Source organism: Mixta calida (assembly GCF_002953215.1).
In the GTDB taxonomy this organism is placed as follows: Bacteria; Pseudomonadota; Gammaproteobacteria; order Enterobacterales; family Enterobacteriaceae; genus Mixta; species Mixta calida.
In genome coordinates, this window is record NZ_CP026378.1 from 3,994,409 (window position 1) to 4,052,079 (window position 57,671).

The 57,671-nt window shown below is 57.7% G+C and carries 45 protein-coding genes and 1 riboswitch (1 of these 46 cut by a window edge); of the genes, 18 read left to right on the plus strand and 27 right to left on the minus strand.

Annotation, left to right across the window (positions count from 1 at the left end):
* The 4 genes in view from C2E16_RS19025 to C2E16_RS19040 are tightly spaced (at most 32 nt apart) and all read left to right on the plus strand, a layout consistent with a single transcriptional unit that may run on beyond the window.
* Window positions 1-1,378: the 3' portion of a carbohydrate porin gene (locus C2E16_RS19025; protein ID WP_104951607.1), read on the plus strand. 248 nt of this gene lie to the left of the window's left edge; the window shows 1,378 of its 1,626 coding nt (coding positions 249-1,626); the start codon falls outside the window, past its left edge; its stop codon occupies window positions 1,376-1,378.
* 32 nt (window positions 1,379-1,410) lie between these two features.
* Window positions 1,411-2,784 (plus strand): sucrose-specific PTS transporter subunit IIBC, encoded by a 1,374-nt coding sequence (locus tag C2E16_RS19030; RefSeq protein ID WP_084971304.1) that lies wholly within the window; start codon window positions 1,411-1,413, stop codon window positions 2,782-2,784.
* Window positions 2,781-4,187 carry a sucrose-6-phosphate hydrolase gene (locus C2E16_RS19035; RefSeq protein WP_038623735.1) on the plus strand — a complete coding sequence of 469 codons (1,407 nt, stop codon included), beginning with the start codon at window positions 2,781-2,783 and terminating at the stop codon, window positions 4,185-4,187. Before C2E16_RS19030 ends, C2E16_RS19035 begins: the two co-directional genes overlap by 4 nt.
* A 31-nt stretch (window positions 4,188-4,218) precedes the next feature.
* A complete protein-coding gene (locus C2E16_RS19040; protein WP_038623733.1) occupies window positions 4,219-5,226 on the plus strand; it encodes a LacI family DNA-binding transcriptional regulator in 1,008 nt (335 codons plus the stop codon).
* A 118-nt stretch (window positions 5,227-5,344) separates the two neighbouring features.
* Here the strand turns inward: C2E16_RS19040 and C2E16_RS19045 are convergent, their stop codons facing one another.
* Together C2E16_RS19045 and C2E16_RS19050 are read right to left on the minus strand one after the other, a co-directional pair.
* Window positions 5,345-6,817 (minus strand): pyridoxal phosphate-dependent decarboxylase family protein, encoded by a 1,473-nt coding sequence (locus C2E16_RS19045; RefSeq protein ID WP_104951608.1) that lies wholly within the window; start codon window positions 6,815-6,817, stop codon window positions 5,345-5,347.
* 6 nt (window positions 6,818-6,823) lie between these two features.
* A complete protein-coding gene (locus tag C2E16_RS19050; RefSeq protein ID WP_084971306.1) occupies window positions 6,824-8,215 on the minus strand; it encodes a diaminobutyrate--2-oxoglutarate transaminase in 1,392 nt (463 codons plus the stop codon).
* A 448-nt stretch (window positions 8,216-8,663) separates the two neighbouring features.
* On the opposite strand from C2E16_RS19050, the gene C2E16_RS19055 reads away from it, so the two are divergent.
* The gene (locus C2E16_RS19055; RefSeq protein ID WP_084971302.1) at window positions 8,664-10,265 is read left to right on the plus strand and encodes an inorganic phosphate transporter; all 1,602 of its coding nucleotides are present in this window, start codon (window positions 8,664-8,666) and stop codon (window positions 10,263-10,265) included.
* Between the two features lie 119 nt (window positions 10,266-10,384).
* Window positions 10,385-10,687, plus strand: a complete 303-nt coding sequence (locus C2E16_RS19060; RefSeq protein WP_084971300.1) for a hypothetical protein — start codon at window positions 10,385-10,387, stop codon at window positions 10,685-10,687.
* Between the two features lie 53 nt (window positions 10,688-10,740).
* Here the strand turns inward: C2E16_RS19060 and traT are convergent, their stop codons facing one another.
* Window positions 10,741-11,472: a complement resistance protein TraT gene (gene traT, locus C2E16_RS19065; protein ID WP_084971298.1), complete on the minus strand. Its 732-nt coding sequence runs from the start codon at window positions 11,470-11,472 to the stop codon at window positions 10,741-10,743.
* 1,048 nt (window positions 11,473-12,520) lie between these two features.
* Window positions 12,521-13,066: a single-stranded DNA-binding protein gene (locus tag C2E16_RS19070; RefSeq protein ID WP_104951609.1), complete on the minus strand. Its 546-nt coding sequence runs from the start codon at window positions 13,064-13,066 to the stop codon at window positions 12,521-12,523.
* Window positions 13,067-13,291: 225 nt separating this feature from the next.
* Here C2E16_RS19070 and uvrA point away from each other — a divergent pair, with 225 nt between their 5' ends.
* Both uvrA and C2E16_RS19080 read left to right on the plus strand, forming a co-directional pair.
* Window positions 13,292-16,123: an excinuclease ABC subunit UvrA gene (uvrA, locus tag C2E16_RS19075; protein ID WP_038623721.1), complete on the plus strand. Its 2,832-nt coding sequence runs from the start codon at window positions 13,292-13,294 to the stop codon at window positions 16,121-16,123.
* Between the two features lie 295 nt (window positions 16,124-16,418).
* Complete coding sequence (locus C2E16_RS19080; RefSeq protein ID WP_052134002.1) at window positions 16,419-17,483, plus strand: NAD(P)-dependent alcohol dehydrogenase; 1,065 nt, start codon at window positions 16,419-16,421, stop codon at window positions 17,481-17,483.
* Between the two features lie 37 nt (window positions 17,484-17,520).
* Here the strand turns inward: C2E16_RS19080 and C2E16_RS19085 are convergent, their stop codons facing one another.
* From C2E16_RS19085 to dnaB, 6 genes are all read right to left on the minus strand, one after another.
* Complete coding sequence (locus tag C2E16_RS19085; protein ID WP_038629843.1) at window positions 17,521-17,859, minus strand: MmcQ/YjbR family DNA-binding protein; 339 nt, start codon at window positions 17,857-17,859, stop codon at window positions 17,521-17,523.
* A gap of 2 nt (window positions 17,860-17,861) precedes the next feature.
* On the minus strand, window positions 17,862-18,278 hold the full coding sequence (locus C2E16_RS19090; protein ID WP_038629842.1) for a secondary thiamine-phosphate synthase enzyme YjbQ: 417 nt from the start codon (window positions 18,276-18,278) through the stop codon (window positions 17,862-17,864).
* 159 nt (window positions 18,279-18,437) lie between these two features.
* The gene (locus C2E16_RS19095) at window positions 18,438-19,631 is read right to left on the minus strand and encodes an amino acid aminotransferase (RefSeq protein WP_084970390.1); all 1,194 of its coding nucleotides are present in this window, start codon (window positions 19,629-19,631) and stop codon (window positions 18,438-18,440) included.
* 44 nt (window positions 19,632-19,675) lie between these two features.
* Entirely contained in the window at window positions 19,676-20,290 is a 615-nt protein-coding gene (locus C2E16_RS19100) for a YitT family protein (protein WP_084970389.1), read from the minus strand.
* Between the two features lie 226 nt (window positions 20,291-20,516).
* Window positions 20,517-21,002: an Lrp/AsnC family transcriptional regulator gene (locus C2E16_RS19105; RefSeq protein WP_038629839.1), complete on the minus strand. Its 486-nt coding sequence runs from the start codon at window positions 21,000-21,002 to the stop codon at window positions 20,517-20,519.
* Window positions 21,003-21,109: 107 nt separating this feature from the next.
* A complete protein-coding gene (gene dnaB / locus C2E16_RS19110) occupies window positions 21,110-22,516 on the minus strand; it encodes a replicative DNA helicase (protein WP_038630256.1) in 1,407 nt (468 codons plus the stop codon).
* A 109-nt stretch (window positions 22,517-22,625) separates the two neighbouring features.
* Between dnaB and C2E16_RS19115 the strand changes: the two genes are divergently transcribed.
* Complete coding sequence (locus tag C2E16_RS19115; RefSeq protein WP_038629837.1) at window positions 22,626-23,609, plus strand: quinone oxidoreductase; 984 nt, start codon at window positions 22,626-22,628, stop codon at window positions 23,607-23,609.
* A gap of 324 nt (window positions 23,610-23,933) precedes the next feature.
* On the opposite strand, the gene dusA is transcribed toward C2E16_RS19115, so the two are convergent.
* From dusA to C2E16_RS19140, 4 genes are all read right to left on the minus strand, one after another.
* Entirely contained in the window at window positions 23,934-24,983 is a 1,050-nt protein-coding gene (dusA, locus tag C2E16_RS19120) for a tRNA dihydrouridine(20/20a) synthase DusA (RefSeq protein WP_084970388.1), read from the minus strand.
* 300 nt (window positions 24,984-25,283) lie between these two features.
* Window positions 25,284-25,553 carry a hypothetical protein gene (locus C2E16_RS19125; RefSeq protein WP_038629835.1) on the minus strand — a complete coding sequence of 90 codons (270 nt, stop codon included), beginning with the start codon at window positions 25,551-25,553 and terminating at the stop codon, window positions 25,284-25,286.
* Entirely contained in the window at window positions 25,531-26,046 is a 516-nt protein-coding gene (locus C2E16_RS19130) for a DUF2778 domain-containing protein (RefSeq protein WP_257152239.1), read from the minus strand. The genes C2E16_RS19125 and C2E16_RS19130 overlap by 23 nt, the downstream gene beginning before the upstream one ends.
* 502 nt (window positions 26,047-26,548) lie before the next feature.
* Window positions 26,549-27,799 (minus strand): conjugal transfer protein TraF, encoded by a 1,251-nt coding sequence (locus C2E16_RS19140; RefSeq protein ID WP_084970385.1) that lies wholly within the window; start codon window positions 27,797-27,799, stop codon window positions 26,549-26,551.
* Window positions 27,800-28,242: 443 nt separating this feature from the next.
* Here C2E16_RS19140 and zur point away from each other — a divergent pair, with 443 nt between their 5' ends.
* Window positions 28,243-28,758, plus strand: coding sequence for a zinc uptake transcriptional repressor Zur (gene zur / locus C2E16_RS19145; protein ID WP_038629831.1), 516 nt, complete (start codon window positions 28,243-28,245; stop codon window positions 28,756-28,758).
* 233 nt (window positions 28,759-28,991) lie between these two features.
* Here the strand turns inward: zur and C2E16_RS19150 are convergent, their stop codons facing one another.
* The 4 genes from C2E16_RS19150 to C2E16_RS19165 all read right to left on the minus strand — a co-directional run bounded on the left by C2E16_RS19150 (window position 28,992) and on the right by C2E16_RS19165 (window position 31,937).
* The gene (locus tag C2E16_RS19150) at window positions 28,992-29,204 is read right to left on the minus strand and encodes a CsbD family protein (protein WP_038629830.1); all 213 of its coding nucleotides are present in this window, start codon (window positions 29,202-29,204) and stop codon (window positions 28,992-28,994) included.
* Between the two features lie 224 nt (window positions 29,205-29,428).
* Window positions 29,429-30,751, minus strand: coding sequence for an MATE family efflux transporter DinF (gene dinF / locus C2E16_RS19155; RefSeq protein ID WP_038629829.1), 1,323 nt, complete (start codon window positions 30,749-30,751; stop codon window positions 29,429-29,431).
* 103 nt (window positions 30,752-30,854) lie between these two features.
* Window positions 30,855-31,463 carry a transcriptional repressor LexA gene (lexA, locus tag C2E16_RS19160; protein ID WP_038629828.1) on the minus strand — a complete coding sequence of 203 codons (609 nt, stop codon included), beginning with the start codon at window positions 31,461-31,463 and terminating at the stop codon, window positions 30,855-30,857.
* A 105-nt stretch (window positions 31,464-31,568) separates the two neighbouring features.
* Window positions 31,569-31,937 (minus strand): diacylglycerol kinase, encoded by a 369-nt coding sequence (locus C2E16_RS19165; protein WP_038629827.1) that lies wholly within the window; start codon window positions 31,935-31,937, stop codon window positions 31,569-31,571.
* Window positions 31,938-32,065: 128 nt separating this feature from the next.
* Between C2E16_RS19165 and plsB the strand changes: the two genes are divergently transcribed.
* Complete coding sequence (gene plsB / locus C2E16_RS19170) at window positions 32,066-34,507, plus strand: glycerol-3-phosphate 1-O-acyltransferase PlsB (protein ID WP_038629826.1); 2,442 nt, start codon at window positions 32,066-32,068, stop codon at window positions 34,505-34,507.
* Window positions 34,508-34,582: 75 nt separating this feature from the next.
* On the opposite strand, the gene ubiA is transcribed toward plsB, so the two are convergent.
* The 5 genes from ubiA to malK form a co-directional block, all read right to left on the minus strand.
* On the minus strand, window positions 34,583-35,464 hold the full coding sequence (ubiA, locus tag C2E16_RS19175; protein WP_038630255.1) for a 4-hydroxybenzoate octaprenyltransferase: 882 nt from the start codon (window positions 35,462-35,464) through the stop codon (window positions 34,583-34,585).
* Between the two features lies 1 nt (window position 35,465).
* Complete coding sequence (ubiC, locus tag C2E16_RS19180) at window positions 35,466-35,993, minus strand: chorismate lyase (protein WP_038629825.1); 528 nt, start codon at window positions 35,991-35,993, stop codon at window positions 35,466-35,468.
* A gap of 152 nt (window positions 35,994-36,145) precedes the next feature.
* Complete coding sequence (gene malM, locus C2E16_RS19185) at window positions 36,146-37,090, minus strand: maltose operon protein MalM (protein WP_038629824.1); 945 nt, start codon at window positions 37,088-37,090, stop codon at window positions 36,146-36,148.
* Between the two features lie 95 nt (window positions 37,091-37,185).
* Window positions 37,186-38,511: a maltoporin gene (locus tag C2E16_RS19190; RefSeq protein WP_038629823.1), complete on the minus strand. Its 1,326-nt coding sequence runs from the start codon at window positions 38,509-38,511 to the stop codon at window positions 37,186-37,188.
* 13 nt (window positions 38,512-38,524) lie between these two features.
* Window positions 38,525-39,661: a maltose/maltodextrin ABC transporter ATP-binding protein MalK gene (malK, locus tag C2E16_RS19195; RefSeq protein ID WP_038629822.1), complete on the minus strand. Its 1,137-nt coding sequence runs from the start codon at window positions 39,659-39,661 to the stop codon at window positions 38,525-38,527.
* A gap of 340 nt (window positions 39,662-40,001) precedes the next feature.
* On the opposite strand from malK, the gene malE reads away from it, so the two are divergent.
* The 3 genes from malE to malG all read left to right on the plus strand — a co-directional run bounded on the left by malE (window position 40,002) and on the right by malG (window position 43,768).
* Window positions 40,002-41,195, plus strand: coding sequence for a maltose/maltodextrin ABC transporter substrate-binding protein MalE (gene malE / locus C2E16_RS19200; protein WP_038629821.1), 1,194 nt, complete (start codon window positions 40,002-40,004; stop codon window positions 41,193-41,195).
* Window positions 41,196-41,322: 127 nt separating this feature from the next.
* Entirely contained in the window at window positions 41,323-42,867 is a 1,545-nt protein-coding gene (gene malF / locus C2E16_RS19205; protein WP_038630252.1) for a maltose ABC transporter permease MalF, read from the plus strand.
* 10 nt (window positions 42,868-42,877) lie between these two features.
* Complete coding sequence (gene malG / locus C2E16_RS19210; RefSeq protein ID WP_038629820.1) at window positions 42,878-43,768, plus strand: maltose ABC transporter permease MalG; 891 nt, start codon at window positions 42,878-42,880, stop codon at window positions 43,766-43,768.
* Window positions 43,769-43,980: 212 nt separating this feature from the next.
* Here malG and psiE read toward each other — a convergent pair whose 3' ends face one another.
* Both psiE and pgi read right to left on the minus strand, forming a co-directional pair.
* A complete protein-coding gene (psiE, locus tag C2E16_RS19215; RefSeq protein WP_038629819.1) occupies window positions 43,981-44,379 on the minus strand; it encodes a phosphate-starvation-inducible protein PsiE in 399 nt (132 codons plus the stop codon).
* A 303-nt stretch (window positions 44,380-44,682) separates the two neighbouring features.
* Window positions 44,683-46,329 carry a glucose-6-phosphate isomerase gene (gene pgi / locus C2E16_RS19220; RefSeq protein ID WP_038629818.1) on the minus strand — a complete coding sequence of 549 codons (1,647 nt, stop codon included), beginning with the start codon at window positions 46,327-46,329 and terminating at the stop codon, window positions 44,683-44,685.
* 219 nt (window positions 46,330-46,548) lie between these two features.
* Here pgi and C2E16_RS19225 point away from each other — a divergent pair, with 219 nt between their 5' ends.
* From C2E16_RS19225 to panS, 4 genes are all read left to right on the plus strand, one after another.
* Window positions 46,549-48,351 (plus strand): cation:proton antiporter, encoded by a 1,803-nt coding sequence (locus C2E16_RS19225; protein WP_084970384.1) that lies wholly within the window; start codon window positions 46,549-46,551, stop codon window positions 48,349-48,351.
* 51 nt (window positions 48,352-48,402) lie between these two features.
* Window positions 48,403-48,597: riboswitch (Lysine riboswitch) on the plus strand.
* Between the two features lie 89 nt (window positions 48,598-48,686).
* The gene (lysC, locus tag C2E16_RS19230; RefSeq protein WP_038629815.1) at window positions 48,687-50,045 is read left to right on the plus strand and encodes a lysine-sensitive aspartokinase 3; all 1,359 of its coding nucleotides are present in this window, start codon (window positions 48,687-48,689) and stop codon (window positions 50,043-50,045) included.
* 210 nt (window positions 50,046-50,255) lie between these two features.
* Window positions 50,256-50,951 (plus strand): aquaporin Z, encoded by a 696-nt coding sequence (aqpZ, locus tag C2E16_RS19235; protein ID WP_167401681.1) that lies wholly within the window; start codon window positions 50,256-50,258, stop codon window positions 50,949-50,951.
* A gap of 150 nt (window positions 50,952-51,101) precedes the next feature.
* Window positions 51,102-52,019 (plus strand): ketopantoate/pantoate/pantothenate transporter PanS, encoded by a 918-nt coding sequence (panS, locus tag C2E16_RS19240; RefSeq protein ID WP_084970383.1) that lies wholly within the window; start codon window positions 51,102-51,104, stop codon window positions 52,017-52,019.
* Between the two features lie 33 nt (window positions 52,020-52,052).
* On the opposite strand, the gene C2E16_RS19245 is transcribed toward panS, so the two are convergent.
* Together C2E16_RS19245 and metH are read right to left on the minus strand one after the other, a co-directional pair.
* The gene (locus C2E16_RS19245; protein ID WP_038630251.1) at window positions 52,053-53,678 is read right to left on the minus strand and encodes a Na/Pi cotransporter family protein; all 1,626 of its coding nucleotides are present in this window, start codon (window positions 53,676-53,678) and stop codon (window positions 52,053-52,055) included.
* A 298-nt stretch (window positions 53,679-53,976) separates the two neighbouring features.
* Window positions 53,977-57,660 carry a methionine synthase gene (metH, locus tag C2E16_RS19250; protein ID WP_084970382.1) on the minus strand — a complete coding sequence of 1,228 codons (3,684 nt, stop codon included), beginning with the start codon at window positions 57,658-57,660 and terminating at the stop codon, window positions 53,977-53,979.
* Between the last annotated feature and the right edge of the window lie 11 nt (window positions 57,661-57,671).

Here is a 57,671-nt window from a genome sequence, read left to right on the forward strand (position 1 = left end):
GAACGGCGCGCCGGCGGCACAGTCCGTCACCCATAACAGCGCGGTGCTGGCCCCGCAGGGCAAGGCACAGGGAGCGATGACCGTCGCCGCCGTGCCGGGCACCCCGGCCAACCCGCCCGCCGCCGATACGCCGGCAGTGGCCGAAGGGTTTGAATTTCACGGCTATGCGCGTTCCGGGCTGATTATGAATGACGCCGCCACCAGCACCCAAAGCGGCCCCTACCTGACGCCGGCGGGTGAAACCGGCGGAGCGGTTGGCCGCCTCGGCAATGAGAACAACACCTATGTCGAACTGAACCTCGAACATAAAACCCGCCTGGCAAACGGCGCCACCACCCGCTTCAAGGTGATGCTGGCGGACGGCCAGGAGAGCTATAACGACTGGACCGCCGACACCAGCAGCCTGAACCTACGTCAGGCGTTCGTCGAGCTGGGCAGCCTGCCCGCCTTTGATGGCGTGTTTAAAAACAGCACCCTGTGGGCCGGCAAGCGTTTCGATCGCGACAACTTCGATATCCACTGGCTCGACTCCGACGTAGTGTTCCTCGCCGGCACTGGCGGCGGCATCTACGACGTGCGCTGGAAAGACCAGCTGCGCAGCAACTTCTCGGTTTACGGGCGTAACTTCGGCGATATCGAGACGGTGGATAACACCATCGAAAACTATATCGTCACCGCCAATAACTTCGTCGGCCCGTTCCAGTTTATGCTCAGCGGCCTGCGCGCCAAAGATAACGAAGAGCGCGTCAATCGCGCGGCACGCAGCGATAACGCGGGCGATACCGGCTACCACGCGATGGCGGCCTGGCACAGCGACAGCTTCTACGGGCTACGCGCAGGTCAGGCGAAAAGCGCGCTGCTCTACGGCCACGGCCTGGGTGCGGAGGTAAAAGGCATCGGTTCGGACGGCAACCTGACCCGACAGGCGGAAACCTGGCGTCTGGCCAGCTACGGCACCACGCCGCTGAGCCGGACGTGGAGCTTCGCCCCGGCGCTGCTGGCGCAGCAGAGCCGCGATCGCTACGTCAACGGCGACGACTATCGCTGGCTGACCTTCAACGCGCGCTTTATTCAGGAGATTAATCAAAACTTCGCGCTCGCCTGGGAGGGGAGCTATCAATACATGGATCTCGATCCGCAGGGCTTTAAAAACCGCCAGAACGTCAGCGGCAGTTTCTACAAGCTGACGCTGGCACCGACCTTCAAAGTCGGCGATATCGGCGATTTCTTTACCCGGCCGGAGATCCGCTTCTTCGCCAGCTGGATGGACTGGGACAGCGCGCTGGATCGCTACGCCAGCGACGACGCCTTCGGCAGCAGCGGTTTTAGTGCCGGCGGCGAATGGAACTTCGGCGTACAGATGGAAACCTGGTTCTGATCTGTCATAACAATCACCTGAAAGGGGACAGTATGAATGTTGAAAACGTAGCGCAGCAGCTTTTACCGCTGTTGGGCGGCAGGGAAAATATCGCATCGGCCGCGCACTGCGCCACACGCCTGCGTCTGGTGCTGGTGGATGATGGCAAAGCGCAAAAAGAGGCGATCGACAAGCTGGACGGCGTGAAAGGCTGCTTCCGCAACGCCGGTCAGATGCAGATCATCTTCGGCACCGGGGTGGTGAATAAGGTCTATGCCGCCTTTGTGCAGGCGGCGGGCATCAGCGAAGCGAGCAAAGGCGAAGCGGCGCAGGCGGCGGCGCAAAAGCTTAATCCGGTGCAGCGCGTCGCCCGCCTGCTCTCCAATATCTTTGTGCCGATCATCCCGGCGATTGTCGCCTCCGGGGTACTGATGGGCCTGTTGGGGATGATGAAAACCTACGGCTGGGTCAATGCCGATAGCGCGCTGTTCTTGATGCTGGATATGTTCAGCTCGGCGGCATTCATTATCCTGCCGATCCTGATCGGCTTTACCGCCGCGCGCGAGTTTGGCGGCAACCCCTATCTGGGCGCCACACTCGGCGGCATCCTGACCCACCCGGCGTTGACCAACGCCTGGGGCGTGGCCGGCGGCTTTAAGACGATGGATTTCTTCGGGCTGGACGTGGCGATGATTGGCTATCAGGGCACGGTATTTCCGGTGCTGCTGGCGGTCTGGTTTATGAGCCTGCTGGAGAAGCGCTTGCGCCGCATCGTGCCGGACGCGCTGGATATTATTCTCACCCCTTTCCTGACGGTGATTATCTCCGGCTTTGTCGCCATGCTGGTTATCGGGCCGGCGGGACGCGCGCTCGGCGACGGCATCTCACTGGTTCTCAGCACGCTGATCGCCCATGCCGGCTGGCTGGCGGGGCTGCTATTCGGCGGGCTTTATTCGGTGATCGTCATCACCGGTATCCACCACAGCTTTCACGCCATTGAGGCGGGCCTGCTGGGCAACCCCGCCATCGGCGTCAATTTCCTGCTGCCGATCTGGTCGATGGCCAACGTGGCGCAGGCGGGTGCCTGCCTGGCTGTGTGGTTTAAAACCCGCGACGTGAAGACGCGCAGCATCGTGCTGCCCTCCGCCTTTTCCGGCATGCTCGGCATTACCGAAGCGGCGATTTTCGGCGTTAACCTGCGCTATATGAAGCCGTTTATCGCCGGGATTATCGGCGGCGCGGCGGCGGGCGCCTGGGTGGTGGTGAGCCACGTCAATATGACCGCAGTCGGCCTGACGGCGCTGCCAGGTATGGCGATCGTGCAGGCCAGTTCGCTGCTGAACTATATTATCGGCATGGCGATCGCCTTCGGCATTGGTTTCCTGCTGTCGCTGACGCTGAAATATAAAGTGGGGCCGGAAGTATGAAAGAGATACAGCTGCTGAAGCAGACGGCGCTGGCGCTGATGCAGGGCCAGACGCGCGCCGCCCAGGATCCGCACCGCCCCGGCTGGCATCTGGCGCCGCCGGTCGGCCTGCTCAACGATCCGAACGGGTTTATTCAATTCGCCGGCCGCTATCACCTGTTTTATCAGTGGAATCCGCTGGCCTGCGCGCACGGCGCAAAGTTCTGGGGCCACTGGAGTTCCGCCGATCTGCTGAGCTGGCGACATGAGCCTGTTGCGCTGACGCCGGCGGAAGCTTATGAAAGCCACGGCTGCTACTCCGGCTCGGCGGTGGACGATAACGGCGTGCTGACGCTGATCTATACCGGTAATGTGAAGTTTACCGCGGGCCGCACCGCCTGGCAGTGCCTGGCGACGCTGGATGAAAAGGGCGACTGCCAGAAGCTGGGGCCCGTGCTGGCGCTGCCGGAAGGCTACAGCGGCCACGTGCGCGATCCTAAAGTGTGGCGTCACGACGGCGCCTGGTACATGGTGCTGGGTGCGCAGGATCTGGCGGGCAGAGGCAAGGTGCTGCTGCTGCGCGGCGAGACGCTGCAGCAGTGGCAGCTGCTGGGCGAGATCGCCGGCAGCGGGCTTAACGGCCTCGGCGATTTCGGCTATATGTGGGAGTGTCCCGACCTGTTCCGGCTGGGCGAACGCGACGTGCTGATCGTCTGCCCGCAAGGGCTGCCGGCGCAGGAGAAACGCTGGCTCAATACCTTCCAGAGCGGCTATTTTATCGGCGCGCTGGATTACCCGCAGGCGCGCTATACGCACGGCGACTTCCAGGAGCTGGATCTCGGCTTTGAGTTTTACGCACCGCAGACCACCCTCAGCGATGACGGGCGGCGGCTGATGTTCGGCTGGATGGGCATCCCCGACGGCGATGAGTTTTATCAGCCGACGCTCGCGCATGGCTGGATCCACCAGATGACCTGCCCGCGCGAGCTGACGCTGCAGCAGGATCGTCTGTTGCAGCGCCCGGCGCGCGAGTTGCAGCAGCTGCGCGGCGCGCAGAGGCGGTTGCAGGGCGCAGCGCAACAGCTGGAAACGCTGGATATCGCCAGCGCGGAGCTGCTGATCGCGCCGGAGGGAGCGCTGACGGCGCACTTCGGCGATGCACTGCGGCTGGACTATCGCCAGGGGGAGCTGCGCCTTTCGCGCCGCAACCTGCGCAGCGGCCAGCAGGAGGATCGCTACTGGCTCGGCGCGCTGCGGCAGCTGCATATTTTCTGCGATCGCTCCAGCATCGAGATCTTTATCAATGATGGCGAGGCGGTGATGTCGGCGCGCTATTTCCCCGCCGACGCGCCGCGCCTGCGGCTGGAGGGGGAGGCAAAGGTAACGCTGGATTACTGGCGGCTGGAGCCTGGCGTGATAGTATAACCGCCATCGATTCAGCCTGATGTAGCCAACAGTGAATAAACCCAAACGCGTCACGATCAAAGATATCGCCCAGCTGGCGGGCGTATCGAAGTCTACCGCCAGCCTGGTTCTCAGCGGACGAGGAAAAGAGCTGCGTGTCTCGGAAGCCACGCGCGAGCGGGTAATGGATATCGCCCGCCAGGCGCACTATCAGCCCAGTATCCACGCGCGCGCGCTCAACTCTTCGCGCAGCCACACCGTCGGGCTGGTGGTGCCGGAGATGACCAACCAGGGCTTCGCCACCTTTTCCCATGCGCTGGAAACCCTGTGCCGCGACGCCGGTCTTCAGCTGCTTATCGCCTGTACCGACGAGAACGCCAGTCAGGAGACGCTGGCGGTCAACAACCTGATCCAGCGTCAGGTGGACGGGCTGATTGTCGCCTCCAGCATGTTGAACGACGCGGAGTATCAGAAAATTAATCAGCAGATTCCGGTAGTGCTGTTCGACCGTCATCTGGGCGAATCGACGCTGCCGCTGGTGATCACCGACGCGATTGAACCTACCGCCCAGTTGGTGGAACGCGTGGCGCGCGAAGGCGTCGAGGAGTTCTACTTTTTCGGCGGGCAGCCGCGCATCTCACCGACGCGCGATCGGCTTGAGGGCTTTCGCCAGGGGCTGGATCGCGCCGGTATGGCGCTAAAGCCGGAGTGGATAATTCACGGCCACTATCACGCCAGCTCCGGCTATGAGATGTTCGCCGAACTCTGTATGCGTCTTGGGCGCGTGCCGAAAGCGCTGTTCTGCGCCGCCTGCGGCCTGCAGGAAGGGGTGCTGCGTTATCTCAGCCAGCACAGGCTGCTGGAGCAGCCGATTCGGCTCTGCAGTTTTGACGATCACTATCTGTACGATGCGCTGTCGGTGAAGATCGATACCGTGGTGCAGGATGAGCGGATGCTGGCGTGGAACTGCTTCGAGATTATTTCGGGGCTGATTGAAGGAGAAACGCTGGAAAATCAGCAGCGGCAGCTGCCTGCCCTGCTGAAGTGGCGCAGCGCCTGAGGGTTTACGCGATCGTTACTCGCGGCGTGTGATGCGGCGCAGCCCTCCTCCCTGACGGCTACGTTTGCGCCCTCCCTGGCGCGTTATGCGACTCTTCAGCGTCGCGCTGTGCGACGCATCAGGCGTTGAGCCACTGTTGCGCAGTGGTCTCCACCAGCGCCAGCAGCACTTTGATATCCTCAAAGCCGGCCGCCGGATTAAGCAGCGTCAGCTTCAGGCAGGTCACGCCGTTAAACTCCGTGACGCCGACGTTGGCGCGGCCTGACGCCAGCAGCGCGTCGCCGATGCGCTGATTCAGCAGCGCCACGGCAGGCTCGCCGCCGGGCAGCGACGCCTGCGGACGATAGCGGAACAGCACGCTCGCCAGCTGCGGCTGCATTACCAGCTCCAGCGCATCCTGCTCGTCAACGTAACGCGCCACCTGCTGCGCCAGCGTCACTCCGTGATCGATAATCGCGGCATACTGCTTCTGTCCTAACGCCTCCAGCCCCATCCACAGCTTCAGCGCATCGAAACGGCGCGTGGTCTGCAAGGATTTAGAAACCAGGTTCGGCACGCCCTGCGCTTCGTCAAACTCGGAGTTGAGATAGGCCGCCTGATAGCGCATCAGCTCATAATGGCGCGCCTCTTTCAACAGGAAGGCGCCACAGCTGATGGTCTGGAAGAACTGCTTATGGAAGTCCAGCGTAATGGAATCCATTAGCTCAATGCCGTCCAGATAGTTGCGGTAATGCTCGGAGAGCAACAGCGCCCCGCCCCAGGCCGCGTCCACATGCACCCAAATTTGCTGTTCCGCCGCCAGCGCGGCGATGGCGCGCAGCGGATCGATGGCGCCTGCGTCAGTGGTGCCAGCGGTGGCGACAATCGCCATCACCTGCTCGCCGTTGGCTTTCGCCTGCGCCAGCTTCGTTGCCAGATCGTCGACATCCATACGCGCGCGCTCATCGGTTTTCACCAGCGTGACGCACTGATAGCCGAGCCCCAGCAACGCCATATTCTTCTGCACCGAGAAATGGGCGTTTTCAGAACAGAAAACCTTTAGCTTGCGCAGATCGCCTGCCAGGCCATCCTGCTGAACAGAGTGACCGGCGCGCGCGAAGAAGGCGTCACGCGCCAGCATCAGCCCCATCAGGTTGCTCTGGGTGCCGCCGCTGGTAAAGACGCCCGCGTCGCCAGCCTGATAGCCGACCTGGGCGCGCAGCCATTCGATCAGCTTCATTTCAATAATGGTGGCCGACGGGCTTTGGTCCCAGGAGTCCATGCTCTGGTTGGTGGCGTTGATCAGTACCTCCGCCGCCTGGCTCACCACCAGGCTTGGGCAGTGCAGATGCGCCACGCACTGTGGATGATGCACCGCCAGGCTATCCTGCAGGAAGTACTCAACCGCCCGCTCGATGGCGGCCTGATTGCCTAACCCCTGCGGATTAAAGTCGAGCTGAATGCGATCGCGCAGCTCATCGACGGTTTTCCCGCGATACATTTCAGGCTGCTGCAACCACTGCACCACCGCCTGGCTGCTCTGGGCTATCGCCTGCTGGTAGGCTTCGATGCTCTGCGCCGAAGCCGCCAGGATAGGATTTTCACTGGTCATCGCTTTTTACTCCACCGCGACAGGCTTAACGCCTGCGGCTAACAGGGCGCTTTCGAATTTCTCCAGGAAGATCGCCAGCTCATCGTTGGTGATCAGCAGAGAAGGCAGCAGACGCAACACGCTGCCGTGACGTCCGCCGCGTTCGAGGATCAGCCCGGACTCAAAGCACTTCTTCTGCAACAGAGCGGAAAGCTCGCCGTCGGCCGGGTAGCAGCCCATGTGATCCTGCGCGGCGTCCGGCTTAACGATCTCAATGCCGATCATCATGCCCAGGCCACGCACATGGCCAATCACCGGATAGCGTTTTTGCAGCTCGACCAGCTTGCCTTTCAGCCACTCGCCCTGCTCCGCCACTTTGCCCGCGACGTTGTTCTCTTTCAGGATTTTCAGCGTGGTCAGGCCGGTCGCCATCGCCAGCTGGTTGCCGCGGAAGGTGCCAGTGTGGTGGCCCGGCGCCCAGGCGTCGAACTGTTTTTTAATACCGAGCACCGCCAGCGGCAAACCGCCGCCTACCGCTTTAGACATCACGATAATGTCCGGCTCAATACCCGCGTGTTCAAAGGCGAAGAATTTGCCGGTGCGCGCGAAGCCCGCCTGCACTTCGTCGAGGATCAGCAGAATGCCGTGCTCCTGCGTCACTTTGCGAATGCGTTGCAGCCACTCGGCTGGCGCCGGGTTAACGCCGCCTTCGCCCTGCACGGCTTCCAGGATCACCGCCGCCGGTTTGCGCACGCCGCTTTCCACATCGTTGATCAGGTTTTCAAAGTAGTAGCTCAGCGCTTTAACGCCCGCCTCGCCGCCGATGCCCAGCGGGCAACGGTAGAGATGGGGATAAGGCATAAACTGCACTTCAGGCATCATGCCGTCGACCGCTTCTTTCGGCGACAGGTTGCCGGTTACCGCCAGCGCGCCGTGCGTCATGCCGTGGTAGCCGCCCGAGAAGCTGATGACGCCGGAACGACCGGTCACTTTTTTCGCCAGCTTCAGCGCCGCTTCAACCGCGTCCGCACCGGACGGGCCGGTAAATTGCAGGCAGTATTCTTTGCCTTCGCCCGGCAGCAGAGAGAGCAGATATTCCGAAAAGGCGTCTTTTAACGGCGTCGTGAGATCAAGAGTATGTAACGGCAAGCCGCTGGTAATGACATTTTGGATGCTTTGCAGGATGTCAGGATGGTTATGTCCCAGCGCCAGCGTTCCAGCGCCCGCCAGGCAGTCAAGATATTGATTATTCTCAACGTCAATGATCCAGGCGCCTTGAGCTTTCGCAATGGCTAAAGGCAATTTGCGCGGATAGCTTCTGACGTTCGATTCGAACGCATCCTGTCTTTCTAAATAATCTTTATTATTTTTGTTCAATGAATTAGCACCTAAAGTATCAATACGGACTTTATCCGTCATCATATCTCTCCTACAACCAGGGCGATAAGTAGCGCAATGGTTGAAAAAATAAATTTAAGGGTTAACGCCTTGTTTAAGGCCGGCATAATATAGGTTTTTTCCGTCTGCGGCTCAATTGATTATTTTGTGTATATTTATTTATTAATTTACCATGATAAATCAAAAGGTTATTTAGCCCTTACGCTTGCCAGCTTTATACGTAACGGCCAAATATGTAACGAATAAATACCTAAAGACGAATGACGGAACGGCGTAAAAAAACGCCTGTTAAACCCCTAATCAAAAATTTCCCTTAAATAAACAGCAACCCCCGCCTGCAAGTCGTTAATAAAATAGCGGTTGTCAGACCGTTCGGAATGCGACGATTCTGCCGTTTGGTTCATCTCACTGTCATATCGTCCACGTATCACACCTGAACTGCCGTCTCAATTCTCTTACGAGGTCCGTCATGAGTGAAAACCAAACCTGGAACGCCGCGCCCGCGCCGGCACGCCCCGATCTGAACAGTAAACACAGCAAAAAAACCGCGACGGCAATCGTCCTGCTGATGCTGGGCGGAGTGGCGTTCGCCGCGGTGAACCTGTTTGCCGATGTGGAAGAGTCGGGCCAGGTGGTGACCAGCTATCTGCCTTTCGTACTGCTGGGGCTGGCGCTGCTGATCGCGCTGGGCTTTGAGTTCGTTAACGGCTTTCACGATACGGCGAACGCGGTGGCGACGGTAATTTACACCCATTCTCTGACGCCCGGCGCGGCGATCCTCTGGTCCGGGCTGTGCAACTTCACCGGCGTGCTGCTCTCCAGCGGCGCGGTGGCCTTCGGCATCATTTCGCTGTTGCCGATGGAGCTGATTCTACAAGCAAGCAGCGGCAACGGCTTCGCCATGATTTACGCGCTGCTGTTTTCCGCGATTATCTGGAATCTCGGCACCTGGTATCTCGGCCTGCCCTCCTCTTCTTCCCATACGCTGATCGGCTCGATTACCGGCGTCGGCGTCGCCAACGCGCTGATCCACGGTCGCAGCGGCATGGAAGGCGTGAACTGGGATCAGGCGGAGAATGTCGCCTGGGCGCTGCTGTTTTCACCGCTGGTGGGCTTTATCAGCGCCGCCCTGCTGCTGCTGGCGATGAAAAAGCTGGTGCGTAATCGTCAGCTTTATACCGCGCCGGAAGGCCGGCAGCCGCCGCCGGGCTGGATCCGCGCGCTGCTGATTTTAACCTGCACAGGCGTCTCCTTCGCCCACGGCTCCAATGACGGGCAGAAAGGCATGGGGCTGATTATGCTGATTCTGGTGGGAACGATGCCTATCGTTTATGCCCTTAACCGCTCAGTGCCGCCGGAGCAGATCCCGCGCGTAGCGGCGCTGGCGCAGGTCACCGGCCAACAGCTGATCGGCACGTCACAGACGCCGCTGCCCGACTCGCCGCGCAACCAGCTGCTGACGTTTATGCGCAGCGGCGACGTGACGCCGCAGGTGATGCCTGCGCTCGGCGCGCTGTTGCAGAAAATCGGCACGCAGATTAAGCAGTATGGTTCGATGGATAACATTCCGGCGCAGCTGGTGGCGAACACCCGCAACGATATGTACCTGGCCGCCGAAAGCATCAAGCAGCTGAAGGCGGCCAACGTCGCGCTGCCGCAGGAAACGCAGGATAACCTCAACGCAATGAAAAGCGAGCTGGATAATGCTACCCGTTTTATTCCGCTGTGGGTGAAGGTGGTGGTCGCGCTGGCGCTGGGGCTTGGCACCATGGTGGGCTGGCGACGCATCGTGATTACCGTCGGCGAACGTATCGGCAAGGCGCATCTCAGCTACGCGCAGGGCGCCAGCGCCGAACTGGTGACGGTCGCCACCATTGGCGCCGCCGACGCCTTCGGCCTGCCGGTCTCCACCACGCATGTGCTCTCTTCCGGCGTTGCGGGCACCATGGCCGCCAACCGCTCCGGCCTGCAAACCGCTACGTTGCGTAATTTGCTGATCGCCTGGCTGCTGACGCTGCCGGTTTCGATCCTGATCTCCGCCCTGCTGTTTATGCTGTTCAGCCGCTTTTAATCTCAGGGAAGCAGCTTTTGGTGCAGCGTGGCGGCGGTTCCATCGGGAAAGAAAAGCCGTCGCGCCTTCAGGCAGCGATAAATTACCTATACTTGGTTTTTGTATAACAGGAGGCACCAATGGCGGACTTAAAACTGATTGATACGCTGGAATTAGGCAATGACAATGAGCTGGCCCATAAATATGAAATCTATGGCGCTGATGAATCCACCCCGGAATATGCCCTTGTCTTTGCACGACAGAGCCAGAGCGGCGAATGGCAGCAGCAGGATGGCAAGCTGCAATTTGCAGCGGCGGATGAAAAACAGGAAGCGACCGACGGTACGATGGGTTACGGCTCTGGCAACAGCATGCCAGATTTGCGCGATCTGCGTCAGGAAGCCAAAGAGCGCTGCGAACAGCATCACCGCGAAAGCCATTGATCGTAGCAGCAGAATCAATACCGCAGGGCGGCCTTTAGCCGCCCTGCCGCATATTACAGGATAGAGGCAACTGATTTCGCCAGCTGCGCTTCCAGCACCGGTTTCGCCTCTTCAAACTTCAGGTTAACCTTGTTGGCGTTGGAAACGACGCGCGTCTGATACTTCATACGGTTGCCGTCGGCAGTGCTGGTTTGCAGCTTAACGCCAGAGGTGCCCTGACGCAGCGCCGCGATATTGTCGGTGGTCACTTTGTTTTTGCTGCGCTCGGAAATTTGCAGATCGGTGACCATGGTGTAGTTCACGTCTTCAACCAGCGCATCGGCCGCCAGGCCAGCCAGACCGGCCGCCAGGCCAATACCCAGCGCCGCGCCGCCGGAGTTGCTGTTGTAAGCGGTGATGCCGCCGCCCAGCGCTGCGCCTGCAACGGCGCCTTCATAGCCGCTGCCCAGAAGACCTTGCGCTTCCCGCAGATCCATTTTGTCCGCTTTCAGCACGTTGGCCTGAATCCAGTAGTAAGCGCTGTCCGGCGAAGAAACGACGTTGTAGCCTTTGGCGCGCAGATCCTGCGCCAGCAGGTCGGGCAGATCGCTCATATCCTTATCGGAGGTGTTTTTTACCTGGATGTAAACGGTCTTTTCAGATGAAGGCTCCAGCCAGATGGTCTGGCTCATCTGCGTTTTCACCTCAAGGTTGCGCTTTTTGATCGCCGTGCTCATGGCGCTACAGCCTGAAAGCAGAACGGCAGAAAGAGCGATTGCGACCACGGCGTGTTTTTTATATCCCATTTTCCTGTCCTTAATGGAAAGAGCGAGAGAGCTCCAGATTTGAGTAAAGTGTTTTCATCACCGGCTGGCTAAAATAAGCGCTGCCTTTAATGCCAGGTGGTATCGTCATGATTCACTGACATGATGATGGCGAAACAAAACATCAGCACATTGCTTTCGCAGCGTAACTATTTTTGTTTCTTTTTATCGTGAAGAAATAAGCTATTGCCATAAAACGGGCATGAAGCGTCACATGCTGCCCTAAGCAACTGTTTGCCTGTTCTATTTTCGGCGTAATCTACCATAAAAAATTGAATGTGACAGCTCTAATTTTCCTTTCAGAGAAGCAGTAAACACCTTTTCCTTTCTGTTATTGCCTCGCCTCAAGATACGCCATTTTATATATTTATTTGCGTTAAAAAAAAATAACAGAAAATATAAATCCATTAACGTAAATGAATGAAATATTCCTGCATTAATTTGCCTTAGAAAAAGAAAAAATCCGGAGAGTCCATTGTCGTGAGCCTTACGGCGCAGCTGCCGCTGCACAACGGTTCGCACGGCAAAGATGAGCGACGGTGAAGAGGAGCCAACTCGTTAGCTTTGTTGATTAACTGAGTCAGTAAGCAATTGGCTCAGTCTGGGCAAAGGGCGCGCGTCTATCCATCAGAAAACAGAGAAGGCGAGAATTATTTTGCGTAAAAGAATAGCCGGCAAGAGCAGGAATACCCTGGTGAAATAAGATGCGCTTTTAGCCATCCTGCTGTCAACTAATGCTGCTGATGATATTAAAAAAGGATATACAATTTTAAAGCTGGCAGAATATTCCAGCGAGAGAAAAACAGAAAAATGTATTTTCAGCTTATTATATTGATTGATACTGAACAGATGATTGATATTATTTTCAACAATGTTATTTATTAGGCTATTAATCATTCAGAGCAATAGCGTTTCGAAAGCACGCGTGAGAAATGAACTACCTTCACCCAAAGCGCGACAAAGGTAATAAAAAACCCCGCGCAGGCGGGGTTTTTTAATAGCATCGTTTTTCCATAGTGGAAAAATGAAATCAGAACGGGATGTCGTCGTCGAAATCCATCGGCGGCTCGTTGTTAGCCGGCGCGCTCTGCTGCTGCGGACGGGAAGGCGCCTGGCCGCCGCCGCTGAACTGGTTGCCGCCCTGCGGCTGCTGAGGCTGGCCCCAACCGTTGTTGTTGCCGCCGCCGCCCATGCCGCCACTGGCCTGCGCGCCCGCGCCGCCGTTCTGGCGGCCGCCCAGCATCTGCATGGTACCGCCGACGTTCACCACCACTTCCGTAGTGTAACGTTCCTGGCCGCTCTGATCCTGCCACTTGCGCGTTTGCAGAGAACCTTCGATATAAACCTGGGAACCTTTGCGCAGGTATTCGCCCGCCACTTCCGCCAGTTTGCCGAACAGCACGACACGGTGCCATTCCGTTTTCTCTTTGGTCTCTCCGGTCTGCTTGTCACGCCAGCTTTCGGATGTCGCCAGCGTAATATTCGCTACGGCTCCACCATTCGGCATATAACGCACTTCCGGATCCTGACCCAGATTCCCGACAAGAATCACTTTGTTAACGCCTCTGCTGGCCATGTTCGCGTCTCCCGATGAGTATTCACTAAAGTCTAAACGGTAAATTCTACCACGCTAGCCTGCCCGATCATACTTCCGAGCGAGCTTCCAATAATGAAGATCTTTTTGCAGGGTTGCAACAGACTACTGGATATACATTCAGTTATTTTTTGTGCCATAATGACCTGTTCAATCCTGCCGTATCGTTACGGGCATGGTGAGTCTGCGTTAATCCGGGAAATGTGAATGGATAAGATTGAAGTCCGGGGTGCCCGCACCCACAACCTGAAAAACATCAACCTGATCATCCCTCGCGACAAACTGATCGTTGTCACCGGCCTGTCAGGTTCCGGTAAGTCCTCGCTGGCGTTCGATACGCTCTACGCCGAGGGACAACGCCGCTATGTGGAATCCCTTTCCGCCTATGCGCGTCAGTTTCTTTCGCTGATGGAAAAACCGGATGTCGATCATATCGAAGGGCTATCGCCTGCGATTTCGATCGAGCAGAAATCAACGTCCCATAACCCGCGTTCAACGGTCGGGACCATTACTGAAATTCATGACTATCTGCGTCTGCTGTTCGCCCGCGTGGGCGAGCCGCGCTGTCCCGATCATGACGTGCCGCTGGCGGCGCAAACCGTGAGCCAAATGGTCGACAACGTGCTGGCGCAGCCGGAAGGCGCGCGCCTGATGCTGCTGGCGCCGGTGGTGAAAGATCGCAAAGGCGAACACACCAAGACGCTGGAGAACCTGGCGACGCAGGGCTATATCCGCGCCCGCATCGACGGCGAAGTGTGCGATCTTTCCGATCCGCCGAAGCTGGAGCTGCAAAAGAAACACACCATCGAAGTGGTTATCGATCGCTTTAAGGTGCGCGAGGATCTGGCGACGCGTCTGGCGGAATCGTTCGAGACCGCGCTGGAGCTTTCCGGCGGCACGGCGATCGTGGCGGATATGGATGATGCCAATGCGGAAGAACTGCTGTTCTCCGCCAACTTCGCCTGTCCGATCTGCGGTTACAGCATGAGCGAGCTGGAGCCGCGCCTCTTCTCGTTCAACAACCCGGCCGGCGCCTGCCCGACCTGCGACGGCCTGGGCGTGCAGCAATATTTTGATCCTGAGCGCGTGGTGCAGAACGCCGAGCTGTCGCTGGCGGGCGGCGCGATTCGCGGCTGGGATCGTCGCAACTTCTACTATTTCCAGATGCTGCGCTCGCTGGCGGATCATCTGAAATTCGATATCGAAGCGCCGTTCAACAGCCTGAGCGAAAAAGTGCGCCAGGTGATCCTGTATGGATCCGGCAAAGAGAGCATCGAATTTAAATATATCAACGATCGCGGCGACACCTCGGTGCGTCGACATCCGTTTGAGGGCGTGCTGCACAATATGGAGCGCCGCTATAAAGAGACGGAATCGAGCGCGGTGCGCGAAGATCTGGCGAAGTTCATCAGCAACCGCGCCTGCGCTACCTGCGAAGGGACGCGCCTGCGCCGCGAAGCGCGTCACGTTTATGTGGAAAACACCACGCTGCCGACCATCTCTGATATGAGCATCGGTCACGCGATGGACTTTTTCCGCAACCTGAAGCTGAGCGGCCAGCGCGCCAAAATCGCCGAGAAAGTGCTGAAAGAGATCGGCGATCGCCTGAGCTTCCTGGTCAACGTCGGTTTGAACTACCTTTCCATGTCGCGTTCGGCGGAAACGCTCTCCGGCGGCGAGGCGCAGCGCATCCGTCTGGCGAGCCAGATCGGGGCCGGTCTGGTAGGCGTGATGTACGTGCTGGATGAGCCCTCTATCGGCCTGCACCAGCGCGATAACGAGCGCCTGCTCGATACGCTGATTCACCTGCGCGACCTGGGCAACACGGTGATCGTGGTGGAACATGACGAGGATGCGATTCGCGCCGCCGATCATATTATCGATATCGGCCCTGGCGCGGGCGTGCACGGCGGTCAGGTCGTGGCGGAAGGCACCGCCGACGAGATTATGCAGGTAGAGGAATCGCTGACCGGCCAGTACCTGAGCGGCAAGCGAAAAATCGAAGTGCCGGAACAGCGCGTGCCCGCCGATCCGAACAAGGTGCTGAAGATTACCGGCGCGCGCGGCAACAACCTGAAGGATGTGACGCTGACGCTGCCGGTCGGCCTGTTTACCTGCGTGACCGGCGTCTCCGGCTCCGGTAAATCGACCCTGATCAACGACACGCTGTTCCCGATCGCGCAGCGCCAGCTGAACGGCGCGACCATCGCGGAAGCAGCGCCTTACCGCGACGTCAGCGGCATGGAGCATTTCGATAAAGTTATCGATATCGATCAGAGCCCGATTGGTCGTACGCCGCGCTCCAACCCGGCGACCTACACGGGCATTTTCACGCCGATCCGCGAACTGTTCGCCGGCGTGCCGGAATCCCGTTCGCGCGGCTATAACCCAGGCCGCTTCAGCTTTAACGTGCGCGGCGGACGCTGCGAAGCCTGTCAGGGCGACGGCGTGCTGCGCGTGGAGATGCACTTCCTGCCGGATATCTATGTGCCGTGCGACCAGTGCAAAGGCAAGCGCTATAACCGCGAAACGCTTGAGATTAAATACAAAGGCAAGAGCATCCACGAAGTGCTGGATATGACCATCGAAGAGGCGCGCGAGTTCTTCGACGCGGTGCCAGCGCTGGCGCGTAAGCTCCAGACGCTGATGGACGTGGGGCTTTCCTATATTCGTCTGGGTCAGTCCGCCACTACGCTGTCCGGCGGCGAGGCGCAGCGCGTGAAGCTGGCGCGCGAGCTGTCGAAGCGCGGCACCGGTCAGACGCTCTATATCCTTGATGAACCGACCACCGGTTTGCACTTCGCGGATATCCAGCTGCTGCTGACGGTGCTCCATCAGCTGCGCGATCAGGGCAATACCATCGTGGTGATTGAGCATAACCTCGACGTGGTGAAAACTGCCGACTGGATTGTCGATCTGGGGCCGGAAGGCGGCAGCGGCGGCGGTCAGATTCTGGTGGCAGGCACGCCGGAAACCGTGGCGAAGTGCAAAGAGTCGCATACCGCGCGTTTCCTGAAGCCGCTGCTGGAACAACGCTAAGATTGCTGTTTACACAGCCCCTGACGCGCACGCGCAGGGGCTTTTTTATCGCCGTTCGCCGGGCCTTTCGCTTCAGGCCGCCTTTAACCCTGGCGCGTCGGCGCGCGGCACATTGCCTCATTGACGGACAATCGTGCAGGATCAGGCAAGATTTTGGCATGATCGTGTCTGGCCGCTCTTCTCTCCTCTGCTTATCCTTAACGTTCACGCTGCTCTCATGCCGGGCGCAGCGTAGCTGGTTTCACCTGGGCGGCCTCTTTGCCCGCCCTTAACCGCTTCAATCACAGGAGACACCATGAATATTACGCACGCTTATGCAGCCCAGGATGCGAAATCCAGACTCGCGCCTTTTGACTACAAGCCGCGTGAACTGCGCGAGCATGATGTACAAATTGAAGTGTTATTTTGCGGCGTCTGTCACTCCGACCTGCATCAGGCCCGTAATGAATGGCAAAACACCATTTTTCCGGTGGTGCCGGGCCACGAAATCGTTGGCCGCGTTACCGCGGTAGGCAGCCACGGCCATAAATATCAGGTGGGCGATCTGGTGGGCGTTGGCTGTATGGTGGATTCCTGCCGTAGCTGTCCGAGCTGCCAGGAAGGGCTGGAACAGTATTGCGAAACGGGTTTTGTGCCAACCTATAACGGCCAGGATCTCAAAACAAAAGAGATTACCTATGGCGGCTACGCCACCAGCATCGTAGTGCATGAAGACTTCGTGCTGCGCGTGCCGGAAAACCTCGATCCGGCAGGCGTCGCGCCGCTGTTGTGCGCAGGCATCACCACTTACTCTCCACTGCGTCACTGGAACGTCGGACCGGGTAAAAAAGTGGGCATCGTCGGCCTGGGCGGTTTAGGCCATATGGGCGTGAAGCTGGCGCACGCGATGGGCGCGCATGTGGTGCTGTTCACCACCTCGCCGTCGAAAATCGAAGACGGCAAGCGTCTGGGCGCCGATGAAGTGGTGATCTCGAAAGATCCGCAGCAGATGGCGCAGCATGTCAACAGCTTCGACTTTATCCTTAATACCGTGGCGGCGCAGCACGATCTCAATCCGTTCATCAACCTGCTGAAACGCGACGGCAACCTGACGCTGGTCGGCGCGCCGGAACACGATCATCCGGCGCCGCACGTTTTCGACCTGATTTTCAAGCGTCGCAGCGTCGCTGGCTCGCTGATCGGCGGCATCGCTGAAACCCAGGAGATGCTCGATTTCTGCGGCGAACACAATATCACCTCAGATATCGAACTGATCGCCATGAATCAGATTAACGAAGCCTATGAGCGTATGCTGAAAAGCGATGTGAAATACCGCTTTGTGATCGATATCGATACGCTGCGCCAGGAAAGCGCCGCGTAATTTTTCTGTCGCTGCGGCATGCCGCAGCGACAGCCTTTCAGCCGTGATGTCCGCCTTTCGTCGCCAGCGCCTGCTGTAGCGACGCATCCACCAGATAGTAGATCTGCGAATCCTTCAGTCCGCCGTCGAGGTAAAGCGTGCTCCAGTGCGTTTTATTCAGGTGCGCGCTGGGAAAGACATCCTCATGCTGCTCGCGCAGCAGTTCAGCCAGCGCCGGCGAGGTTTTCAGCGAGACGGCCGGGCGCCCTTCCGATTCATGCACCATGGCGAACAGCACGCCGTCAGACTGGATTTGCGTCGCTTTCCAGTCGTTATGGACGCGTTGCTCCGCGCCCTCTTTGCTCATGCAGTATGACAGCAGATCGGACGTATTCATGGTTATTCTCCTTGCAGCGTGGCGACAATCCGACGTGAGCCGCCATGTACGCGGTGTTCTCCCAGCCAGATGCCCTGCCACGTACCTAAGACCAGACGCCCACGGCTAACCGGCAGCAGCAGCGATACGCCCAGCAGCGACGATTTAATGTGCGCCGGCATATCGTCCGCGCCTTCATAATCGTGCTGGTAAGGCGCATCTTCCGGCACATGGCGCAGGAAATGCTGCTCCATATCGCTGCGCACCGTGGGATCGCAATTTTCATTCAGGGTGATTGAAGCGGAAGTGTGCTGTAGCAGCAGATGCAGCAGTCCCGTGTTGATTTCACGTAGCGCCGGTAGCTGTTGCACAATCTCATCGGTCACCAGGTGAAAGCCGCGCGCTTTTGCGCTCAGCGAAAGGGTCTGTTGATGCCACATTAACGTTGCTCCTTATTTGAATGACTCTGTTAAGTGTGCAGCATGTGGCGCAAAGGTAAACCCGTCGGGCGGAAAAAGTCTGTGCGCCGTATCCGGCGCGGCTTTTGTCGGGAAGAAATAAAAAAGGCGGCCAGCGCCGCCTGATGGGTAAGGTGAGAATTACATCACCGCTGCGAAGGCTTCCGCCACCTGATGCACGTTGCGGCTGTTAAGGCCCGCCAGGCACATGCGGCCGCTGTGGATCAGATAGACGCCGAATTCGTTGCGCAGGCGATCGACCTGCTGGGCGCTCAGCCCGGTGTAGCTGAACATGCCGCGCTGCTTCAGCAGATAATCGAAGTCTTTGCCCGGCAGCGCCGTGCTCAACACCGTCACCAGCGACTGACGCATCTCAAGAATACGCAGACGCATCGCTTCCACTTCCGCCAGCCAGTTTGCCTTCAGCGCCTCATCGTTCAGCACGCAGGCTACCACCTGCGCGCCGAAGTTCGGCGGCGAGGAGTAGTTGCGGCGTACGGTAGCCTTCAGCTGACCCTGTACGCGCGTCGCCTCTTCCGCATCGGCGCATACCACCGACAGGCCGCCGACGCGCTCGCCGTAGAGCGAGAATATCTTCGAGAAAGAGTTGCTGATCAGCGCAGAGATGCCCGCGGCGGCGATGGCGCGAATGGCGTAAGCGTCCTCTTCCATACCGGCGCCGTAACCCTGATAGGCGATATCGAGGAAAGGAATCAGCTGACGCGCCTTAAGCACCTCGACCACGCGATCCCACTGATCGTTAGTGAGATCGGCGCCGGTCGGGTTATGGCAGCAGGGATGCAGCAGCACTACGCTTTGCGCCGGCAGGGTTTGCAACGTCGCCAGGAAAGCGTCGAACTGCACGCCGTGGGTTTCGGCGTCATACCAGGGATAGGTATTCACCTCAAAACCGGCGCCCGCAAAGATGGCGATATGGTTTTCCCAGGTCGGATCGCTGACCCATACCTGCGACTGCGGGAAATAGCGTTTCAGAAAGTCCGCGCCTACTTTCAGCGCGCCGGAGCCGCCTACGGTCTGGATGGTGGCGATGCGGTTCGCCTGTAAAGCGGGATGCTGCGCGCCAAACAGCAGCGGCGCGATCGCCTGCCGGTAGCTGGCGAGGCCATCCATCGGTAGATAGAGCGATGCCTGATGCGGCTGGGCATTGAGGCGCGCTTCCGCTTCGGCCACCGCCTGCAGCTGAGGAATGATCCCCTGCTCGTTGTAATAGAGGCCAATGCTCAGGTTAACCTTGTGCGCCCGCGGATCCTGTTTGAAGGTTTCCATCAGGGTAAGTATCGGATCGCCAGCGTAGGCATCAACTTTCTGAAACACGGTGAATCTCCATAATAATAGGTAAAGAGGCACAGCTGCGCAGGTCAAACGGCATAACGGCCGGGCCGATGATTTAACGCAATGATCAGGTTCAGGATCAGCGCGCCGACGACCGACGCCGCCAGCATCGACGCAGAGACCACAAACAGCGAGGCCAGCACCACCCCGCTGTCTACCGCCATTTGCAATTTACCGGCGCGGATGCCGAAGCGATCCTGTAACCAAAGCGCCAGGATGTTGATGCCGCCCAGGCTGGCCTTATGACGAAACAACACTATAAACCCAACACCCATCATCACGTTACCGAACAATGTCGCATAAAACGGATTCAACGCGTCGAAATGCATAAACAGCGGATGCAGGCGGGTAAAGATCGACACCAGCGCCACCACGCAAAAGGTTTTGATCGTAAAAGCCCAGCCCATACGCTTTACCGCCAGCCAGTAGAACGGCAGGTTGATGATGAAAAACAGCAGGCCGAAAGAGCATGAGGTCAGGTAGCTGAGCAGAAAGGCGATGCCGGCGGTGCTGCCGGTCAGCGCGCCAGCCTGTTTCAACATAACGACGCCAAACGAAACCATCAGCGTGCCAAACAGCAGCGCCAGCGTATCTTCCAGCAGAGAGTGAGGAACGCGGGCAGGTTGTACAATGTTATCCATGGACCTGATGACCAGAGTAAAAAGATAACCGACAGCAAGAATCGCACCATAAACGCAGCGGCCCGGCGACTTTATCTGGCGAGCGGGATAACCTATTGAAAATTACAGGAGCTTTTTTTGCACGTCTCGCGCAAAATATTGCCGATCCATGCATTCAGCGTGCATCGATGGATTTTACAACGCACAGTTCAACGTAAATGCGCCCGTAACGCACCACCTTGGTGCATCATGCACTTTTAACGTGCAGAGACGGGGCGATCATCAGGCCGTTCTCTTTTAATCTTTCCAGCACCACGGATGTTTTTACATGCGCCACGCTGCGATGCCCTGCCACCATTTCGCTGATCAACGCGCTCAATTCCGCCAGGCTCGCGACCGCTACCTTCAACAGATAGTCGGCGTCGCCGGTAGTTTTCCAGGCGTCGACGATCGCGCTCTGCTCCGCCACCATGCGATGAAAGCTGGTGACATAGTCGCTGGTGTGATTAAGCAGACGCACCTCAATCAGGCCGATCATGCCCAACCCGACCGCATCCGGGGAGACACGGGCGTGATAGCCAAGAATAAGGTTAGCCTGTTCAAGGCTGATGCGACGGCGGGAACACTGCGAGGCGGACAGGCCCACCAAATCGCTGAGCTCCTGGTTGGTTAGCCGACCATTGCTTTGCAGCAGGGTCAAAATTTTCAGATCGTAATCGTCGATGTGTGTCATGGCATTTTGCCGCTCTCTGCGCCGAAATCGTTACAGATATGCGCAGGAGCGGCAAATGTCCAACACAATTTTATGATGATACGGACGCGATGCACAAAACGTGCATGCTATTCGTCGTCGTATTGCGGCCCGGCATAGTTGTCGAAACGCGACCATTGTCCGTTGAAGGTGAGGCGTACGGTGCCGATCGGGCCGTTACGCTGCTTACCGATAATGATCTCGGCGATGCCTTTCAGATCGCTGTTTTCGTGATAAACCTCGTCACGGTAGATAAACATGATCAGGTCGGCGTCCTGCTCGATCGAGCCGGATTCACGCAGATCGGAGTTGACCGGACGTTTATCGGCGCGCTGCTCCAGCGAGCGGTTAAGCTGCGACAGCGCCACCACCGGCACGTTCAGCTCTTTCGCCAGCGCCTTCAGCGAGCGGGAGATCTCGGCAATCTCCAGCGTACGGTTGTCGGAAAGCGACGGTACGCGCATTAGCTGCAGGTAGTCGATCATGATCATGCTCAGGCCGTCGTTTTCACGGAACACGCGACGCGCGCGCGAGCGCACCTCGGTCGGCGTCAGGCCGGAGGAATCATCGATATAGATGTTCTTTTTCTCCAGCAGAATGCCCATGGTGCCGGAGATGCGTGCCCAGTCCTCATCATCCAGTTGGCCGGTACGGATACGCGTCTGGTCCACGCGCGACAGCGACGCCAGCATACGCATCATGATCTGTTCGCTGGGCATCTCCAGACTGAAGATCAGCACCGGTTTATCCTGTAACATCGCGGCGTTTTCGCACAGGTTCATGGCGAAGGTGGTTTTACCCATCGAGGGTCGCGCGGCGACGATAATCAAGTCGGAGCGCTGCAAACCTGCGGTTTTCTTGTTGAGATCCTGATAGCCGGTATCGACGCCGGTTACGCCGTCGTGCGGCGTCTGATAGAGCGATTCGATGCGCGAAACGGTCGCTTCCAGGATCTGCTCGATATTCTTCGGGCCTTCATCTTTATTGGCGCGCTGTTCGGCGATTTTAAAAACGTTCGACTCCGCGAAGTCGAGCAGATCTTCACTGCTGCGCCCCTGCGGATCGTAGCCGGCGTCGGCGATCTGGTTAGCGACCGCGATCATTTCACGCACGACCGCGCGTTCGCGCACGATATCGGCGTAGGCGTTGATGTTTGCCGCGCTGGGGGTGTTTTTCGACAGCTCGGCCAGGTAAGCGAAGCCGCCGACCATATCCAGCTCGCCGCGCTGCTCCAACGAATCCGAAAGGGTAATCAGGTCGATAGGCTGGCTGGCTTCCAGCAGCCGCTGCATTTCACTGAATATCAGACGATGAGGGCGGCTGTAAAAGTCTTCGGCCACTACGCGCTCTGAGACGTTGTCCCAACGCTCGTTGTCCAGCATCAACCCGCCCAGCACCGACTGCTCCGCTTCCAGCGAATGGGGCGGCAATTTCAGCCCTTCTACCTGGCGATCGCGAACCTCGTTGGATTTGTTGGTGGGTTTATTTCCTGCCATAGTGAATGCAATACCGAATGTGTGAGTGACGCGCAAGTATACCTGTTTTTTACCGCTTTTACGCCCGTCCGGCGCGAATTCCGGCTGCCGGAAACCATGAGGAGCAAACATGGCAAAACGTATTCAGATAGCCCGCCACGGCGGCCCGGAAGAGCTGCAATGGGTTGACTTCGATCCCGCCGAACCGGGGGAATATGAAGTGCAGGTGGAGAACAAAGCCATCGGCATAAATTACATCGATACCTACGTGCGCAGCGGCCTGTATCCGGCCCCGTCGCTGCCTTCCGGCATCGGTACCGAGGCGGCGGGCGTGGTGCTGAAGATCGGTAGCGGCGTCACCGCCATTAAGCCTGGCGATCGGGTGGTTTACGCGCAGGCGCCGCTGGGGGCCTACAGCGAAATTCACAATGTACATCAGGATAAAATCGCGCTACTGCCGGACGCCATTTCCTTCGAGCAGGCGGCGGCGGCGTTTTTAAAAGGGCTGACAGTGCATTACCTGCTGCGTCAGACCTATGAAGTGCAGCCTGACGAAACCTTTCTGTTTCACGCAGCGGCGGGCGGCGTCGGGCTGATCGCCTGTCAATGGGCGAAAGCGCTGGGCGCGCACCTGATCGGCACCGTCGGCTCGGCAGAAAAAGCGCAGCTGGCGAAAGATCACGGCGCCTGGGCGACCATAAACTATCAGGAAGAGGATATCGTCCAGCGCGTCAGCGAGCTGACCGACGGTAAGAAAGTGCGCGTGGTGTATGACTCGGTGGGCAAAGCGACGTGGGAAGCCTCGCTTGACTGCTTACAGCGACGCGGCCTGATGGTGAGCTTCGGCAATGCCTCCGGTCCGGTGACCGGCGTGAATCTGGCGATCCTGAATCAGAAAGGCTCGCTTTATCTGACGCGCCCTTCCCTTAATGGCTATATCACCACGCGTGACGAGCTTCAGCGCGCCGGTAACGATCTCTTTTCGATGATCGCCAGCGGTGCGATCAAGGTTAACGTGCCGGAAAATCAGCGTTTCCCGTTGCGCGACGCGCAGCAAGCCCATATCACGCTGGAAAGCCGCTCGACGCGCGGTTCCAGCCTGCTGATTCCGTAACGGTTCAGGCAAAAAAATGGGGCCTCCCGCAGGAAGCCCCTTTTCTTTTTTATCATTCGCGCTGTTGTAGAGTACAGCGGCGATGGATTGTTTCGACTCAACGGAAAACAGTCTCGCAGAATTCATAAGTAAAAAATATGTTTAATTGCGAAAAAACGCTAAGCAAAATATCACTCTGTGATCCAGCCCGCATCCTGACCGCTATTTTCCGTTCAACTCTTTGATAGCTAACTATCAATTTTCAACGCAATGGGTGTTTTGACACGCGGAGGACATAAAAAAACCTGCACGTCGCCGCACAGGTTTTAACATATTTAAAACACATCACGCAGTCACGGTCATCTTGTCGGCGACCAGCGACAGCGCTTTTTCCACCACTTCAATGCCAGCGCCCGGCTTGTGCGCGTTCTCGCTCAGATGGCGGCGCCACTGACGCGCGCCTGGGATGCCCTGGAACAGGCCCAGCATGTGTCGGGTAATGTGGCCCAGGTACGTGCCCTGCGCCAGCTCGCGTTCAATATAGGGATACATAGCACGCACGACGGCCACTGCATCGGCGTCCGGCGCGCCGCTGCCAAACAGCGTGCGATCGACCTGCGCCAGCAGACCGGGATTTTGATAGGCTTCGCGTCCCATCATCACGCCGTCGAGATAGTGCAGATGGGTTTGCACCTCTTCCAGCGACTTCACGCCGCCGTTCAGCACCAGCGTCAGCTGCGGGAAATCACGCTTCAGCTGATAAACGCGCGGATAGTCCAGCGGCGGGATCTCGCGGTTTTCCTTCGGGCTCAGGCCGGAGAGCCAGGCCTTGCGCGCGTGAATAATAAAGGTATCGCAGCCGCCCTGCTGCGCCACGGTGCCTATAAAATCGCAGAGAAATTCATAGCTGTCCTGCTCGTCGATGCCAATGCGGGTTTTCACCGTGACCGGAATCGAGACGACGTCACGCATCGCTTTAATGCAGTCCGCCACCAACGCCGCCTCGCCCATCAGGCAAGCGCCGAAGCGGCCGTTCTGCACGCGATCGGATGGACAACCGACGTTGAGGTTGATCTCATCATAGCCGCGCGCCTGCGCCAACTGTGCGCACTGCGCCAGCGCCGCCGGATCGCTGCCGCCCAGTTGCAGGGCGACCGGATGCTCTTCTTCGCTGTAGGCGAGATAGTCGCCTTTGCCGTGAATAATCGCGCCGGTGGTCACCATTTCGGTGTAAAGCAGCGTGTTTCGCGTCAGCTGGCGGTGGAAATAACGACAGTGCCGATCGGTCCAGTCGAGCATGGGCGCGATGGAAAAGCGTTGAGAAGGATATACCGCTTGCTCAGCAGCGACCGCCTGCGTGGATGACGCGTTCTGGGAATGTTGGCTTTGATGCATTTCTGTACTTTTAAATGTGTTTTGCTTTTTCGGCGCCGACCACAGAGCGGAATAGCGCGTCTCTGCCGGGATGAATAAAATCTGGCCTACTATAACACACAAAAACGTCAACGCGCCGACGTGACTTTACGCCAGCCGTTGCCGAAACAGAGAGCCAACGCTATTGGTTGCCAGGCGCTGATCCCGCAGAGACGTACGTCCCGTTACAGGCACGGTTAATCCTGCCGTAGTGTCGGTCGATTTGAGTCTGCAACGGCTACGTGGTCGGAATCCTGACCAATGAATGAGGGCTGTAATCTGTCAACGCTTTAACTTTCTGATTGCTATTTTAAACAGCCAGTAAAGAGCTGTCGCGTAAACGCTGACAACGGCAATTATCGAAATGAACGTAACCGGATCTGCATCTGGTTCGTATATATCCTCCTGATAACGGCTAAAAATCTGGTAGAGATAGTCAATTATCCAGGTCGACGGACGATGGAGCGGCATATCGTAGCGAGATAAGGCAAACGCCAGAATAAAGCACAGCACGAAGCCGCCAGCCTTTTTAACGAAATTTGCAATTCGCAAAATCGTGATCTCCTTGTACGTCTCTATAACCGAACGCCATCAGCCCAGTGCGTGAGCCTTGAACGAGCATCTTTTTTGTTTTTAATAACGCATTTCTGACAACGTAAAAATCAGGGCGATTAACGAAAGTTATGCATCCTTCGCTTACCCCGGAACCATCGGGCCGCAACGGATGCAGGCGAAAGCCGCCACGCGAGATGCCATTTACGAAAATATGTTCGTCCATTGTCTGGGCATTAAAGAGCGCAAACCATTCATAATGATTCGAACTGAACCACAGGTCACCGGCCGCCGCCCTGGCTCGGTTCTTTAAGCTTCCTTCATGCCGTGGCACAATCCAGTAACGGCCCACTGGGATTGCGCTGTTTTTCAAAAACGCGCAGTCAGGATCGTTGGTGTAGGGTTTTTGGCCGCTGAATACCGGGAACGTCCCTACGCCGTAAACGTGTAGCTTTGCTTCCCCGCCGCCCTTTGTCAGATCGTTATACGTCATCCTCATGATTTGCATAAAAACAATCCCTGTTGTTTGTTATTTAGACTGATGCCAGTACGACTGAGTAAAAAATAAACTGCACGCCTTTTCAATCACTTCAGCTTAATCTTTCCGTAAACCCGGCGTTACTTAACATAATGGATCCTACGCGCACAGATGAAACGGCACTCGCCGCGCGTCGGCTGCAAACGGCGTATTTTTAGCCGTTTAATTATCGGAATATGGATAAACGGAGCGAATAAAACGTGCATAAAACCGGCCCGAAAATACATAGCCTGTTCTTGATGTGAAAGCCGTGCAAAGCTATCAGCAATGTCCAGCCTAAATAGTCGAACATGCTGTGCGGGCAACTCTGCGTCATTAGTGAGGCTAAGATTTTGAAATGCCCGATCCGTTTGGGCCGGGATATGTAAATCGTGGCAGGAAAACCGCGCCGGACGCCGGGCAGCCTTAAAGTGGTGTTTGCCTGAAAGCCGCGCCGTTTCCGGCGCAGCCTGCATTATCAGAAGGAGAAGCCCAGCTGCGCCATGGCGCCCCAGGTATTGTCTTCGCCCACCGAGCCCGCAAGGTCGAGGTGAACGCGGTTGTTGAAAGGCGATACGCCAAAGCCGGCGCTCACAACATTTTTGTCGTTGGATTTCATATCGGCATGATAGCCGCCGCGCAGCTGTAACCAGTCCAGCACGCGATATTCCACGCCTACGCCCGCATACTGGCTGTCATCCTGCGATTTAAAACGCTTGGTCGGCGTCGCGTCCACATCAAGACTGGCGGTCAGCACCTCGTTATGCCAGGCGGCGCCGGCGGTCACCAGCGGGCGGATCTGCCAGGTATCCTGATAGCCATTCACACGCTTCGTATCGATATCACGCGGGATCAGGTTCTGCGCGCTGAGGCCAAAGGTCCAGTTCGCGCCCACGTCGGTTGACAGGCCGGCGTCGAGGTTAAAGCCGGTATTGCTGGTGCGATATTCGCTGTCAGTCACCCGATCTTTATCGAAGTTATAAACCGAAGCGCGGTAATTATAGAGGCGAGTCTGCTGCAGCTTAGGCGTCACGCCCACGGAAACCGCCTGTTCGCCGATGTTAAACTCATGGGCGACCGCAATGCCGTAGTCGGCGACGATAGCCGCCACGCCGGTAGCGCTGGAACGCAGTTGAGACGGATCGGCTAACGTCGGAAATCCGCCGTTAGCGACGGTATCGAGCAGGTCGATATCGCTTTGCGCCACGTCGGCTTGCAGATGGGCGGAGCCATAAGCTTTGGCGACAAAAGCGAACGGCAGCGTCTCATTCGGCACCGCCACTACAATAGCCGCGCCGGCGGAGCCGTCCGCCTTGTTGCCGCGCAGATCGCGCAGCTGGTTGGCCAGGTCGCCGGAAGCGGAGCGAATGGCAGAAGGATTCGTCAGAAAATCGATGGGCGTAAAATTCCTGAATACGTCCCGATAATGATTCACCGTATCGGTTACGTCATCGATCTTATCAACCATTTTATCTTTATCGCTGATCTGCACGCCGACAGAAGGCAGAATAACGCTGACGCGATCTTCCGCCCGGCCTTTCGTCAGCAGCGCCGGGTTTGATAATGGCGCAGTGGTATAGTTCGATGAAGCGACCCCGGTACCGCCCATCGCATCATTGCGCGCGTCAAAATAGCTGCCGGCTGCCTGTGATGAAAAAGAGGTAAATAAAATTGCGGTTAAGGCTGTTGCAGAAGAAAGCTTGAAAGATTGAACGGTTTTCATTGCCATTATCAGACGCCACCAAAAATAAGCTGAAAGTATGTAGAAAATCACTGGGCGCATGATGACCAGTAATTGCCCATTTTATTGCCCTGAACTCAAGGCGTTTTCCCCGACTTATCAGTGAATTGCTGCTTTTATAAGCAGTGAGTGGCTTATCTGTTGCATTCGCTGCGGCTCTGTTTTTCCCTATGCCGCTTAAGCCTGAGTGAACATTAGCTGGATATTAATTCTCCTGCAAACTGGAAATTAACAATTAAGAATGGATCTGTCTCTTTTCCGCGTTGGACGCTGCGTATTATCGGCGGGTTCAGGCATGCCGCCAGGAGATATAATTCGGAAACTTTCGGTAATTCAGGCGCGAAATAGCGCTTTTCTGAGGACTTCAGGAAGGAGTCGGCGTTTTTTATCCAACGTGATAAGATAACATCTCAATCGCCCGGAGAAAAATTATGAGCGTTTCACCTTCAAAACAGATTCTGTCGCAGGCTGAAAAAATCTGTCAGCAACGCAACGTGCGCCTGACGCCGCAGCGTCTGGAGGTGCTGCGTTTGATGAGCGAGCAGAACGGCGCAATTAGCGCCTACGATCTGCTTGACCTGCTGCGCGCCTCTGAACCGCAGGCCAAGCCGCCTACCGTTTATCGCGCGCTGGATTTCCTGCTGGAGCAGGGGTTTATCCATCGCGTTGAGTCAAACAACAGCTATGTGGTGTGTCATCATTTCGAGGAACCGCAACATACTTCAGCGATGCTGATTTGCGATCGCTGCGGCGCGGTGAATGAACAGCATGCTCAGGGCGTGGAATCGATTCTGGAGTCGCTGGCGCAGCAGAGCGGCTTTGCGCTGCGTAATAGCGTGATTGAAGCGCACGGCTTGTGCAACGGATGTAAAGATGTCGAAAGTTGCCAGCATCCTGAAAGCTGTAATCATGACCATACGCTGATAAGCAAAAAGCGCGGGCGTTAAAAAACAGCCGAAGCGGTGCCAGTAATGGCTGCGTTAGGGGGAAGGCGACAGGTTTGTCGCTAAAGCCGGTCTGAAGGGTAGTAAGCGCTAAAATAACCTCATCATGCCAAACATAACCAGAAAACGGGGCAGCAAGAAAAGAGCGTGACCGCGTTAAAAAAGATAAAAAAACAGAGGGGAGCGGCACATTCCTTGTGCCAGGGGCAGGAGCATCTTCCTGAAGGGCTTTAAACTTACCAGCGATGGTCGCGGTTTTGTGTCTCCCAATCGCTCACTTCTTTTTCCGCTTCGTCTTTTGCATAGCCGTAGCGTTCCTGAATTTTACCAACAAGCTGATCGCGTTTACCTTCGATAACGGTCATGTCGTCATCGGTCAGCTTGCCCCATTTTTCCTTCATCTTACCTTTAAACTGTTTCCAGTTACCGCCGGCTTCGTCTCTGTTCATCGTTATTTCCTCTACCTTAGGTGTTAACAGCTTGCAGACTGTCAGCGCTGTATGTTCAGTGAAAACAGTCGCTGATTCCTTGTTTGTCACCCTTTAATGATAGCTGAATACGGCGTTTCTGCTCGTAATCTCAGTCAGATGAACTGAAAACACGCCGAAAAACCTGTCGATTACCCTTAAAAACGAGTTAATTCAGGTAATAAGCGCAGCCGCATATAAATGTGTCAAATCGTGAACCAGTCGCCGCGCCGCTGGTGTTGACGCCAGATCCAGCCGAGCGTCAGGCCGCGCAGCATAAGAAAAACCGTTACTGCCAGCCACAGGCCATGGTTGCCTAAATAAGGCAGCGTCGCCAGCGCTAAGGCAAAACCCAGCGCGGCCAGCGCCATGCTGTTGCGCATTTCGCGCCCGCGCGTTGCGCCGATAAACATGCCGTCCAGCAGATAGCACCAGACGCCGACCAGCGGCAGAAGCATTTGCCAGGGAAGGTAGCGATCCGCCTGCGCCTGCAACGTTGGCAGCGAGGTCAACAGCGCCACCAGCTCTTTACCCCAAAGCGCGTAGGCACAGGCGAACAGCAGCGCCACCAGGCCCGCCTGCCGACAGGCCGCCAGCCAGACCCGCCGCAGCTTATCGGCATCTCTGGCGCCGAAGGCTTCCCCGGAGACCGCTTCCACCGCATAGGCGAAGCCATCCAGCGCGTAGGCGGTGAAGGTCAGAAACATCAGCAGCACGGCGTTAACCGCGACGATATCGCTGCCCATGCGCGCGCCCAGCACGGTTACCGAAGCAAAACAGAGCTGCAGCAGCAGCGAGCGCAGCATAATGTCGCGGTTAAGGCGCAGCAGGCGTCGCATATCGCCGCGCAGCCCCTGCTTCAGCTGTAAGAAGGTAATTTGCCGCAGGCGCAGCAGGTGCCACACCATGCCCAGCCCGACCGCCAGCGTCACGTATTCCGCAATCGCGGTTGCCGCAGCGGCGCCCGCTACGCCCCAGCCAAGGCCGATAACAAACCACAGGTCGAGCAGGATATTTACCAGGTTGCCGACCACCAGCAAAATCACCGGCGCCCGCGCATACTGCACGCCCAGCAGCCAGCCCAAAATGACCAGATTCGCCAGCGTAGCGGGCGCGCTGAGCCAGCGCACATGGATAAAGCGCTTCGCCTGCTCCAGCACCGCCGGGCTGCCGCCAACGACGCGCGTCGCCAGCGCGCTAAGCGGATCGCGCAGCAGCACAAAAGCCAGCCCGACGACGACGGCGATCAGCAAGGGTTGAACCAGCGCGCGCGCCAGTCCCGATTTATCGCCAGCGCCGAACGCCTGGGCCGTCAGCCCGGTGGTGCTCATGCGTAAAAAGAGCAGCAGCATAAACAGGAAGCTGGTCGCCGTCGCGCCTACGGCGACGCCGCCCAGATAGACGGGGCTGTCGAGATGGCCGATCACGGCGGTATCAACCAGGCCCAGCAGAGGAACGGTAATATTGGAAAGGATCATCGGCAGCGCCAGCCGCCAGAGATTTTTATCGGTTGCAGAGAAGAGTTGCATGACAATCCGCGAAAATAGTATGGCGACAGGCCACAGCGGTTATCGCCGGATAAATATGAATCAGGGGCTATTCAGTGGCGGCAGAGGAGCCGCCACATCAGTTTCAGAGCCAGTCGCCGTTGCGAATCACGCCGACGGCCAGGCCTTCGATAGTCAGGGTTTGCTGTTGCAGATCGACCACGATGGGCTGAAAATCACTGTTTTCCGGCAGCAGTTGCACCGTGTTACCCTGTTTTTTCAGGCGTTTAACCGTGACTTCATCATCAATACGCGCCACCACGACCTGGCCGTTACGCACATCCTGCGTTTTATGCACCGCCAGCAGATCGCCGTCGACGATGCCGATATCTTTCATCGACATGCCGCTGACGCGCAGCAGGAAATCAGCGTGAGGCTTAAACAGGTTAGGGTCGACCTGAAAACGGCTTTCAATATGCTCCTGCGCCAGCAGCGGCTCGCCAGCGGCGACGCGGCCAATCAACGGCAGGCCGTTTTCCTCTTCCGCCATCAGGCGGATGCCGCGCGAAGCGCCGGACACCATCTCAATAACGCCTTTACGCGCCAGTGCTTTCAGATGTTCTTCTGCGGCGTTTGGAGAGCGGAAGCCAAGACGGGAAGCGATTTCCGCACGCGTTGGCGGCATCCCCGTTTGGTTAATGTGATCGCGAATCAGGTCATAAACCTGCTGCTGTCGAGCCGTTAAGGTTTTCATCCCGCCCCCTGGTTGTTTATACAGTCGCTGTGAGTATATACAGGTATTGTCGGAATGGAAACCGAATGCAGTGTAAAAAACAACACTTTGTCGAATGCGGAAGCGCTATCGCAAATATGCCCACAGCAAGGTTGCCCAGACAAAGAGAGCCAGTATGATGCTGAGCAGAACCGCAGCGGAGCCCATATCTTTCGCCCGTCCCGCCAGCGGATGAAGTTCGCTGCCGATGCGATCGACCACCGCTTCGATAGCGCTGTTAAGGATCTCGACAATAATAATGAGGGCGACCGAACCGATCAGCAGCACGCGCGTTATCGCATCGACATCCAGCCAGCAGGCGACGACGACCGCCACCAGCGCCATCACCGCTTCCTGACGGAAAGCCGCTTCGTGCTGCCAGGCCGCGCGCAATCCTTTCCAGGAGTAGCCAGCCGCTTTAATGATGCGCGTCAAGCCCGTTACGTTATTTGCCATGTTCGGGGAACCCTTTGCGATGTTTAACGTCAATGTCAGGGTGCCGCACTAATTGCAACACCACAGATCTTCAATGCGCTTTCTGGTATGCTTGCCGCGCTTTGCTAACAAGAGGCTTCATGTTGTCTATGTCAGGTTGGCGTAAACTTTATTATAAGTTATTGAATTTACCACTTACATTTTTAGTCAAAAGTAAGGCGATTCCGGGCGATCCGGTCGCGGAACTGGGCCTCGACACGTCGCGCCCCATTATGTATGTATTGCCTTACGATTCAAAGGCCGATCTTCTGGCGTTGCGCACCCAGTGCCGCCTGCACGATCTGCCCGATCCGCTGGAGCCGCTGGAGATCGACGGCGCCCTGCTGCCGCGTCATGTGTTTATCCATGACGGGCCGCGCGTTTTCCCCTACTTCGTGCCTAATCAGGAGTCGGTGAAGCTGTTTCACGACTACCTCGACCTGCACCGCAACAATCCCGATCTGGATGTGCAGATGGTGCCGGTATCCGTGATGTTCGGCCGTGCGCCGGGACGCGAAGTGCAGGGCGAACAAACGCCGCATCTGCGCGAGCTCAACGGAGTGCAGAAGTTTTTTGCCGTCTTCTGGCTGGGACGCGACAGCTTTGTTCGCTTCTCGCCAATGGTATCGCTGCGCCGCATGGCCACCGAACACGGCACCGATAAAACCATCGCGCAAAAGCTCGCGCGCGTGGCGCGCATCCATTTCGCCCGTCAGCGCCTGGCCGCAGTCGGCCCGCGTCTGCCGGTGCGTCACGATCTGTTTAATAAGCTGTTGCAGTCGCAGGCTATCGCCAAGGCGGTAGAAGACGAAGCGCGCAGCAAGAAGATTTCGCAAGAAAAAGCGCAGCAGAACGCCATTGAGCTGATGGAAGAGATTGCGGCCGACTTCTCGTATGAGATGATCCGCCTGACCGACCGCGTTATCGGCTGGACCTGGAGCAAAATTTATCAGGGCATCAACGTCAGCGGCGGCGAACGCATTCGTCAGCTGGCGCTGGACGGGCACGGGCTGGTTTACGTTCCCTGCCACCGCAGCCATATGGACTATCTGCTGCTTTCTTACGTGCTTTATCATCAGGGGCTGGTGCCGCCGCATATCGCCGCAGGCATCAACCTTAACTTCTGGCCCGCTGGCCCGATCTTCCGCCGTCTCGGCGCGTTCTTTATTCGCCGCACCTTCAAGGGCAATAAGCTCTACTCCACCGTGTTCCGCGAATATCTGGGCGAGCTGTTCAGCCGCGGCTATTCAGTGGAGTATTTCGTCGAAGGCGGACGTTCGCGCACTGGCCGACTGCTCGATCCGAAAACCGGCACGCTGTCGATGACCCTCCAGGCGATGCTGCGCGGCGGCAACCGCCCGATTACCGTGGTGCCGGTCTATATCGGCTATGAGCACGTAATGGAAGTGGGCACTTACGCCAAAGAGCTGCGCGGCGCGGCGAAAGAGAAAGAAGGCTTTATGCAGATGCTGCGCGGCCTGAGCAAGCTGCGCAATCTGGGTCAGGGCTACGTGAACTTCGGCGAACCGCTGCCGCTGGTGAACTACCTCAACCGTCATGTGCCGGAGTGGCGCGACTCGATCGATCCGATTGTGGCGCAGCGTCCGCAGTGGCTGACGCCGGCGGTCAACGATATTGCGCAGCAGATTATGGTGCGCATCAATAACGCCGGCGCCGCCAACGCAATGAACCTCTGCGTGACCGCCCTGCTCGCCTCGCGTCAACGCTCGTTAACGCGAGAGCAGCTGCTGGAGCAGCTGGAATGCTATCTCGAACTGCTGCGCAATGTGCCCTATTCCGCAGATGCGACCGTGCCGGACATGACGCCGGAAGCGCTGCTGGAACACGCGCTGAACATGAACAAGTTCGAGACGGAAAAGGACAATATCGGCGATATCATCATCCTGCCGCGCGAGCAGGCGGTGCTGATGACCTATTACCGCAATAACGTTCATCACATGCTGGTGATGCCGTCGCTGATCGCCGCTATCGTGCAACAGCATCAGGCAATCTCGGCGGATGAGCTGCTGCGTCAGGTTACGGTGATCTATCCGCTGTTGAAGAGCGAGCTGTTCCTGCGCTGGGATAAAGCGGAGCTACCGCACCTGCTCCAGGCGCTGACGGCGGAGCTGGCGCGCCAGCAGCTGATCGTGATTGAAGGCGATATGATGCGCCTGAACGCGGGCCGTTTCCGCACGCTGCAACTACTGGCGGCAGGCATGCGCGAAACGCTGCAACGCTATGCGATCACCTTCTCTATCCTCAGCGCCAATCCGGCAATCAACCGCGGTTCGCTTGAAAAAGAGAGCCGCACGCTGGCGCAGCGCCTGTCAGTACTGCACGGCATCAACGCGCCGGAATTTTTCGATAAGGCGGTGTTCTCCACCCTGGTGCTGACGCTACGTGACGAAGGCTATATCAGCGACACGGGCGACGCCGCACTGGCGCAGACGCAGAACACGTCGCGCCTGCTGTCGGAGTTGATTACCAGCGACGTGCGTCAAACCATTGAAAACGCCGTAGCCCACAGCGGGCTGGCGACGCAGGTGTAAAAAAGACGCAAGCATAAAGAAAACGGGCGCCTCAGGCGCCCGTTTTTTTATCATCCAAAGATTATCGTGCGGCCGTCACCACTGACTGAACGGCAGCATATTCAGCGCAATGCCGATAAAAATCACCAGTCCGACATAGTTGTTATTCAGGAACGCCTGGAAACAGCGTTCGCGCTGCCGTTCGGCGATCAACTTCTGCTGATGCACAAAGAGCGCGCCGGCGATCAGCAGCGACCAGTAAAATGCGCCGTCCAGCCCCATACGCAGCCCCACCAGCGACAGCAGCAGCAGCGTAGAGAGCTGCAGCAGCCCGATAATCAGCTTATCAAAGCGGCCAAACAGGATCGCCGTCGACTTCACGCCGATTTTTAAATCGTCGTCGCGGTCAACCATGGCGTACTGGGTATCGTAGGCCACCGTCCAGCAAATGTTGGCGAAAAACAGCAGCCAGGCATTCAGCGGCACGCTGTCGCTGACCGCCGCCCAGCCCATTGGGATCGCCCAGCCGAAGGCCGCGCCCAGCACCACCTGCGGCAGATGGGTATAGCGCTTCATAAAGGGATAAACCCAGGCGAGCGCCAGTCCGGCGAACGACAGCCAGATGGTCAGCGCGTTCATGGTCAGCACCAGTCCAAACGACACCAGCGCCAGCACCACAAACAGCACCTTCGCCTCTTTTTCGCTGACCGCGCCGCTGGCGAGCGGGCGCATTTGAGTGCGTTTGACATGCCCGTCGATTTTTCGATCGGCGAAATCATTTACCACGCAGCCCGCCGCACGCATAAAAAAGACGCCCAGCACAAACACCAGCAACACCTGCAGCGGCGGCACCGCCTCGCCCGCCAACCATAATGCCCATAGCGTCGGCCAGAGCAGCAGCAGCGAGCCAATCGGTTTATCGATACGCATCAGGCGGCTCCAGGCCTGCAGCTTCGTCAGCGTCAGCCCTTTTTCTATATTACTCACGTGATTCTCCTGAGAGGCTTTGATAAAGCGGCGCAGCGGGTAAAAACAGTTCAGTCAACAATAGCGGCTTGCCCGATAAACGCAGGCGCGAGCGGCGTCCCCACTGTCCTGCGGCGATGCCGGGATCGATAAAGTCCCGCGTCAGGGTAGAGGAAGAAAAGAGATAGCGGCCCAACGGACGCGTGCCGAGCTGGCTCAACACCGATTCCGGCCCGTTTAGCGTCGATTCCGGCACCACCGTGCGGCCAGCCAGCCAGGGCACGCCGTCGCCGGAAAGAATAATCTCGCGCAGCCAGTAGCGCGGCTCCTGCGGCAGAAACGGCAGCTCCCCGGCAATCTCGTCTGCGGTGACGAAGCCTTCATTCAGGGGTTCAACGGTAACGTGCCGACAGTGACGTTCAAAGCGCTTCGTCATCGAATCCTCTTCCATCAGCCAGTCCAGCACGGCGGCGGAAAGCAGCGGTGACGAAGCGGGAAGCCATTCGATTGCGCGCAACAGGGAAAGCGCGTGATTCGACATACGGCATCTCCGGTAAAAAAACAGGTGTCATAGTGTAGCGCAGAGCCTCGCGCAGAACACGCGACGCAGTGGAAAAACCCGACGTTTAGCCAGCGAAAAAGGGTGCGCCTGTGGCGCACCAATCGTCCAGCAAGATCAGCACTATGGGGATGTTATCCCTTGCCTTTCACACTGCTGATAAAGGTCGCGCGGGCCGATGAAGAACCCAGGCGTTCCGCCTCGTTCATCAGCTTCAACGCTTTGTCGATATCGCCCGCTTTTACCGCCCTGCGGATGCCGTCGTTAAAATATTTTTCCGTGTCGTTCAGCATCGGCTCCGCTTTTGCCGCCGGTGTCGGCGCAGGGGCTGCGACCGGCGCCGGCGCGTTGTTAGCAGGCTGGCTCGTCGCCGCCGCGCTGCTGCCAACCACCACCGGTTTGGCGTTGTCGGATCCGAACAGCTTGCCGATCATGATATTGCCGCTGTTCTGCTCGCTCTTCACTTTCAGCGACAGGGTGCCGGTATTCACATGCTGCACCACCGGGTCCGGTACATCGGGAATGGCGTTGCTCGCCCCTTCCGCGTAAAGCTTGGCCGGATTGATCATGGTGGAAGTTTGCGCCAGGTCGCGCGTGGTGGTGTAGATCAGCAGGTAGATCTGTTTTTGTCCCAGCACCGGCGTCAGCTTCATCGTGCCTTCCAGACGGTTGGTGGCGACGATGCCGGGTTTCTGGTAGGTAAAATAGCTGCTGGGGAAAAAGGCGGCGGGCTGTAGCTGGCTGTCCAGCACCAGCACGTTCGGCGCGTAAACTTTGCGATCTTTCATCAGGCTGGCGAGCGTGACTTCCAGCGAACCCTGATCGGCGGGCAAGGCGATAGCGGCGACCGGGCCGCTGATATTGCCTTCGTTAAGGGCGACCGAACCGGCGTTCAGGACGATATCCTGGCTGACCGGCGGCGTCATCGGCAGCCAGGAAAGGCGCTGCAGCTTATCGGGCGACACGGACGGCGCCGTCGCCACGTTTTGCGGGTTGATGCTGGTGCTGGCGGCGAAGCCAGGCAGCACGGTGAAGCTCAGGGCCGGAAACAGGCAGAGCGCGAGCAGATGTTTTTTCATTTTTTTATCCTCAAGAGAAACCCGCCTCTCTCAGGCAATAGGGAGGCGGGCTAAGGCAGGACGCAGAGCCGACTACGCTCCTTTAACTTGTCTTATTACCACCAGGCTTCCATCTGAATGCCGAAAGAGAACTCATCGCTGTCGCCGCGGCTGAAGGTGTGCGCGGCGGTATCGCTATAGGCGACGCCTGCGGTGGTGCCCGGCAAATTGCCGACGTAGTTCTGATCGTTTTTCTGCGAAGAAGCGTAGCCCCATTTCTCATCCCACTTGGCGTAGGTAGCGAACACGCGGATGGCCGGACGCGACCAGATGCTGTCGCCCGCCTGCCACTGCTGGGCCAGGGTAACTTTATACTGGCTGTTGCGGTCGCCGGTGCGCTGCGATTTAACGTTGTCGTAGCCCGCTTCCAACAGGGTGCTCATGATCGGCGTCCATTTGTACATTGGGCGCACGCCCACGGTGTACCAGGTGGTGCCGTTGTTGTTGTCGCGATCCACATCCTGGTACATGCCGACATACATCAGGCTCCAGGTGTCGTTGAAGTCGATGGCGCCGTGGTCAATCACGCGAATCATCGAGCCGTTATTGTTCTCCGCAGTGCCCGGACGGCCGTTGCGGTTCTGCGTCATGGCGTCGGTGGCGTACTGCACGACAAACTTGTTCAGGCTGGTGCCGTAGAAGGTCTGGGTATGCTCCAGGGTCGCCATCCAGCCGTCGTTGGAGGCGTCTTCGTCATTCGGGCTGTAGCCGTCGGTGTCGTTGGCGCTACCGTAGTCAAAACCCAGCTCCAGCGCGCCGCCGGGGTTGACTTCCATGCCGCCGAGACGCACGTCAAAGATATCGTTGGCGCGATCTTTCGCCTGGCCGCGGGTATTGCCGGTCACGAAGGCTGAGGAGCCGCCAGCCTCGCTGCTGCGGGTAGCCGCCAGCGACAGCTTGCCGAAGCCGAGATCGATATCTTCGATACCGCCGCCAGGACCGGAGATATCCCAGTAGTAGAAGTCGATCATATGCACGTCGTGGCGTTTGTAGTAACGCTTACCGGCCCAGATATTGGCGCCCGGCAGCGCATCAAACAGGTTTTTACCCACTACGTTCATCTGACGCACGGCAGGCGAATCTTCTTCATAGTCATTCTGCTGCGATACGCTGTAGCCGATCATGCTGTCGACGTAGAAGCTTTTCTCGCCTTCTTTCCAGACTTCCTGACCCAGCTCGATTTCCGCATAGGTTTCGCATTCATTGCCGAGACGGTATTTGGAGTTGGCGCCGGTCGCCTGGAAACACTGTTGCTCGCCGCCGCTGCCGGTCCAGCCGATGCCGGAACGGGCGTAACCTTTAAAATCCACCGCGCTGGCGTGCGGTGCTACAACTGCGAGGGCCACTGCCACGGCCAGAGGGTACTTAGAGCGCGTTATCATCGCTGTTCTCCTGTTAACTTTCTGCTGTTGTTATGTGTGCTTCTACGCCGGGTTCGCTGTGTAACCGACGGCAGGCGCGTCCATCCTCACGGAACAGATGGCAGCGCTGTGGCGGCAGGCCGATGGCGTATTGGGCACCTTCTTCAACCAACACCACGTCGTTCTGGCGGTAAACCAGGTTCTGACGCAGCGCGGGGATTTGGATATGGATTTGCGTTTCGTGACCGAGCTGTTCGACGACCTGAACGGTGCCCTGCAGCGTGACGTCCGCCACTTCGCTGGGCAGCAGATGTTCCGGGCGAATGCCCAGCGACATATTGGCGCCGGGCTGCACGCCGGTGCTGTCGACCGGCAGCCAGACCTGCTGGCGATTAGGCAACTCAACCTGTACCTGATCGATGGCGATAGCGGTGACCTTGACCGGCAGGAAGTTCATCTTCGGCGAGCCGATAAAGCCGGCGACAAAGCGGTTCGCCGGATAGTGATAAAGCTCCAGCGGCTTGCCGACCTGCGCGATGCGGCCCCCTTCCAGCACCACGATTTTGTCCGCCAGCGTCATCGCTTCGACCTGATCGTGAGTGACGTAAATCATGGTGCGTTGCAGGCGCTTGTGCAGGCGGGAGATTTCAATGCGCATCTGTACGCGCAGCGCGGCGTCGAGGTTGGAGAGCGGCTCATCCAGCAGGAAAACCTGCGGCTCGGCCACCAGCGTGCGGCCGATCGCCACGCGCTGACGCTGGCCGCCGGAGAGCGCCTTCGGCTGCCGATCGAGCAGATGCGCCAGCTGCAACACCTCCGCCACCTGGGAAACACGTTGTTGAATTTCGCTTTTGCCGATGCCAGCCAGCTTAAGGCCGAACGACATATTGTCCGCTACCGTCAGGTGGGGATAGAGCGCATAGGACTGAAACACCATGCCGATGCCGCGTTCTGCGGGCGGCACCTCGTTCATGCGTTTGCCGCCGATGGTCAGCTCGCCGGAGGTAATATCTTCCAGGCCGGCAATCATGCGCAGCAGCGTCGATTTGCCGCAGCCTGACGGCCCGACAAATACCACGAACTCTCCTTCGGCAATGGTCAGGTTGATATCTTTCGATACCACCACATCGCCCCAGGATTTGGTGACTTCTTTCAGCACCACATTTGTCATTGGTTTCTCCCGTCTCGTCACGACTTCCTTTGAATGGCAGGGAGTGTGCGCGAAGGGCGCGGAGGAAAAATCCTCCACCATTCGCTTTTTTACGGGGGAGGAGGCAGGAGGATGAGTTTGATGCCCGCAGGGGGATCCGGCGGTCACGACAGGCTTTTTCGTGATCGAAACGGCAGGAAAATGGGGTGTTTTTTGTGTCCTGACACGCAGAAAGCGGCGAAAAAGCCACAGGGATCACACTTCTTACCGGCAGGGCGTAGCAACAGGGAGGATGAGTCAGCCGTCTCTTAGCAGCAGACTTCTGCCTAACGACAACCACTCACGTTTAGAGGTAAGGGAAATGTCAAAGTTCAAACTAAATAGCAAAACGCTGTTGTTATGCGCCCTGACTGCCGCGCTGCTGCCCGGCGCGGCACTGGCGAAAATCGAAGAAGGCAAGCTGGTCATCTGGATCAACGGCGACAAGGGTTATAACGGCCTGGCGGAAGTGGGCAAGAAGTTTGAGCAGGATACCGGGATTAAAGTCACTATCGAGCATCCCGATAAGCTGGAAGAGAAATATCCGCAGGTCGCAGCCACCGGCGACGGCCCGGATATTATCTTCTGGGCGCACGATCGCTTCGGCGGCTATGCGCAGTCCGGCCTGCTGGCGGAAGTGGCGCCGGATAAGGCATTACAGGACAAAATCTATCCCTTCACCTGGGACGCCGTGCGCTACAACGGCAAGCTGATCGGTTATCCGGTGGCGGTGGAATCGTTGTCGCTGATTTATAACAAAGATCTGCTGCCGAACCCGCCGAAAAGCTGGGAAGAAATTCCGGCGCTGGATAAGCAGCTACGCGCCAAAGGCAAGAGCGCCATTATGTTTAATCTTCAGGAGCCCTATTTCACCTGGCCTTTAATTGCGGCTGACGGCGGCTATGCGTTTAAGAAAGAGAACGGCAGCTATAACATCAAAGATGTTGGCGTAAATAACCAGGGTTCTCAGGAAGGCCTGAAATTTCTGATCGACCTGATTAAAAATAAACACCTGAATGCGGACACTGATTACGCTATTGCCGAAGCCGCCTTTAATAAAGGCGAAACCGCCATGACTATTAACGGTCCCTGGGCCTGGAATAATATCGAAAGCGCCAGGGTCAATTATGGCGTCACCCTGCTGCCGACCTTTAAAGGCAAACCCTCGAAGCCGTTCGTCGGCGTGCTGAGCGCCGGTATTAACGCCGCCAGCCCGAATAAAGAGCTGGCGAAAGAATTTATTGAAAACTATCTGCTGACCGATGACGGGCTGGCGAAAGTGAACGCTGACAAACCGCTGGGCGCGGTGGCGCTGAAATCGTACCAGGAGAAGCTGGCGAAGGATGAGAAGATTGCCGCCACCATGGAGAACTCGCAGAAAGGCGAGATCATGCCGAATGTGCCGCAGATGGCCGCCTTCTGGTACGCCGAACGCAGCGCGGTGCTGAACGCGATTAACGGGCGTCAGAGCGTGGAAGCGGCGCTGAAAGATGCGGAAAGCCGCCTGACCAAGTAAGGAATTACTAACGCACCAGTCCTGGCCACAAGCGTCAATGCCGTTTGCTGGCCGGGTTTTCGTCCCGTTTCCGAAGGCGGATGGCCGATCCGCCCTCTCTTTTCATCTGTCGCAGAAGGATCCTAAAATGGCAAAATCCGCATTGTGGTGGCAGCGTGACGCCCTGAAGTGGCTGGTTCTTGCCCTCTGTGTGTTAATAACCGGCTATCTGGTGGTATTGATGTATGCGCAGGGCGAATACCTGTTCGCTATCGTCACGCTGATCCTGCTGAGCAGCGGCCTGATTGTCTTTTTCCGCCGCCGCGCTCAGGCGTGGCGCTATGTCTGGCCGGGGCTGGCCGGTATGGTGCTGTTTGTGCTGTTCCCGCTGGCCTGCACCATCGCTATCGCTTTCACCAACTACAGCAGCACTAACCAGCTTACCTTTGAGCGTGCGCGTCAGGTACTGCTGGACCGCCAGTTCCAGGCCGGCGAAGGCTACGCGTTTTCACTCTGGTCGACGGCGGATAATCAGTGGCGCCTGCTGCTGAACGGCGCGGATAACCAGCAGTTTATCTCGCCGCCCTTCTCCCTCGCAGCCAAAGGTGAGCAAACACTTACTCTTACTGAAACGCAGCAGCAGCCTGGCGGCGAGCGCGCCATGCTGCGCGTGATTACGCAAAATCGTCAGGCGCTTTCTCAACTGAAGGCGCGTCTGCCGGACGGCTCGCAGCTGAAGATGAGTTCGCTGCGCCAGTTCTCAGGCACTCAGCCGCGCTATCAGCTCGGCGAAGGCGATATTCTGACAGATAAGCAAACAGGCGAGGTTTGGTACCCTAACGACGAGACCGGCTTCTGGCAGATGAAGGACGCCAACCAGCAGTGGAGCAGCGAAAAGCTGAGTCCCGGCTATACGGTGGCCGTCGGCTGGAAAAACTTCCTGCGCGTGCTGACCGACCAGGGTATTCAGCAACCGTTTGTCGCGATTTTTATCTGGACGGTAGTATTCGCCGCGCTGACGGTGTTGCTGACCGTGGCGGTCGGCATGGTGCTGGCCTGCCTGATGCAGTGGGAGGCGCTGAAAGGCCGCGCGGTCTATCGGCTGCTGCTGATCCTGCCCTACGCCGTGCCCGCGTTTATCTCGATTCTGATCTTCAAAGGGCTGTTTAACCAAAGCTTCGGCGAAATCAACATCATGCTGGATAGCCTGTTCGGCATTAAGCCCGCCTGGTTCAGCGATCCGGTGATGGCGCGCACCATGCTGGTTATCGTCAATACCTGGCTTGGCTATCCCTACATGATGATTTTGTGCATGGGGCTGTTAAAGGCGATTCCAGACGATCTTTATGAAGCTTCGGCGCTGGACGGCGCGACGCCGCTACAAAATTTCTTCCGCATTACTCTGCCGCTGTTAATTAAGCCGCTAACGCCGCTGATGATCGCCAGCTTCGCGTTTAACTTCAACAACTTCGTGCTGATCCTGCTGTTGACCGACGGCGGACCAGACCGGCTGGGCACCACTACGCCGGCGGGCTATACCGATTTGCTGGTGAGCTATACCTGGCGCATCGCCTTTGAAGGCGGCGGTGGACAAGATTTCGGCCTGGCGGCCGCCATCGCCACGCTGATCTTCCTGCTGGTCGGCGCGCTGGCGCTGTTTAACCTGCGTTTCACCCGCATTAAAACTGAGTAAGGAGCGACCTATGGCGATGGTAAAACCGAAATCACAAAAGCTGCGCCTGGCGCTGACGCATCTGCTGCTGCTCGGCTTCCTGGTGATGATCATGTATCCGCTGCTGATGGTATTCGCTATCTCGCTGCGTCCCGGCAACTATGCGATCGGCAGCCTGCTGCCGGAGCATATCTCCTGGGACCACTGGAAGCTGGCGCTCGGCTTCTCCGTTACTCATGAAAACGGCAGCGTCACCCCGCCGCCGTTCCCGGTGCTGCTGTGGCTGTGGAACTCGGTAAAAGTGGCGGCGATCACCGCCGTTGGGATTGTTGCGCTTTCAACGACCTGTGCCTATGCTTTTGCCCGTATGCGTTTTCGCGGCAAGGCGACGCTGTTGAAAGGAATGCTTATCTTTCAGATGTTTCCAGCTGTGCTCTCGCTGGTGGCGCTTTATGCTCTGTTCGATCGTTTAGGGCAGTACATTCCTTTTATCGGCCTGAATACCCATGCCGGATTGATCTTCGCCTATCTGGGCGGCATCGCGCTGCATGTCTGGACGATTAAAGGCTATTTCGAAACCATTGACGGTTCGCTGGAAGAAGCAGCGGCGCTGGACGGCGCGACGCCATGGCAGGCTTTCCGCCTGATTCTGTTGCCGCTCTCCGTACCGATTCTCGCCGTGGTGTTTATTTTGTCCTTTATCGCTGCCGTAACGGAAGTGCCCGTCGCTTCGCTACTGCTGCGCGACGTCAACAGCTATACGCTGGCGGTAGGGATGCAACAGTATTTGAATCCGCAGAACTATCTGTGGGGCGATTTTGCCGCCGCGGCGGTGCTGTCGGCGCTGCCGATTACGCTGGTGTTCCTGCTGGCGCAGCGCTGGCTGGTCAGCGGGCTGACCGCGGGGAGTGTGAAGGGTTAATTAACGCTTTTGTTGCCATTGTTGCCTTTGTTGTTATTGCCACTGCTAAGTTGTTCCCTGTGTTTATACACAAAGCCTTTCAGGTTGCATCAAGGCGGCGAGTGAATCCCGGTCGCTTACGAAAGTAAGTCACCGGGGTAAGCGAGCTTAGCCAACAAAGAGGCGTCCTGAAGGATAACGTGTATATTTAGGCGGCCATCAGGCCGCCTTTTTTATTCCCGCTTCAGCCGGTTGCTGTTAGCCAGCCATAGCGTCACCACCAGTATCAGAATGGCGGCGGAATAACAGAGCGTGTCGAACGGGTTTTTATGATCGACGACAATCAGACGAATAATCGCCGTAATGCCGATATAGACGAAATAGCGCAGCGGAAAATGGTATCCCGACTGGAAATACTTCACGATCAGCGCAATAAATTCAAAATAGAGAAACCAGATGACGATGCCTTCCACCAGCAAATAAGCCGAGGCCGCCTCGCCGGTATTCAGTAATACGTTCGCCAGATGTATTGTCTCTTTCCCCAGAAAGACGATCAAAATAACCGCCAGAATGAGCAGACCCACGTTCAATACCCATTGCAGAACAGCGGCAATTAACTTTCCACTAATCATTGTTGTGACCTTTTAGCGCTGCCTGCACACAGGCAGGCCGTACGGACATCATGACAGAATGTGACAAAGATCACAGTATAGACGCAATAAAAAAACATCCTGCACAGAAAGCGGCTTGATTTCGTCTCAGAGGAACGTACTAAAAGCGCTAACAAGAAGGTTCCAGCTGGCCTGCCAGATGTAGATTCCCAGACTAACAGGCAGAGCCAAAACCGGTTACTGACGACATCCACAGGATGTTTTTTCAGGCAGGAATAAAAAAGGGCGCCGCATGGGCGCCCGGTCAATAAATCGCAGCCTCTCTTAACGCCAGGCTTTATAACGGTTGATCAGTCCATTGGTGGAGCTGTCGTGGCTGTTGACGTCGCCTGCGCCTTGCAGTTCCGGCAGGATGCGGTTCGCCAGCTGTTTGCCCAGCTCAACGCCCCACTGATCGAAAGTAAAGATGTTGAGAATAATGCCCTGCGTGAAAATCTTGTGCTCATAGAGCGCAATCAGCGCGCCCAGGCTGTATGGCGTGATTTCGCGCAGCAGAATGGAGTTGGTCGGACGGTTACCCTCAAACACCTTGAACGGCACGATATGCTCGACCGATTTCGCGTCTTTACCCGCGTCAGTGAACTCTTTCTCTACCACGTCGCGTGATTTACCAAAGGCCAGCGCCTCGGTCTGCGCGAAGAAGTTTGAAAGCAGTTTTTCGTGGTGATCGCCCAGCGGGTTGTGGGTAATGGCCGGCGCGATAAAATCGCACGGGATCAGCTTAGTGCCCTGATGGATCAGCTGATAGAACGCATGCTGGCCGTTGGTGCCCGGTTCGCCCCAGATGATCGGGCCAGTCTGGTAAGTGACCGGGTTGCCGTCACGATCCACATACTTGCCGTTGGACTCCATATTGCCCTGCTGGAAGTAAGCGGCGAAACGGTGCATATACTGATCGTACGGCAGAATCGCTTCGGTTTCCGCGCCAAAGAAGTTGTTGTACCAGATGCCGATCAACGCCAGCAGCACCGGCAGGTTCTTCTCAGCCGGCGTTTCGGCGAAATGCTTGTCCATCGCGTGCGCGCCGCTCAGCAGCTGCTCGAAGTTGTCAAAGCCGATGGAAAGGATAATAGAGAGACCGATCGCCGACCACAGCGAGTAACGACCACCAACCCAATCCCAGAATTCAAACATATTGGCGGTATCGATGCCGAACTTCGCCACTTCTTTGGCATTGGTGGAAAGCGCGGCGAAGTGCTTCGCAACGTGCTGCTCGTCGCCCGCCGTTTTCAGGAACCAGTCACGCGCGCTGTGGGCGTTGGTCATGGTTTCCTGCGTGGTGAAGGTCTTAGAGGCGACCAGGAACAGCGTGGTTTCCGGGTTCACTTTTTTCAGCGTTTCGGCGATATGGGTACCGTCGACGTTGGAAACAAAGTGCATGTTCAGGTGGTTTTTATACGGACGCAGCGCCTCGGTGACCATGTAAGGACCCAGGTCGGAGCCGCCGATGCCGATATTGACCACGTCGGTGATTGCTTTACCGGTATAGCCTTTCCAGTCGCCGCCGATAATGCGTTCGGAGAAGGATTTCATCTTTTCCAGCACCGCGTTGACTTCCGGCATCACATCTTTGCCGTCCACCAGAATCGGCGTGTTGCTGCGGTTGCGCAGCGCAACGTGCAGCACCGCGCGATCTTCCGTGCGGTTGATTTTCTCGCCGGAGAACATCGACTTGATGGCGCCCGCCAGGTCGGTCTCTTTCGCCAGCGCCTGCAGTTTATCCAGGGTTTCAGAAGTGATACGGTTTTTTGAGAAATCCACCAGCATCTGGTCGTCAAAGGTGGCGGAGAATTTCGCAAAACGATCGCTGTCCTGAGCAAACAGCTCTGCAATGCGCACTTCTTTCATCTGTTCGTAATGCTGCTGCAGGGCCTGCCAGGCAGCGGTTTGCGTCGGATTGATATTTTTCATGGCAACACTCTTATGTTTTAACAACCGTAATTCTGACCGGACGTCATCTTACCTGTTGACCGTGACTCACTTTCCTTTTCCTGCAACAGGTTACGACTATTGTAGGGCGTACTGATTTCCTCACCCTTTGCCCGGGACTCATTATAATTCAGGCTGCGGCGATGATGGCCGCCAGGTATTTCAGTATGACGATTCTTACCGTTGAAAGGAAAAATTTTTATGCCGCTCTCTGCTCCACTCTTACTGGTGATCATCGGCTTCAGTTCACTGATGGCCCAATGGATCGCCTGGTTACTGCGGCTACCGGCAATTTTGCCGCTGTTGGTTTTCGGAATCGTACTGGGTCCGATGACGCACGTTTTGGTTCCCGACGCGCTGTTTGGCGACCTGCTGTTTCCGCTGGTATCGCTCTCAGTGGCGATCATTCTGTTTGAAGGCGCTCTGACGCTGCGCATCGATGAAATTCGCGGCCTCGGCGGCGTGGTGCGCAACCTCGTCACCGTCGGCATGCTGATCACCTTTGTCGTGATTAGCCTCGCCTGCTGGCTGCTGCTGCGCTTCCCGCCGGAGCTGGCGGCGCTGGTCGGCGCGGTCACGGTGGTGACCGGCCCGACGGTAATCGCGCCGTTGATGCGGGTGGTGCGGCCTAACGCGGCGATCAACCAGGTGCTGCGCTGGGAAGGTATCGTCATCGATCCCGTGGGCGCTATTTTTACCCTGCTGGTGTTTGAATTCATTGTGCTGCGTCAGCATGCTGAATCTTTATCGCATCTGTTCTGGACGCTGGGCGTAACGACGGCGGTCGGCCTGGGTCTCGGCGCGCTGGCGGGTTGGCTGCTGGGCGTCGCGCTGAAGCGCGTCTGGCTGCCGGGCTATCTGCAGAACTTCGGCGTGCTGGCAATTGTGCTCACCACCTTCGGCGTCTCCAACGCGCTGGCTGACGAGTCGGGCCTGCTGACGGTAACCGTGATGGGCATCTGGCTGGCTAATATGCGCGACGTCGATCTGCGCGACATCATCGCGTTTAAAGAAGAACTGTCGGCGCTGCTGATCTCCGGCCTGTTTATTATTCTCGCCGCGCGGCTGGATATTCATGCTCTGCTGGCGCTGGGCTGGCCGCTGGTCGCGGTGTTGCTGGCCGTACAGTTTATCGCACGGCCGCTCTGTATCGCTTTCTCCACCTGGGGTTCGACGCTGCGCTGGCGCGATCGCCTGCTGCTGAGCTGGATTGCGCCGCGCGGCATCGTGGCGGCGGCGGTGAGTTCGCTGTTCGCCCTGACGCTGGCGCGCAGCGGCTATCCGCAGGCCGATCGGCTGGTGACCGTGGTCTTCGCCATCATTATCGGCACCGTGGTATTGCAAAGCCTGACCAGCGCGCCGCTGGCTCGCTGGCTGCGGGTACAGCAGCAGCGTCCGCGCGGCGTGCTGATTATCGGCGCTAACAGCGTGGCACGCGCGCTGGCGCTGGCATTGCAGCGGCTCGATATACCGGTGATGCTGACCGACAGCAGCTGGGAGTATTACCGTCAGGCGCGCATGGAGGGCATTCCCGCCTGGTATGGCAACGCCTGGTCTGAACATGCGGAGAACTACCTCGATCTCAGCGATATCGCGCAGGTGTTGGCGCTGTCGCCGAACCGTCATCAAAACGCGCTGGCGGTTTATCATTTCAGCCATATTTTCGGCGCCGACAAGGTGGCGTCGGTGCGGTCCGGCTCATCGCTGCGCGAGCGCCGCGATATAGAAAGTCCACGCTTCCGTCGTCACGAGACGCTGTTCGGCGCCGAGCAAACCTGGGGGCGGCTTAGCGAGATGCTGGCGCAGGGCGCGGTGATCAAAGCCACGCAGCTAACGGAGAACTTCGGCTGGCAGGATTATCTGGCGACCCACCAGGGCGTGGTGCCACTGTTTGCGCTGAAAGAGAACGACAGGCTGGAAATTATGGATGCGCAGCCGCCGACGCTGCCCTGTACGCTGATCGCGCTGGTACAACCTGAGAATTCTTCAAACGCCGGGCATTGACAGCGGGGCAATAACCCGATATTTGTAAACAGTTAGTTGCGCAGCAATGCGCAAGCCAGAAGAGGCGCGTCGCCCAGGCAGTGTGTTCGAGGAGCCGTTATCCGCAGACAACACATCAGGGGGAGCGACGCCGAGGCGGGCGATCCACGGCGGAAAGCTTGTCGACTACAGGGGCTGAATCCTCTGGGTTGTCACCAGGCGCGTGCGGCAGTCGGACGCGCCGCAAGGTGGGGCGCTTCTGGGTGCTCGTAGCTGTTCTTCTCTACGCCTGCTCCCGTTTCTGCTCTTTCCTTGTGCCAAGGCTGATACAATTGAACCTGACACGAGGCATTACCATGTTTCAATCTGATCTGATCGTTGCAAAATTCGGCGGCACCAGCGTCGCTGATTTCTCCGCCATGAACCGCAGCGCCGACGTGGTGCTGGCCAACGCAAACGTGCGTCTGGTGGTGCTTTCCGCCTCGGCAGGCGTGACCAACCTGCTGGTTGCATTGGCGGAAGGCCAGGAGCCTTCGCAGCGACTCAATTCTCTGGATGAAATTCGCCGTATTCAGTACGCCATTATCGATCGGCTCCAGCAGCCCGCCGTCATCCGCGAAGAGATCGACCGCATACTGGAAAATATCACCATGCTGTCGGAAGCGGCGGCGCTGGCGACCTCCACCGCCCTGACCGACGAACTGGTCAGCCACGGCGAACTGATGTCATCCCTGCTGTTTGTTGAGATTCTGCGTGAGCGTCAGGTGGCCGCCGAGTGGTTCGACGTGCGTAAAGTGATGCGCACCAATGACCGCTTTGGACGCGCCGAGCCGGACGTGGCGGCGCTGGCGGAACTCTGCGCTCAGCAGCTCCAGCCGCGCCTGGAGAATGCGCTGGTGATTACTCAGGGCTTTATCGGCAGCGAAAGCAAAGGACGCACCACTACGCTGGGCCGCGGCGGCAGCGACTATACCGCCGCGCTGCTGGGCGAAGCGCTGCATGCCCAGCGCATCGATATCTGGACCGACGTGCCGGGTATTTACACCACCGATCCGCGCGTGGTGCCCGCCGCCCAGCGCATCGACGAAATCACCTTCGAAGAAGCGGCGGAGATGGCGACATTCGGCGCTAAAGTGCTGCATCCGGCAACGCTGATGCCCGCCGTGCGCAGCGATATTCCGGTATTTGTCGGATCCAGCAAAGACCCTGCCGCCGGCGGCACGCTGGTGTGCAATAAAACGCAAAACCCGCCGCTGTTCCGCGCGCTGGCGCTGCGCCGCAGACAAACGCTGCTGACGCTGCACAGCCTGAATATGCTACATGCGCGCGGCTTCCTCGCCGAGGTGTTCGCTATCCTGGCGCGCCATCATATGTCTGTCGATCTGATCACCACGTCGGAAGTCAGCGTAGCGCTGACGCTGGATACTACCGGTTCGACCTCAAGCGGCGACAGCCTGTTGACCCAGGCGCTGCTGACGGAGCTTTCCTCGCTGTGCCGCGTAGAGGTGGAGGAAAATCTGGCGCTGGTGGCGCTGATCGGCAACAAGCTGTCGCAGGCGTGCGGCGTCGGCAAAGAGGTGTTCGGCGTGCTGGAACCTTTTAACCTGCGCATGATCTGCTACGGCGCCAGCAGTTATAACCTCTGCTTCCTGGTGCCCGGCAACGATGCGGAACAGGTCGTGCGCACGCTGCACCATAATCTGTTCGAGGACTGACGCCGTCCTTTTGACGCCAGCTTCAGGCTGGCGTTTCCCACTCCCTTTCATTTCCCCGACAGTCGCTCTCCCCCTTCTCGCCGCTATGCAAGACCTGTCTCAAATATCGCTATTTGGGCAGCTAACATGCGGCGAAATGGCATTAATTATTGCAGTCTGCCAGCAGAAAAAGATAATTCGCTGCGCTTAATATCAACAAAATGAGGGATCATGATGCAAAAATTACTGGCAGAATTTTTAGGGACATTTGTTTTGGTGCTGGGCGGCTGCGGCAGCGCTGTGCTGGCGGCCGCCTGGCCTGAACTGGGAATTGGTTTTACCGGCGTGGCGCTGGCGTTTGGTCTGTCAGTACTGACGATGGCGTATGCGGTAGGGCATATCTCCGGCGGGCATTTTAACCCGGCCGTGACGCTGGGATTATGGGCTGGCGGCCGTTTCGGTCTGACGCAGGTCTTACCCTATATTGTTGCGCAGGTGCTGGGCGCGTTGGCGGCAGGCGGCGTGCTTTATCTTATCGCCAGCGGCGAAGCGAGCTTCGACATCGATATCAACGGTTTTGCCGCCAACGGCTACGGCGAGCATTCGCCCGGCGGCTATTCATTACTCGCCTGCCTGTTAGCAGAAGGCGTGCTGACCGCGATTTTCCTTGTCGTTATTATGGGCGCGACGGATAAAGAGGCGAGTGCAGGCTTTGCGCCCGTCGCTATCGGCCTGGCGCTGACGCTGATTCACTTAATCAGCATTCCGGTGACCAATACCTCAGTTAACCCGGCGCGCAGTACCGGCGTTGCCCTTTACCAGGGCGGATGGGCGCTGGAACAGCTTTGGCTGTTCTGGTTAATTCCGCTGGCTGGCGGCGTGGCGGGCGGTCTGCTTTACCGTTTTCTGCTGCAAAAGAAGGCATAAACTCGCTTTTTCGGGGCAGCCTTTCGCTGCCCCTTTACCCCGACGACCTTAATGCTATGATTTTGCGTTCGCTTTGCACCCTCGTTCCGGGCGCAAAGCGATTTTTGTCTGTGGCAAACCTACATCTCATTCTTATAAGGAAGTCTGGCTATGCTTGCCAAAATCACCCGGCTGTTCCCCGTGTGGGCTATTTTGCTCTCCGCGGCGGCCTGCTATACCCCCGGCACTTTTACCGGCATCGGCCCCTGGGTCTCCTGGCTGCTGATGCTGATCATGTTCGCAATGGGCGTCACGCTGAATATCGATGATTTTAAACGGGTGCTGGTGCGCCCGGCGCCGGTTATCGCCGGAACATTTTTGCACTACCTGGTGATGCCGCTGGCCGCCTGGCTGTTGGCGAAGCTGTTTCAGATGCCGCCCGATCTCGCTGCCGGCATGATTCTGGTGGGCAGCGTGGCGAGCGGCACCGCCTCCAATGTCATGATCTATCTGGCGAAAGGTGACGTGGCGCTGTCAGTGACCATATCTTCAGTTTCCGCGCTGGTCGGCGTGTTCGCCACCCCGCTGCTGACGCGTCTGTATGTGGATACGCATGTGGAAGTGGATGTGGTGGGCATGTTGTTGAGCATTGTTAAAATCGTCGCGATTCCTATCGCGCTCGGCCTGCTGGTGCATCACACCCTGAACCGCCTGGTGAAGCGCGTCGAACCCTGGCTGCCCGCCTTTTCAATGGTCTGCATTCTGCTGATTATCAGCGCCGTGGTTGCAGGTAGCCAGAGCTTTATCGGCTCGGTAGGCCTGGTGGCGATCGCAGCGGTGGTGATGCACAACGCGATTGGCCTGCTTGGCGGCTACTGGGGCGGCAAGCTGTTCGGTTTCGACGAATCCACCTGCCGCACGCTGGCGCTGGAAGTCGGGATGCAGAACTCCGGGCTGGCGGCGACGCTGGGCAAGCTCTATTTCTCGCCACTGGCGGCGCTGCCCGGCGCGCTGTTTTCCGTCTGGCACAACCTTTCCGGCTCGCTGCTGGCAGGCTACTGGTCCGGCAAACCGGTCAAACGTCAGTAAGACCCTGTGCCAGCCGCGCAGGCTGGCATGCTTTTACTCCTCATCGCGCTCGTCGTCAGGCTGTTCCAGCACGCTGTACGCCACCGCGCAAAACAGCGAGTTAAGCCGCTTCATATCTCCCAGCAGGCCTAAATGCAGCGAGCTGGTTTCGATGCTTTGCACATTCTTTTGATGCAGCCGATCGACATGCGCATGGGAAAAGCGGCGATTCATAATGCGGAAGCGATGTTTGGCGCGTCGTAGCCGCTTCGCGCTGGCGATATCGCGCGACAGAAAGACCGACAGCGCCAGCCGCAGGTTATTCAGCAGCTGTTCATGCAGCAGATCGAGCTCTTTCAACCCTTCCGGCGAAAAAGCCCGCCGCGCGGCCAGCGATTTATCGGCCACGTCGCCGCTCATGCGTTCGATAATATCGCCCGCCTGTTCCAGATTAAGGGCAGTTTCAATAATCTCGGCCCAGCGTCGCGAATCTTCCTCCGGCAGATCTTCTTTCGGCATCCGCGCCAGATAGAGCTTAATGGCGGTATAGAGCACATCCACATCGTCATCCAGCCGCTGTATCTCTCGCTCCTGACGCGGCTCGCCATGGATCACCTTGCTGAAGTTATCCATCATGAGCTCCAGCACATCACCCATGCGCAAGGTTTCACGCGCCGCATTCGCCAGCGCCAGTGCGGGCGTATCCAACGCGCTACGGTCAAGATGTTTCGGCTTCAGACGAGCATCGTTTTCCTGATCGTCGCGGATCAGCCGCTTGCACAGACGCGCCATCGGATCGGTAAATGGCACCATAACCACGCACCGGATCAGGTTGTAAAAAACGTGGAAGAAAATAACCAGCTCTTCATCATTGACCGGCAGCTTATCCAGCCACGGCGACAACACATGTACGAAAGGCAGCACCAACACGCAGCCGATCGCTTTAAATAACAGGCTGCCGAGCGCGACGCGTTTGCCTGCGGCATTGGAGCCGCTGTTGTTCAGCATCGCCAGCAGCCCGCTGCCGAGGTTGGCGCCGATCACCAGACAGAGCGCCACCTGAAAAGAGATGACGCCGGTGGCGGTCAGGGTCGCCGTCAGCAATACCGCCGCCAGGCTGGAGTAGCTGATGATGGCAAATACCGCGCCGATTAAGGCATCCAGCATGATATCGCCGGTCAGCGAGGAGAAGATCACTTTTACGCCCGACGCTTCGGTAATGGGCCGCGCCGCCTCTACCACCAGCTGCAACGCCAGCAGGATCAGCCCGAGGCCGATGCTCGCCCTTCCCAGTTGCCCCGCGCGCGTCTGCTTACGGCCAAGGAAAAAGACCACGCCGAAAAAAATAAACAGCGGCGACAGCCAGGAGAGATCGAAGGTCAACACGCGCGCCATAATGGCGGTGCCGACATCGGCGCCGAGAATGATCACTAGCGCTGGCGTCAGCCCGACCAGGTTTTGCGCCACGAACGAGGTGACCAGCAGCGTGGTGGCGTTGCTGCTCTGCACCAGCGCCGTAACGCCGATGCCAGCGATGAACGCCATCGGTTTTTTTTCTACGCTGCGGCTGAGCACGCGCCGCAAATCCGCGCCGTAAACGCGCATGATCCCGGTGCGGACAATATGAGTACCCCACACCAGCAGCGCGACGGCGGAAAGCAGATTAAGCAGGGTTAACACGGAATTGCACTCCTTCACGCCGGGCTTTAACCACATTTGCCGCCAGCCCGGCGAGAAAGAGCAGCAAATGAAAGATGCGCTGCCCCTTTACGCGCTCCGCAGAGGCGTAGTTTTCGCTTATTTTTCAGGCAAGTTAACAGGGAGCGGTAGTCTTAAATGTAGACCAATCGCGGCAGACGGGCGAAAGTTAAGCGCCAGCGTTGGCCCGGAATCCGGGCCAAAAAAGGAAAAAGAGGGATGAGCAGCCGAGGGAGCCGGACGGCATTGCAGCCGAACCGGCGCTCAGGAACCAGAGACTTTAATCGGCGTCATAACCAAGATGGGGCGCCAGCCAGCGTTCCACTTCGCTGACCGTCATGCCTTTACGCCGTGCGTAATCCTCGATCTGATCGCGCTGCAGCTGGGCAACGGCGAAATAACGGCTGTCGGGATGGCTGAAGTACCAGCCGGAGACTGATGCGCCGGGCCACATGGCAAAGGATTCCGTCAGCTTCATGCCGGTATGGCGCTCTACGTCGAGCAGCTGCCAGATTGTGGCCTTTTCCGTATGCTCCGGGCAGGCTGGGTAGCCGGGCGCCGGACGAATGCCCTGATAGTTTTCGCGAATGAGTTCCTCATTACTGAGGTTTTCATTGGCGGCATAGCCCCAGATCACCTTACGCACCCTTTCATGCAGATATTCCGCAAAGGCTTCCGCCAGGCGGTCGGCGAGCGCCTTGACCATGATCTTATTGTAATCGTCATGCTGACGATCCCAGGCTTCCGCCAGCGCATCCTCCTCCAGCCCGCCGGTGACGGCGAACGCGCCGAGATAGTCCGCTTTGCCACTGTCCTTCGGCGCCACGAAGTCAGCCAGGCAGTAGTTGGCGAAGCCCACCTTTTCCGTCTGCTGACGCAGATGATGGCTGACGGCGATAACATGCGAGCGCGACTCATCCTGATAGATTTCAATGTCGTCGACGACGCGGTTGGCGGGGAAAATGCCCACCACGCCGCGCGGCGTCAGGCTGCCGTCGGCGCTCAGCCGATCCAGCATGGCGTTGGCGTCGGCGAACAGGCGCTGCGCCTCCTCGCCCACCACCTCATCCTCCAGGATACGTGGGTATTTGCCTGCCAGCGACCAGGTCATAAAGAAAGGCGTCCAGTCGATATAGTGGCGTAGCGTTTCAATAGAGGCTTTTACCTCGCTAACGCCCAGCCGGTGTGCGACCGGCGGCGTGTAGCTTTCCCAGTCGAACGCCAGATCGTTTTCACGCGCCGCCTGTAGCGTGATCGGCGGCGTGCGCGGCTTTTTGCGGCCATGCTGAATGCGCACGGTTTCATATTCTTTACGCGTGCGCGCCACAAAATCATCGTGCTGCGTCGGCGACAGCAGCGCCGAGACCACGCCGACGGTGCGCGAGGCATTCTGCACATAAACCGTCGGCCCGCTGTAGTTCTGCTCGATTTTAACCGCAGTATGGGCCTTAGAGGTGGTGGCGCCGCCGATCAACAGCGGCAGAGTGAATCCCTGACGCTCCATCTCTTTCGCTACGTTGACCATTTCATCCAGCGAAGGAGTAATCAGCCCGGACAGACCAATAATGTCCGCATTTTCGTCGCGGGCGGTTTTCAGGATTTTTTCCGTCGGCACCATGACGCCAAGATCGATGATTTCGTAGTTATTGCACTGGAGCACCACGCCGACGATGTTTTTGCCGATGTCATGCACATCGCCTTTTACCGTCGCCAGTACGATTTTACCATTGCTGCTGCCGACCGCTTTGCTGGCCTGAATATAGGGTTCCAGCCAGGCGACCGCCTGCTTCATGACGCGCGCCGATTTCACCACCTGCGGCAGAAACATCTTTCCTTCGCCAAAGAGGTCGCCCACCACATTCATGCCGGCCATCAGCGGCCCTTCAATCACCTCGATTGGCCGATCCGCCTCAAGACGCGCCGCTTCGGTATCTTCTTCAATAAATTCGGTAATGCCTTTAACCAGTGAATATTCCAGCCGCTTCGCCACGTCCCAGCTACGCCACTCCGCCTGCGGCTTGTTGCTTTCATCGCCGCCTTTGCTGCCGCGATATTTTTCCGCCAGATCCAGCAGCCGCTCGGTGCCGTCGTCGCGCCGGTTTAAGATGACATCCTCAACGGCGTCGCGCAGCTCGGCGGGCAGATCGTCATAAATCGCCAGCTGACCGGCGTTCACGATGCCCATATCCATGCCGTTGCGGATCGCGTAATAGAGGAAAACGGCGTGGATCGCTTCACGCACCGGATCGTTGCCGCGGAAGGAGAAAGAGACGTTAGAGACGCCGCCGGAGATCAGCGCATGAGGCAGCTCGCGCTTGATGTCTTCACAGGCGCCGATAAAGTCCATGGCGTAGTTGTTGTGTTCATCAATGCCGGTCGCCACGGCGAAGATATTCGGGTCAAAAATGATATCTTCCGGCGGGAAACCGACCTCTTCCGTCAAGATTTTATAAGCGCGGCGGCAGATCTCGATTTTACGCGCTCGCGTATCCGCCTGTCCGACCTCGTCAAAGGCCATCACCACTACCGCCGCGCCGTAACGCCGCACCAGCCGGGCGTGATGAATAAAGGCTTCTACGCCCTCTTTCATTGAGATGGAGTTAACGATGCCTTTGCCCTGAATGCACTGTAGCCCTTTTTCAATCACTTCCCATTTCGAGGAGTCGATCATAATCGGCACGCGCGCGATATCCGGCTCGCCCGCAATCAGGTTAAGGAAACGCACCATCGCCGCTTCCGCATCGAGCATCCCTTCATCCATATTGATGTCGATGATTTGCGCGCCGCTTTCTACCTGCTGACGCGCCACGTCCAGCGCTTCGCTATATTTTTCTTCTTTAATCAGTCGCTTAAACTTAGCGGAACCGGTGACGTTAGTGCGTTCGCCCACGTTAACGAACAGCGAATCGGCGCCGATATTCAACGGCTCCAGACCAGAAAGGCGACAGGCGACCGGCAATTGAGGAGGCGTGCGCGGCGCGACGCCCTCCACCGCCTGGGCGATAGCCGCAATATGCGCTGGCGTGGTGCCGCAGCAACCGCCGACGATATTCAGGAAGCCGGCGCGCGCCCACTCGCCAATCTGTTCCGCCATGACCGCGGCGTCGAGATCATACTCACCAAACGCGTTAGGCAGGCCTGCGTTGGGGTGAGCAGTGACGCAGCATTCCGCAAGGCGCGACATTTCCGCTACATACTGGCGCAGTTCGTCTGGCCCCAGCGCGCAGTTCAACCCAAAAGAGAGCGGCTCGGCATGACGCAGCGAGTTATAGAAAGCTTCGGTGGTCTGGCCGGACAGGGTGCGTCCAGAGGCGTCGGTAATGGTGCCGGAGATCATCAGCGGCAGCGTAACGCCCAGCGCCTCAAACTCGCTCTGGATAGCAAAAATGGCGGCCTTGGCGTTCAACGTGTCGAAAATAGTTTCGATCATGATGATGTCAGAGCCGCCTTCAATCAATGCGCGCGTCGATTCCCGATAGGCGGCGACCAGCTGATTAAAAGTGATATTACGAAAGGCGGGATCGTTGACGTCCGGCGAGATGGAACAGGTACGGTTGGTTGGCCCCAGCACGCCTGCGACATAGCGCGGACGGTGCGGCGTTTTTGCGCTCCATTCATCGGCGCAGGCGCGGGCGAGCTTTGCCGCTTCGTAGTTAATCTCCGCCGACAGCGACTCCATATGGTAGTCCGCCATGGCGACGGTGGTGGCGTTGAAGGTGTTAGTTTCCAGAATATCGGCGCCCGCCTCAAGATAAGCGCTGTGTATGGCGCGGATAATATCGGGCTGCGTTAACACCAGCAGGTCATTATTGCCTTTCAGATCGCTGGGCCAGTCGGCGAAACGCTCGCCCCGGTAATCTTTCTCTTCCAGACGATAGCTCTGGATCATGGTGCCCATACCGCCATCCAGCACCATGATGCGCTGCGCCAGCTGCTGATGCAGCGCGTCAATTCTACTACTCACTCTTACCTCAC

What these genes read in the sequence shown, in the direction of transcription:
- C2E16_RS19140 (WP_084970385.1), bottom strand. Translation starts at nt 27,799, where the DNA reads ATGGCAATGAAAACCGTTCAATCTTTCAAGCTTTCTTCTGCAACAGCC.
- zur (WP_038629831.1), top strand. Translation starts at nt 28,243, where the DNA reads ATGAGCGTTTCACCTTCAAAACAGATTCTGTCGCAGGCTGAAAAAATC.
- lexA (WP_038629828.1), bottom strand. Translation starts at nt 31,463, where the DNA reads ATGAAAACCTTAACGGCTCGACAGCAGCAGGTTTATGACCTGATTCGC.
- dusA (WP_084970388.1), bottom strand. Translation starts at nt 24,983, where the DNA reads ATGCATCAAAGCCAACATTCCCAGAACGCGTCATCCACGCAGGCGGTC.
- C2E16_RS19225 (WP_084970384.1), top strand. Translation starts at nt 46,549, where the DNA reads ATGCCGCTCTCTGCTCCACTCTTACTGGTGATCATCGGCTTCAGTTCA.
- plsB (WP_038629826.1), top strand. Translation starts at nt 32,066, where the DNA reads ATGTCAGGTTGGCGTAAACTTTATTATAAGTTATTGAATTTACCACTT.
- C2E16_RS19105 (WP_038629839.1), bottom strand. Translation starts at nt 21,002, where the DNA reads ATGACACACATCGACGATTACGATCTGAAAATTTTGACCCTGCTGCAA.
- malK (WP_038629822.1), bottom strand. Translation starts at nt 39,661, where the DNA reads ATGACAAATGTGGTGCTGAAAGAAGTCACCAAATCCTGGGGCGATGTG.
- traT (WP_084971298.1), bottom strand. Translation starts at nt 11,472, where the DNA reads ATGGGATATAAAAAACACGCCGTGGTCGCAATCGCTCTTTCTGCCGTT.
- uvrA (WP_038623721.1), top strand. Translation starts at nt 13,292, where the DNA reads ATGGATAAGATTGAAGTCCGGGGTGCCCGCACCCACAACCTGAAAAAC.
- C2E16_RS19190 (WP_038629823.1), bottom strand. Translation starts at nt 38,511, where the DNA reads ATGATAACGCGCTCTAAGTACCCTCTGGCCGTGGCAGTGGCCCTCGCA.
- ubiC (WP_038629825.1), bottom strand. Translation starts at nt 35,993, where the DNA reads ATGTCGAATCACGCGCTTTCCCTGTTGCGCGCAATCGAATGGCTTCCC.
- malE (WP_038629821.1), top strand. Translation starts at nt 40,002, where the DNA reads ATGTCAAAGTTCAAACTAAATAGCAAAACGCTGTTGTTATGCGCCCTG.
- malG (WP_038629820.1), top strand. Translation starts at nt 42,878, where the DNA reads ATGGCGATGGTAAAACCGAAATCACAAAAGCTGCGCCTGGCGCTGACG.
- C2E16_RS19085 (WP_038629843.1), bottom strand. Translation starts at nt 17,859, where the DNA reads ATGAATACGTCCGATCTGCTGTCATACTGCATGAGCAAAGAGGGCGCG.
- malM (WP_038629824.1), bottom strand. Translation starts at nt 37,090, where the DNA reads ATGAAAAAACATCTGCTCGCGCTCTGCCTGTTTCCGGCCCTGAGCTTC.
- C2E16_RS19055 (WP_084971302.1), top strand. Translation starts at nt 8,664, where the DNA reads ATGAGTGAAAACCAAACCTGGAACGCCGCGCCCGCGCCGGCACGCCCC.
- aqpZ (WP_167401681.1), top strand. Translation starts at nt 50,256, where the DNA reads ATGATGCAAAAATTACTGGCAGAATTTTTAGGGACATTTGTTTTGGTG.
- dnaB (WP_038630256.1), bottom strand. Translation starts at nt 22,516, where the DNA reads ATGGCAGGAAATAAACCCACCAACAAATCCAACGAGGTTCGCGATCGC.
- lysC (WP_038629815.1), top strand. Translation starts at nt 48,687, where the DNA reads ATGTTTCAATCTGATCTGATCGTTGCAAAATTCGGCGGCACCAGCGTC.
- C2E16_RS19130 (WP_257152239.1), bottom strand. Translation starts at nt 26,046, where the DNA reads ATGACGTATAACGATCTGACAAAGGGCGGCGGGGAAGCAAAGCTACAC.
- C2E16_RS19030 (WP_084971304.1), top strand. Translation starts at nt 1,411, where the DNA reads ATGAATGTTGAAAACGTAGCGCAGCAGCTTTTACCGCTGTTGGGCGGC.
- C2E16_RS19100 (WP_084970389.1), bottom strand. Translation starts at nt 20,290, where the DNA reads ATGGATAACATTGTACAACCTGCCCGCGTTCCTCACTCTCTGCTGGAA.
- C2E16_RS19050 (WP_084971306.1), bottom strand. Translation starts at nt 8,215, where the DNA reads ATGACGGATAAAGTCCGTATTGATACTTTAGGTGCTAATTCATTGAAC.
- C2E16_RS19165 (WP_038629827.1), bottom strand. Translation starts at nt 31,937, where the DNA reads ATGGCAAATAACGTAACGGGCTTGACGCGCATCATTAAAGCGGCTGGC.
- psiE (WP_038629819.1), bottom strand. Translation starts at nt 44,379, where the DNA reads ATGATTAGTGGAAAGTTAATTGCCGCTGTTCTGCAATGGGTATTGAAC.
- C2E16_RS19045 (WP_104951608.1), bottom strand. Translation starts at nt 6,817, where the DNA reads ATGACCAGTGAAAATCCTATCCTGGCGGCTTCGGCGCAGAGCATCGAA.
- C2E16_RS19060 (WP_084971300.1), top strand. Translation starts at nt 10,385, where the DNA reads ATGGCGGACTTAAAACTGATTGATACGCTGGAATTAGGCAATGACAAT.
- C2E16_RS19070 (WP_104951609.1), bottom strand. Translation starts at nt 13,066, where the DNA reads ATGGCCAGCAGAGGCGTTAACAAAGTGATTCTTGTCGGGAATCTGGGT.
- C2E16_RS19080 (WP_052134002.1), top strand. Translation starts at nt 16,419, where the DNA reads ATGAATATTACGCACGCTTATGCAGCCCAGGATGCGAAATCCAGACTC.
- C2E16_RS19115 (WP_038629837.1), top strand. Translation starts at nt 22,626, where the DNA reads ATGGCAAAACGTATTCAGATAGCCCGCCACGGCGGCCCGGAAGAGCTG.
- C2E16_RS19150 (WP_038629830.1), bottom strand. Translation starts at nt 29,204, where the DNA reads ATGAACAGAGACGAAGCCGGCGGTAACTGGAAACAGTTTAAAGGTAAG.
- C2E16_RS19035 (WP_038623735.1), top strand. Translation starts at nt 2,781, where the DNA reads ATGAAAGAGATACAGCTGCTGAAGCAGACGGCGCTGGCGCTGATGCAG.
- malF (WP_038630252.1), top strand. Translation starts at nt 41,323, where the DNA reads ATGGCAAAATCCGCATTGTGGTGGCAGCGTGACGCCCTGAAGTGGCTG.
- panS (WP_084970383.1), top strand. Translation starts at nt 51,102, where the DNA reads ATGCTTGCCAAAATCACCCGGCTGTTCCCCGTGTGGGCTATTTTGCTC.
- dinF (WP_038629829.1), bottom strand. Translation starts at nt 30,751, where the DNA reads ATGCAACTCTTCTCTGCAACCGATAAAAATCTCTGGCGGCTGGCGCTG.
- C2E16_RS19090 (WP_038629842.1), bottom strand. Translation starts at nt 18,278, where the DNA reads ATGTGGCATCAACAGACCCTTTCGCTGAGCGCAAAAGCGCGCGGCTTT.
- pgi (WP_038629818.1), bottom strand. Translation starts at nt 46,329, where the DNA reads ATGAAAAATATCAATCCGACGCAAACCGCTGCCTGGCAGGCCCTGCAG.